The following is a 57,671-nucleotide window of genomic DNA, read 5'->3' as shown; positions in this document are numbered from 1 at the left end:
GTCATCATATACAAATTCTCTATATACTTCATCAGAAATTAAGAATAAATCATATTTGATAGCTAATTTTGCTAATTGCTTAATCTCTTCTTTGCTATAGAGATACCCTGTAGGGTTTCCAGGATTACATATTAAAATAGCTTTCGTTTTATCGGTAATAAGTTTTTCAAACTGTTCAATAGCTGGTAAAGCAAATCCGTTTTCAAGTGTCGAAATAACAGGAACCACTTTTACTGTGGATTGTGTCGAAAAACTATAATAATTAGCATAAAAGGGTTCGGGGACTATAATTTCATCACCCGGATCCGTAATACTGCCCATAGTAAAGATTAAAGCTTCACTGCCGCCAGTAGTGATTAATATATCATCAGAGGATATGGTGATATCATGTTTGGCATAATAACCTGCTAATTTTTCTCTAAAACTCTCAAATCCAGCCGAGTGACTATAGGCTAATACATCTAAAGTGTGATTCTTCACAGCCTCCATGGCCTCAATAGGTGTTTTAATATCTGGTTGACCTATGTTGAGGTGGTATATATGCTTACCTGCTTTTGCTGCTTTTTCAGCAAAAGGAACCAATTTTCGAATTGGAGATTCTGGCATAGCCTTACCTTTACGGGATATTATTGGCATTTGAGTTGATTTAAAAAATAAAATAGCGGTAAATTTCTTAAATTATTTAAGAATTAGATAGATATTGGGAACTATTTTTCAACTATTTTTTTATATTTAGGGGAATGAAGATTTTACTATTGAATTTTTGTCATTTTCTTAAAAGTAAAGCGTTAGTACTCTTTCTGCTTGCGAGCTACACCGTTTTAGGGCAAGGAAACTTCAATTTACCGGCCGGAACAACTAAGGATAAGATAAGATTTGAGTTATCAAATAATTTAATTATTATTCCTGTTTTTGTTAATGGTGTAGAGCTTTCTTTTATTTTAGATACTGGCGTGGGATCTACGATTATCTTTAGTGTAGATAATAAAAAATCATTAGAACTTAAAAATGCATCCAAAATTTATTTGAGAGGTTTAGGAGATGATGAGCCCGTAGAGGCTATAAAATCTTTGAAAAATGAATTGAAAATTGGTAAAACGACTAGTACAGCACACACTATTTATTTGGTGTTAGATGAATCTATAAATTTTTCTCCTCGAATGGGTTTTCCAGTTCACGGTATTATAGGGTATGATTTTTTTAAAGATTTTGTTTTGGATATCAATTATATCAAAAAGGTCATTAAGATAAACAAACCTGATTCCTATAAATATAGGAAATGCAAAAAATGTTATGAAACAGTATTGGATTTTAAAAACCAGAATAAAAGACCTTTTTTCTCAGCAAAATATAAATCGGAAAAAGGATTAATAGATATTAATCTTCTTTTAGATTCTGGATCAGGGTCATCTCTGTGGTTGTTCGAAAATCAAAAAAAAGGAATTAAGGTATCTGATAATTCGTTTAGAGATTTTTTAGGAAAAGGATTTAATGGAGATATCTATGGGGCAAGAACCAAAATAAAAGAATTGCATATAGGTAATTTTATGTTAAAGGATGTGACTACATCTTTTCCTGATTCTATTTATATAAAAGGTATTTCGATAAATGATAGACAAGGATCTCTTGGAGGTGGTGTGTTAAGGAGATTTAATATCATTATGGATTACCCAAACAAAAAAATCTCTTTTAAACGCAATAGTTTTTTTGAAAAACCTTTTTATTATAATATGAGTGGCTTAACTATTCAACATGTAGGTTTTGTTTTTTCTAAGGATTATAATGAAAAGGATAGGTTTTATATAGGTTTAAATGAGATCGTAAACAAAAAAACGGTTCAATTTACCAATGACTTTATTCTACAGCCCAAATATGAAATTTCTGATGTAAGATCAGGATCTCCCGCCGATGAAGTTGGTTTGCAAGAAGGAGATATTATTCTTGAAATTAATGGTAGAAAAGCATACACATATAAATTGTCAACTCTTAACGACCTGTTTTATTTTGAAGAAGGAAAAAAAATAAGGTTAAAAATAAAAAGAGCCGGAGTTGATATGCGATTCGAATTTTATCTTAAAAAAGTAATCTAATAAAAAAAAGGATAGTTCATATGAACTATCCTTTTATAAATAACATTATATAATGTTTAGTCATTCTTTTCTAAAACACTTTTGTCTAATACAGTTCCTTTAATTTTTATTGCTTTTGTTGATTCTTCTGCATTAGAATAAACAGTTATGGTTTTTCTTATCGGTCCTACTCTTTTTGTGTCGTATTTTACCTCTATTATACCACTTTCTCCTGGTGCAACAGGTCCTTCGGGTTTTTTAGGTATAGTACAACCACAACTAGAGTACACTCTAGAAATAATCAAAGGAGCATCTCCGGTATTTGTAAATTCGAATTGTCGAACACCATCACTGCCTTTGGCTATCTCACCATAATCAACAACTTCAGTTTTAAATTTTATTTCCGCCTTACCAGTATCTTGAGCGTTCAAGCTTACTGTTAAAAGACTAATAAATAAAATCATCATTACTTTTTTCATAATGTAGGTTTTTGTTATGTGTAAAAGTAGTTACTTTTTATCCAACTTCAAAATTGCAAAAGACTTTCAAGTTGTCGTATATAATAATTACTTTTGCACTTTAAAATCCAAAAATCGGACCAAAGTATGGCATTAGCTGCAAAATACGATGCAAAATCAGTAGAAGAGAAGTGGTATAACTACTGGATGACGAATAATTACTTCCATTCTGAAGTAGATGAACGAGAAGCGTACACAATTGTTATTCCGCCACCAAATGTCACTGGCGTTTTGCATATGGGACATATGCTTAATAACACTATTCAAGACGTGCTTATTCGTAGAGCTCGTCTTAAGGGGTATAACGCCTGCTGGGTGCCAGGGACTGATCATGCCTCTATTGCAACTGAAGCAAAAGTAGTGGCGAAACTGAAAGAAAATGGCATAGATAAAAATGATTTAACCAGAGAAGAATTTTTAGAACATGCATGGGAGTGGACTCATAAACATGGTGGTATTATATTAGAACAGCTTAAAAAGCTAGGAGCATCTTGTGATTGGGAACGTACGGCCTTTACAATGGATGACAATCTGTCTGCTTCGGTTATTAAGGTCTTTGTGGATTTACATAAAAAAGGCCTGATTTATAGAGGGTATCGTATGGTTAATTGGGATCCTCAAGCAAAAACTACACTTTCTGATGAAGAAGTTATTTACGAAGAAAAACAAGGTAATTTATACTATTTAAAGTATAAAATAGAAGGAAGTGATGATACGTTAACCATTGCTACTACTCGACCAGAAACTATCATGGGGGATACAGCTATATGTATTAACCCAAATGATGAAAGGTTTACACATCTTAAAGGTAAAAAAGCAATTGTGCCTATAGCAAATAGGATAATTCCTATTATCGAAGATGAATATGTAGATGTAGAATTTGGTACAGGATGTCTAAAAGTAACACCTGCGCATGATCCTAATGATAAAATAATAGGAGATACTCATAAGCTAGAAGTTATAGATATTTTTAATGATGATGCTTCTTTAAATTCTTTCGGATTACATTATGAAGGTAAAGATCGTTTCGTAGTTCGTAAAGAGATTGTAAAAGAATTAGAAACTATAGGCGCATTAGAAAAAATAGAGACTCACCTTAATAAAGTGGGGACTAGTGAGCGTACTAAAGCAGTAATAGAACCAAAATTAAGTGATCAATGGTTCTTGAAAATGGAAGATTTGGCTAAACCAGCTTTAGATGCTGTACTAAATAAAGATGTGAATCTAGTTCCTGAAAAATTTATCAATACCTATCGCCATTGGATGGAAAATGTGAGAGATTGGAATATCTCACGTCAATTATGGTGGGGGCATCAGATCCCTGCTTATTTTTATGGTAAGGGAAAAGAAGACTTTGTAGTAGCAGAAAGTAGAGCGGAGGCTTTGGAGTTGGCTAAAGAAAAAACAGGAAATAGCGCCTTAAGTGATAGTGATCTTACTCAAGATCCTGATGCTTTAGATACTTGGTTTTCGTCTTGGTTATGGCCTATGAGTGTATTTAATGGCATTTTGGAGCCAGATAATGAAGAAATCAACTATTATTATCCAACAAATGATTTGGTTACAGCTCCTGAAATTTTGTTTTTCTGGGTGGCTCGTATGATCATTGCTGGATATGAATATAAAAGAGAAAAACCTTTTACGAATGTTTACCTTACTGGTATTGTTAGGGATAAACAACGCCGTAAAATGTCTAAATCGTTAGGAAATTCTCCCGACCCACTTGATTTAATAGATCATTATGGTGCTGATGGGATAAGAGTAGGAATGTTGTTAAGTTCTCCTGCAGGAAATGATTTAATGTTTGATGAGGATCTATGTAAACAAGGTAGTGCATTCGTAAATAAAATTTTTAATGCTTCTAGACTTATTTTGGGGTGGGAAGTCGATAAAAATATAGATCAGCCTGAGGCTTCGGCTATTTCGATACAATGGTATAAGTCAAAATTTCAACAAGCTTTAGCAGATCTTGAGGATAATTACAGCAAATATCGTATCAGCGATGCCTTGATGACTACTTACAAATTAATTTGGGATGATTTCTGTAGCTGGCTTTTAGAAATGATTAAACCTTCTTATGGCAGTCCAATAGATGCTAAAACGTTTCAAGAAGTGATTGCAATTCTGGAAGATAACCTAAAAATTTTACACCCTTTTGTACCTTTTATATCCGAAGAAATTTGGCAACAAATTAAAGAACGAACTCCAGAAGAAGCGTTAATTGTATCTGCTTGGCCAAAACCGGAATCGATTAATGAAAAATTAATTAAGGAATTTGAAATTGCGGCCGAAGTCGTTTCTGGTATTAGAACCATTCGAAAAGAAAAAAATATTTCTTTTAAAGAGACTATCGAATTATCAGTTATTAATAATGAAAAATCAGCTACCAGCTTTGATGCTGTAATCTCTAAGTTAGGTAATATGTCTTCTTTGGATTATGTGCAAGAAAAAGTTGATGGAGCGCTTTCTTTTAGAGTAAAATCTAATGAATATTTTATTCCTATTTTAGGAGCGATTAACGTAGAGGATGAAATAAAAAAACTTACCGAAGAATTGTCTTATACTCAAGGCTTTCTGAAATCTGTACAAAAGAAATTGCAAAATGAACGTTTTGTAAATAATGCTCCAGAGCAAGTAATTGCCAACGAGAGAAAGAAAGAAGCAGATGCAGAAGCTAAAATAATGACTCTTAAATCAAGTTTAGAAAGTTTGCAAAATTAAAATTTCAAAATAGATTGATGATTAAAAAAAGCCTTGATTTTATCAAGGCTTTTTTTAATCTGTAATATGCTTATTTACAAGATCGATGTATTTTATTTTTGCTTCTTGTTGCGAAAGGTTTTTTACTTGAAAAAGGGCATTTAGTTTAAATGCATTTCTAAGTTCACTATTTCCTGACGGTGTGTAAAAGCCATCTGCGTGTGTAGCTTGTTTGTAGTATGCATAAAAGTGAAGCATAACATCTGGGGGAAACTGCATTTTTGTATTACAGGCCCGCTCATATGCTTTATCAAAAGCAGTATTTAATTCTTCTTCGGTCATGACTAAAGATTAGCAATAACACTCTCACCACCTTTAACTTTTTGATTTAAAGTTACATTTAATTCGGTTCCCAATGGTAAAAACACATCAACTCTAGAACCAAATTTTATGAATCCGCTATCAGATCCCTGCGTTACTTTCTCACCTTCTGTGGCGTAGTTTACAATTCTTTTTGCAAGCGCACCAGCGATTTGGCGATACAAAACTTCTATAAGGTTATTTTTTACAACCACTGTTGTTCTCTCGTTCTCTTCAGAAGCTTTTGGGTGCCAGGCAACTAGGTATTTTCCTGGATGATACTTACTAAAAATTACTTCGCCATTAATAGGGTGTCTGGTGACATGAACATTTATAGGAGACATGAATACCGATACCTGTAACCTTTTATCGTTAAAATGTTCTTTTTCAAAAACCTCCTCAATAACGACTACTTTGCCATCTACAGGGGCAACCACAGTATTGTCGTTTATATTAGTTTTTCTTTTAGGATTCCTAAAAAATTGTAATATCAAAATAAGAAAAGCTAGAGTTAATACAAACACAGCTATCTGCCATTCATTATTTTGAATGGCAACGTATGATGCAACGTTGATTCCTAAAAATAGAACTAATGTTACTGATATTATCTTGTATCCTTCTTTATGAAACATATTTCAAAATTTGTAAAAATGCATATAAAAATGGGCTTGCAAATATAACACTATCCAAACGGTCATAGATGCCCCCGTGTCCAGGCATTATTGTGCCACTGTCCTTAACGCCTGCTTGTCTTTTAAACTTTGATTGTATTAAATCTCCTAGGGTACCAAAAATACTCATAATTATACTTATAATCAACCAAATTGTTAATGATAAAGTATTCGATAATATTGCGATTAGGTATCCGGTAAGAAGAGAAAAAACAAAACCACCTATAAAACCTTCTATAGTTTTTTTGGGAGATATTCGTTCTAGTAATTTATGTTTACCAAAGTTTTTTCCAACAAGATAAGCAAAAGTATCATTTGCCCATGTGATTATAAAAGCACCGGCTATAATTAAAGGTTCGTACTCTCCAGAATACATGGGAGCCAATGTTAAAAAGGTAATAGAGGTAATTAGATAAAAAATACTTGTTCCGTATTTTCGTTTTTCGAACATTGGGATAATTCGAATAGTAACTAAGTCTTTTATCAAAAATAATTCTGTAATTAATGTAAGTACAAGGACCGGAATGGTTAGGTAAAGTTGACCTTGAAACACGTTTAATAGAATAAAAATAAAAATAAATATTAAGTAAAGTCTTTTGTTTTTAAGATTGATTAATTTTTGAAATTCATAAATGGAAATCATTCCGAAAAGGAAAAATATTCCGATAAATGTATACTTAGAAACAAATATTGATACTAGTAATATTGAAACGTATAAAAACCCCGATAAAGACCTTGTGAGCAGTTCTTTCATATTATAAATCTTCCAGCAGCAGCAAATATAGATTTTTTGAACTACTTCCATAGCTTAAGAAATCCTTTTCTTTTTGCGGCTCGAAATCTTTAATGGTTGTAATATTAGAAGGGATAGCGTTTTTGTTTTTTTCTTTAATTCCCTTTAAACCTTCGCCAATACTTTTAACTAATTGACTAGTAGCTGCTAAAATCACAAAATTATCTGGTAACTCGGTAAGTTTTTTTTCTCTAAGTTGATTTGAGGAGACTAATATAGATCCGCTGTCGGCTATTAAATATTCGCAGGTTGCAAAAAAGAAGGAAGCTGTTGAGTTTTTTACGTATTCCAAGTTAAAGTCAGAGAACTTATGTTCTAAGCCAATATCAAAACAACAGACCTGTTTTTCGTACCAATCATTTTCCAATAGAATCTTGTCAAAAGAGTCTAAAACTTCATTATCGTTATCGCAGTACAGAAACTTGCCTCCGTTTCTTTTGAAATTCATCATGAAACTTTCATCGATTGGTAGATCGATTTCTGGCATGTACTTACTACGATCGTCGATGTGACGCTCCTTACTCTTTTGGTCTGATTTAGATTTTGAGGAAAATAATCTTCTAAATAGACTCATTTTTTATGTTACGCTTGGGGAATTACAATTTTACACTATCTTCAAAGATAAAAAAAATCTTAACCTAATTTTCTGTCAGGTTAAGATTTTTCAATTTACAAGTAAAAATAAATTTTTTATGAAGGTTCGATGATTATTTCCTCTTCTTTTTTTCCAAAAGGTCTTTCGCCGAATATCTTTTCTAAATTATCTTTAAAAATAACTTCTTTTTCTAATAATACTTCAGCAAGTTCTGTAAGCTTATCCTTGTGTTTTTCTAATAAATCAATAGCTCTTTGATATTGTGTTTCGATTATATTCGAGATTTCTTTATCGATTAATTCACTGGTTTGCTCACTATATGGTTTTGCAAAATTATATTCACTTTGCCCAGAAGAGTCATAATAGGTTAAATTCCCTACCTTATCATTTAGACCATATATGGTTACCATTGCTCTTGCTTGTTTAGTAACTTTTTCAAGATCACTTAGTGCTCCTGTAGAAATTTCATCAAATATTACCTTTTCTGCAGCACGCCCTCCTAAAGCAGCACACATCTCATCTAACATTTGATTCGGTCTAACAATCAACCTCTCTTCAGGAAGATACCAGGCAGCTCCTAAGGATTGCCCTCTTGGTACGATAGTAACTTTTACCAAAGGTGCAGCATGTTCTAGCATCCAACTTACAGTTGCATGACCAGCTTCATGAAAAGCAATAGCTCGTTTTTCTGCAGGAGTAATAATCTTGTTTTTCTTTTCAAGTCCACCTACGATTCTATCTACTGCATCTAAGAAATCTTGTTTACCAACAGCTTTATTCCCTTTTCTAGCAGCAATCAAGGCCGCTTCATTACATACATTCGCAATATCAGCACCAGAAAATCCTGGAGTTTGTTTTGCTAAGAATTCTGTATCTAATTCGTTTTCTACTTTTTTAAGAGGTCTTAAATGAACTTCAAAAATTTCTTTACGCTCTCTTACGTCTGGTAGATCTACATAAATTTGGCGATCAAATCGACCAGCACGCATTAATGCTTTGTCCAGAACATCTGCTCTATTCGTTGCAGCAATGACAATTACATTAGTATTGGTTCCAAAACCATCCATCTCAGTTAAGAGTTGGTTAAGTGTATTTTCTCTTTCGTCGTTAGAACCAGAGAAATTACTTTTACCACGAGCCCTACCAATTGCATCGATTTCATCAATAAAGATTATAGCAGGAGATTTTTCTTTTGCTTGTTTAAACAAATCTCTAACTCTAGAAGCACCTACACCTACAAACATTTCAACAAAGTCGGATCCCGACAAAGAGAAGAAAGGTACTTTAGCTTCACCGGCAACAGCTTTAGCTAACAATGTTTTTCCTGTTCCTGGAGGTCCTACTAATAATGCACCTTTAGGTATTTTTCCTCCAAGCGAAGTATATTTTTCTGGATTTTTAAGGAAATCAACAATTTCTTGTATTTCTTCTTTTGCTCCTTCAAGGCCAGCTACATTTTCAAAAGATACTTTTACCTCAGTATTTTGATCAAAGAGTTTAGCTTTGGATTTACCAATATTAAAAATTTGCCCTCCGGCACCACCACCAGCACCACCGCTCATTCTTCTCATGATAAATATCCAAACTCCAATAATAAGAGCAAATGGTAATAATGTAATAAAGATTTCACTCCAAACATTACTTTCTGTATCATAAATAACTTGCGTATCAACTCCATTATCTTTTTTAACAGAAGCAATTTTATTTTCGAAATTTTGTAAATCTCCAAACTCAAACTGATAATCAGGGTCGCTTGGACTAGAAGGTAAGATAGACTTACTCTTATTCATTTTGTGCTTATCTAATGATCGTGCTTCAGGAGTAAGGAAAACTTTTGCATTACGGCGATTGATAATTACTACTTTTTCAACTTCTCCATTACTTAAAAAATCCTGAAACTCTGATGGGGATGTAGTAGGAGCAGATCCTAATCCACTTCCTCCCATGAAATTCAACACTAAAAAACCAATAATTATAATTGCATAAATCCAATATGCACTGAATTTTGGTTTTTTATTAGGTTCTACTTTTTTATTGTCTTTAGCCATTTACGGTTTTCTTTTAATAATTTGTTTCGATAACTGTAGTTTTTGCATCTCCCCAAAGTCCTTCCATGTCATAGAATTCTCTTATATGCTTTTGAAAAACATGAACTACAACATTTACATAATCAATTAATACCCATTCTGCATTTTCACTACCTTCAACATGCCAAGGTTTATCTTTAAGTTCTTTGCTTACAGTTTTTTGGATGGAATTAACAATTGCATTTACTTGAGTATTAGAAGTTCCGTTGCAGATTACGAAGTAGTTACAAACTGTATTTTCGATGTCTCTAAGATCCAAAATATTAATGTCATTACCTTTTACTTCTTCAATACCTTTTAATATTTGAGTAATTAATTGATCGTTACCGATTTCTTTTTTAGTCATGCATTTTTTTAATTTGTGTAAAGTTATTACTTTTTATTATTTAAATATCCGTATTAGTCGGACATTTATGAAACTTTTACACCTTTTATATGCATATAATCAAAGTTGATGCCATTGACTCAACAAATAGCTTCTTAAGGGGCTTACATCGCGAAAAAAAAGTAGAGAGCCCTGTTTGTGTTAGAGCAATTGCACAAGAGGCAGGAAAAGGGCAGATGGGAACCGTATGGCAAAGTAATCCAGGAGAAAACCTTACTTGTAGTGTGTTTATGCCTGTTCAGGAGATATCGATAACCGATCAGTTCTTTGTTTCTATAGTAACATCGTTGGCTGTTTGTGATGTTTTAAACGATTTGATGGTCACAAGATTATCTATAAAATGGCCTAACGACATTCTGTCAGATAGACTTAAAGTATGTGGTATTTTAATAGAAAATATTGTTAAAAATGGCAGGTTAGAAGGAGTGATTGTTGGGATTGGTTTAAATGTTAATCAATTAAAATTTGATAGTTTACCGCAGGCAGGATCGTTAAAACAAATTTTGGGTAAAAATCTGGATATCGATGAAGTTTTGCATGGGCTGCTTAATAAATTAAAAGAACGGTTTTCTCAACTCAAAATTTCCAGGTTTAAAAGCCTAAAATATGAGTACGAAACTATGCTTTTTAGAAAAAACAAACCCTCTACATTTAATGATGCAAAGGGAGACGCTTTTGTTGGTATTATTCAATCAATTACCAATGAGGGTAAACTTCAGGTTTTATTAGAAGATGATGTGGTTTCTAATTTTGATTTAAAAGAAATTAAATTGTTATATTGATTATAACTTACCTATGTTTTCGCTAAGCGTATTAATGAAATTTTGAATAGGGTTTTTAATCATCATTGCCATCATCGCATTAAATTCTCCATTAAAAGTAAGTTTTGTTGTACTTTTTCCGTCTTCTGTGTTAATAATATCTGCTGTTAAAGTAAAAGGAAGTTTGTCACTTGCTGCACCTAATACAACTTGACTCGAAGGAGTGTTTTCTTTTTGATCCAATACTAACTCAGGCATCCCTTTTAATTGAAAAAGAAACCTCGAATCATTGATTTTTTCAAACTTTTGTTTGCTTTCTGGCATAAGTTGTTCAAAATTTTCAACTTTGGTTAAAAATTCAAATACTTCTTCTGCTGTTTTGTTTACTGTAACTGTAGGGCTTTCTAAATTCATAATGCTATTAAATCGTTAAATATTCCACTCTGATGGATTGGTTCTCCAGCTTTGTAGTGTTTGTAATTGTTGTTTGGTAATGTAGTCTGTATCTAGAGCTTGCTCTAAAAGGTTGTCGTAATTACTGAGCGTGTGCAAAGATAATGCCGCATCCTTAAAATTTTGTATAGCTACATCAAACCCGTAATTAAAAATGGCGACCATCCCCATAACTTCAGCATTCACCTCATGTAATGCCTTAACTGCGTTTAAGCTGCTTTTTCCTGTGCTAATTAAATCTTCTACAACGATTACCTTTTTTCCCTCGGGAACAATACCTTCAATTTGATTTTTTCGACCGTGTTTTTTGGCTTCAGGACGTACATAAATAAAAGGAAGATCAAGTTGTTCTGCGACTAGCATCCCAATACCAATAGCACCAGTTGCTACACCAGCAATAACATCGGGTTTACCATATTTATCTTCAATAAACTTCGCTAGATTCTCTTTTAAGTATTTCCTTATCTCGGTATAAGAAAGTGTAATTCGATTATCACAATAAATCGGAGATTTCCATCCAGATGCCCAGGTAAAAGGTTCTTGTGGTTGTAATTTAATTGCATTAATTTGCAACAATAACTCAGCAGTTTTTTTTGCTGTATTTTTATCAAAAATCATAGTTGCAAATGTATAAAGTTTTTGTGAATAATACGCCTATTATTCTATCTACAAAAAAGTCTATTGATGGGTATAAAATGATACCCATTAAAAAGGTGGAATTTCCAACAATTATTAAAGATATTTTGGATAAAGAAGCTGTCGATGAAGAGGCTAAATATCATTTCTATCATAAAAATGAAGATAAACTTATTGAACATTTGTACTCTAAGTTACCAGTTGTAGTAGCCGGCGGAGGTAAGGCTTATAATGCCAAAGGGGAAATTCTTTTTATTTATCGTAATGGTAAATGGGATTTGCCCAAGGGAAAAATAGAAAAGAATGAGCATATAGAAACAGCTGCTATTCGAGAGGTTGAGGAGGAAACTGGAGTTACGGGACTTGAGATCACTAAGTTTTTGTACAAAACCTATCATGTATTTAGACGAAATGGAGAATATAGGCTTAAGGTTACGTATTGGTTCGAAATGAAAACAGAATATAAGGGTGATTTGGTGCCGCAAAAAGAAGAAGGTATCACCAAAGTGAAATGGAAGAATAAGAGAAAAGCCAAAAAAGCATTAACCAACTCTTATGCGAATATAAAAAAACTGTTTTCGTATGATTATTTATCGTAAAATCCTTGATACTGGGTATCTAAGGTGTGCTTTTTCATAATGATTAGTTTGTTGGTGTATCCAGTTTAATTGTGCATACCAGTTATTGGCAAATGCAGAATCTTTTTTCTTTTTTTCGAATTGTAGCCTTATTTTTTTATTATTTTTTAATATATCAAAAGCTTTGTCTTCCCATACGTAGGGAGAAAAGCCTTCTTTTTGTTGAAGTATGGTGTCAAAAAAGTTCCAATTAAAAAATGAATCGGGTGCTTCGGGTTCCAAAGTTTCCATAATGTATCTAAAACCTTTTTGACTCGTATTAACGATAATATCTCCTTTTTTGAATCTAATTTTTTCGTTGCTTTTATTTAGCGAAGTTTCATAATGAAGATAATGCCCCTCGTAAGGCTTTTTTCGAGTTTTGTAATCTTTGAGGTGATACGTTTCTACAGATAGTACAGAATCTTTTTTTAAGGTTGTAAGTTGTATTTGATTTTGTTTTAGTAAATCAATAACATTCCACCAGCCTTGCGGAATAATATACGCTTTAGGAATACTAATTTCTGTTGTTGGGGTATAGTAATCTTGATATTTAACTTCTTTAGTATATGGTGAATTTTGAGAGTATTTTAGGCGTTTTGCCCCTGTAATTTCGCTATCTATAAACGCTCCTTCATACCCTTTAAAATTAAACTTAGAAACTTGAGTGGTGTCTACTTTCCAATTCACGGGATATGTTTTTCTTTTTGATTGCTCGGCAAACGTTTTGTCCCTTAAGGCTCTAATTGTTTGTCCATCCTTTTCTGTAATTTCGATCATAGATTTCATCAATTCGTAAGTTCCTTCAACTCTTTGTTTGTAGGGTTTTAACATATGTGTTTCGACCATCATCCCTAAGGTATTCCATAAAGTGGTGTATCCTGTTGAATATCGAGGAGAATCCATAAATTGTGTCCATCCTTTATCAGGCGTGGTTCCCCAAACATTTACATATGGGGTGATATCCCACTTTTTTGAAGCAAGAGAAGTTTCTAATTGTGGACGCATTTTGGTATTTAAATAATTGCCTAATTTTCCTCCAAGTTTATTGTGTTGTGTAAATAAATGGGTTAAAGTATATTGATAATCAGCACCATTACTTACGTGGTTGTCTATAAAAACATCAGGTTGAACCAGATGAAAGATTTTGGCAAAAGTCCGTGCGTTCTTACTGTCATTTTTAATAAAATCACGGTTAAGATCATAATTTCGTGCATTGCCTCTAAAACCATATTCTTTCGGACCATTTTGATTGGTTCTTGTTCCAGAGTTTCGGTTTAACGCCCCTCCAATATTGTATATGGGGATAGTAGTTAAAATGGTATTCTCGGGAACCTTAATCTTTCTTTGTACAATATCTCTAAATAACAACATAGTTGCATCGATACCATCACTTTCACCTGGGTGAATACCATTATTAATCAATATGATTTGTTTCTCAACACGAATTTTTTCGAAATCAAACTCCTGATCTGGATTTAGAGTTATGATGTGTAATGGGTGTCCGCTGTCGGTTATTCCTATTTCCTGCATTTTAATTTCAGGAAATACCCTAGTTAGGTTTTGGTAGTAGTTTATTACTTCGGTATAGGTAGGTGTTTCTGTTCCTTTACTTTTTTCGAAAGTAGTTGTGAAATCGTGATTTTTGCCGTCTTCTTTTTGTGAAGTATTACAGGAGAGAGTAATAAGAAAGCCTAAAAAAAGCAGAGTTCTATACATGATTTGTAGATGTGATGAATGAAAGTCAAATATACTAAGTTTCGTAAATTAAAAATCTTCCATAACGTTTTAGTTGCATAGATCCTTGAGATAGCTTTTAATTTTACTTGTTGTACTACAAAATAAACGTATTTTTGCACCCTCAAATACCATAATAATGACAGAGTTTGTAAGAAAAAGGGTGGCAAATGCCAAAAATGATATTTTATCTGGTTTAACTGTTGCATTGGCTTTAGTGCCAGAAGCAGTGGCTTTTGCATTTGTAGCAGGTGTTGATCCATTGGTTGGTTTGTATGCAGCTTTTATGATAGGCTTAATAACTTCTATTTTTGGTGGTCGACCAGGAATGATCTCAGGAGCTACCGGAGCATTGGCTGTTGTGATGGTGAGTTTAGTAGCCGAAGGGAATGCTATGGGCGCACCAGAGGAAGAACTTGGACTCTATTACCTTTTTGCTACGGTTATTCTAATGGGAATTATTCAAATGCTGGCAGGAGTTTTTAAACTAGGGAAATTTGTACGTTTAATTCCGCATCCCGTAATGATGGGATTTGTAAATGGTTTGGCGATAGTGATTTTCCTTTCTCAATTAGGGATGTTTAAAGAATTTGTTGGTGGAGATAAAGTATGGATGAAAGGTGGAGATCTGTTTCTAATGGTTGGGTTGGTATTGTTAACAATGGCTATAATGTGGGGATTGCCAAAATTGAAAGCTACCGCAAAATTGCCAGAAGCACTTATAGGGATTGTTGTAGTTTCTGCTATTGTAATTTTAGGAAAGTTAGATGTGGCTACCGTAGGTAGTTTTATTAAAGATGGTGGTGGAGAAGGTCTTAAAGGAGGTTTGCCTCAATTTCAATTTGATATTTTTAATAAAATACCAATGAATTTTGAAACTTTTAAATTTATAGCTCCTTATGCATTAATACTTGCTGCTATTGGATTGATAGAATCTTTAATGACTCTTAATCTTATTGATGAGCTAACCGAAACAAGAGGTAATTCGAATAGAGAATGCTTAGCGCAAGGTGGAGCAAATATTATTACTGGACTATTTGGTGGTATGGGTGGTTGTGCTATGATTGGACAATCAATTATTAATATTAAAGGAGGAGGACGTACTAGACTTTCTGGTATTGTTGCGGCTGTGACTTTATTGTTGTTTATATTATTTGCATCTGGTTTGATTGAACAAGTACCTATTGCGGCATTAGTAGGAGTAATGTTTATGGTAGTTATCGGTACTTTTGCTTGGTCAAGTTTCAGGATTTTGAATAAAATACCCCTTACAGATGCAATTGTTTTAATCGCAGTATCATTATTAACGGTGTTCTTCGATTTGGCTGTTGCAGTAATCGCTGGTGTAATAATGTCGGCATTAGCATTTGCATGGGAAAACGCCAAAAAAATTCGAGCAAGAAAACATATAAAAGAAGATGGTACTAAAGTGTATGAAATATGGGGTCCTCTTTTCTTTGGAAGTATACAGGCTTTTAATAATAAGTTTGATGTTGCAAACGATCCAGAAAATGTTGAAATAGATTTTATAGAATCTCGTGTAAGTGATCATTCTGCACTAGAAGCGATATTTAATCTTGTAGGTAAGTATGAAGAAGCCGGAAAAAAAGTAAGAGTCAAGCACTTAAGTGAAGAGTGCCAAGCCTTAATGATCAAAGCTTCACCTAGGTTGGCTAGTGTAATTGAGCATGATGTGGATGATCCAAGATATCATGTGATGGCTAAAGCTATGAAATAAAAAAAGTGTATATTTCGATAGTAAATTGAATTAATTTGTAAATGGATATTCCTTTTGAGCCTATTGTTTTTGGTGTTAAAGTGAATATCCATTTAATTTTAGAGTATGCTGCATTTTTTATTGGGTTTAGGTATTATGTTTACCTTAAAAAACGCAGTAATGATCTAATATCTTCAAACAATAGATTGTCTATTATTATAGGTGCAGTTTTTGGCGCTTTTCTTGGTTCTCGTATTGTAGGTTTTTTAGAGTATCCGGTTTTTTCTTCTGGCGCGGCTTATTTTATTTCTTTGATTAATGCAAAAACCATAATGGGTGGGCTTTTTGGTGGGCTTTTGGGGGTAGAACTAGCAAAGAAAATTATTGGAGAAAAACAATCCTCGGGAGATTTATTTACGTTCCCAATAATATTAGGGATTCTTATTGGTAGGATAGGTTGTTTTTTTGCAGGTACCAACGAGTTTACTTTTGGGAAAGCTACTTCTTCAATATTTGGAATGGATTTGGGAGATGGTATTGCAAGGCATCCTATTGCGTTATATGAAGTGATTTTTCTCTTCATTTTATGGATTGTTTTAAGAAGGTTTCAAGGTCAGGTTAAACCAGAGAATGGATTATTGTTTAAGTATTTTATGATCGCTTATTTCTTATTTCGGTTTTGTATAGAGTTTTTGAAACCTAATATATTTTTGATTTTAGGGTTAAGTAGTATTCAGTATTTATGTATCTTATGCATGATTTATTATTGGAAAACCATTCGAAAACTTTTTTAATGCCTACTAGAAAATATACCTATTACGATTATACTTTAAGTTTATGTCCTACGTGTCTTAAAAGAATTGATGCAAAAATTGTTTTTGAAGAGGGTAAGGTTTTTATGCTTAAACGTTGCCCAGAACACGGTCGTTCAAAAGTGTTAATTGCTGATGATGTCGAATATTATAAAAATATAAGAAACTATAATAAACCTTCAGAATTTCCATATAAATTTAATACAACAACAGATTATGGATGCCCTTATGATTGTGGATTGTGTCCTGATCATGAACAACATTCTTGTTTAACTATTATCGAAGTAACAGATCGCTGCAATCTTACATGTCCCACGTGTTACGCCTCTTCATCTCCTAGTTATGGGCGACATCGTTCTTTAGAAGAGATTAAAAAGATGTTGGATGCCATAGTTGAAAATGAAAAAGAACCGGATGTGGTTCAGATTAGTGGGGGCGAACCTACAGTACATCCCCAGTTTTTTGAGATTATGGATTACGCAAAGCAATTGCCTATTCGTCATTTGATGCTAAATACTAATGGAATTCGTATTGCCAAGGATAAAACATTTACAGAGCGGTTAGCAAGTTATATGCCGGACTTTGAGGTGTATTTACAATTTGATTCGTTACAATCTGAAGTTTTAGAAAAACTAAGAGGAGAGGATCTTACTAGTGTTAGGAAACGGGCCATTGCAAACCTTAATACTGTGAACCTATCTACTACACTGGTTGTAACATTAGAAAAAGGATTAAATGATGATCAAATAGGGGATATCCTTTCATATGCTACAACACAAAAATGTGTGCGAGGAGTTACTTTTCAGCCTACGCAGATTGCAGGTCGATTAGAAAACTTTGACACGCAGACAGATAGAATAACGCTAACTGAGGTAAGAAGGAAAATATTAGAACAGTATCCAGTATTTCAAGAAGATGATCTTATTCCTGTGCCATGCAATCCAGATGCATTAGTGATGGGATATGCTTTAAAAAATGAAGACGGGATTTTACCTCTTACTAGATATATTAATCCAGCAGATTTATTGGATAATGGTAAAAACACCATTGTTTACGAGCAGGATGAAGAATTACATGGAAAAGTTCTTGAGTTGTTTAGTACAGGTAACTCTGTCGAAACAGCTTCAGAAAACCTAAAATCTATAATGTGTTGTTTGCCAGAAATCGATGCGCCTGATTTGGGGTATGATAATTTATTCAGAATTATAATTATGCAATTTATAGATGCGTATAATTTTGATGTTAGAGCTGTTAAAAAATCTTGTGTTCATATTGTGAATAAGGATTATAAAATTATTCCTTTTGAAACCATGAACTTATTTTATCGAGATGATAAGCAAGCATATTTAGAACAACTAAGAAAAGAAACAGTATGATATTAAATTCAATTGTATTCGAACCGGGAAATCTTGATGGAATCATTTATCTAATTCTATTAATTCTATTAGGTCCTCCCTTATTTCTTGCTATAATAGGATTTATTCTTTTTAAGACAAAAAGTCGCAAAGCAGGAAAGATTTTCTTTATTCTTGCTGGTGTGTATTTGGTTGTTGGATTAGGAATTTGCGGAGCGCTAATGGCTGGGTTCTAAATCTTTTCTAAAACAAATAAGGACTCGTTTAAAATATCTGATTTGTTAGATATTTTATTATCAGAAACATATTTTTTGCAAAGATCAAACTCATCAGTGTATTCTTTTAATGTGTATCCATTTATATTAAGGAAATAATCGTGCGGTATGGTTTGGTGTGAAAAAGAATCATTAGTATCGTTATTGCTATCAAAATAAGCTAATAGACGATTGTATACATCGGTTTTTTCTACCTCGGGTAAATACGTAACACAACCAACTTTATCTCCTGGTTTTTGAAGCTCCTTAAAAACTTCAAATAATTTATTCGTTGTTTGACGATTCAAAAAGAAAAATACTCCTTCGATTATTATAAATGTCGGTTTTTTCTTTATTAGCGGAGTAAGAGACGCTACGATTTCTTCTGTTGTCTTATGATTAAAATCTATTGAAGCATATTGTATATCCCTAGACGGTAACTTTCCTTCTCTTGTCCAGAGATCAACTTTTTCTTTTTTATAATCAACAATATCTTTTTTATCCACCTCAATAGTGGATAAGGTATTATCTAATGAAAATTGATACATGCTAAAACCCGATCCAAAATTAATTAAGCACCCTTTATTGTTTTCTTTAAAAAAGGATTGTAGTGATTCATGAAAGAAACGATTTCTTAAACTATGTAAAATGGCTTCATGTTTAGAAACACTATTCAAGATATCTGGTATTAAGGCATCCGTAGCAGGATTGTTCCATAACCTAGCATAAATATCTTTACTGATATTTTCGTGATAAGATCGATATGTAGATACGACAAAGGCGGTTTCGTGAACTTGCATGTGTAATATGATTGTATTAAACTCCTTAAAGAGGAGTTACAAGATACATATAGCTTTTGTTTTCATCAAGAAAACAGTTAAATCACTTTCGATATTTGATTTTTCTAATTAGGGCACAAAAAAACTGCTCCTTAAAAAAGGAGCAGTTACTATATTTTTTAAAAAATGTTTTGTCTTATGGTAATAAAGCAACTAGCGTAGTATTCTCTTTACTAGTCTCAACTTCAGTTGATGTGTTGTTAGCTAATCGAGTAATTTTTCTTGTTTCAGCTTTGAAACCATTCTTTTCTAACAATAAGTTATAGAATTCTGACTTGCTGTTTGTTGAAACTTCTTTTCTATAGTTTTTTATTTTAATATTAAAATTATTCTTTTCTACAAGCGCTTGGAAAAAGTTAGCTTTTGAAGCCTCTATATTAATAGAGTTTGTCTTTGTGTCTTCAATAGCGATTTCTTGTGCACTAATGGTAGAGAAAGTAAATAAAAGAATTAAAGTAAAAAATATAGTTTTCATAGTTTGGGGCTTTATGAAGTTTGTAACTTATTCTGTTTCAAAGGTAATACGAAAAAATCCTGACAAAAAATGTTTTCAAAAGTTTTAGATAAAGAGGTTTTTAATCTCGATGAAATACACAAATTTTACGGTTTAACCGTATTTTTTGAAAGGTAATTTTTTTATAAACTGTACGGGTTTTTGATTTTTGATGAGATAATTCATTGATAATTACCCTTTAAACTACCTATTCTTTAATAAAATGTATGGTTTAGGTGGATTGATGAAATATAGTGTTGTGAGGTATCATCTACAAATAATTTGTTAAAAGAAGGTAAAAGAGTAGTATGTATAAGAGGAGTATAAAAATATGCTCCTCTTATTAATTTTTTAAAGAACACCAACAAAAATATCTACTTCAGCTTTGGTAGGATCTATAGCTCTTTCGTCATACACTTCAAAATCTGTAGTGTACGTTCTATCTAAGTTACTTTTCCAGATTTTTGCCCATGCCTCAGGAATTGCTGTTTTGGTTACATCACCTTTGGCAGTAAATTTTAAATAGTTACCATTTTTTATAGTGGTGCCAACCATTCCTCTGGGGATTGCATTAAGATCACTTACTTTACAACCAACAATAGCGTTATAATAGCCAGAGGCCCCATTTTCATAATCGGTATAAATTCCAAAGAGGGTATCCTCTAATTTGTTTGGTATTTTGTTCATTGCTCCTTGAGCCATAAAAGTTTCCCAAAGCTTTTGTATGTCAAGGGTTACGTGTTGGTCTTCATTTCTAGTACGAACTGAAAGGCCTACCACATGAAAAGAATCAAATTTTTTAGTTGTCATATTTTTGTTTTTAAGATGAATATTAAAACAAAAATAGAATGAGGCTATGACAAAGGTATGTCAACAAGGATTCGTGTAAAGTGATTTTTTTGGATACTAAAAGTGATCTAATAATTGTTTGATTCAACATCAAACAAATTGTAACTTTTTAAAATCTTTATTCAAAATCGATTGGTTATCGACATCCAGCCAATTATTTAAAATAGTAGCATATATACTTCTAAAGTCTATCGTGTATTTAATATCTCCGTTATTATCAAGATCATGTAAGTTGGGCAATTCATTATATACCCCTGCTTTTTTTAGAGAGCCTCCTATTGCTATTACATTATTGGCAGCACCATGATCAGTGCCTCGACTACCATTTTGTTTTACACGACGGCCAAATTCAGAAAACGTGAGGATAAGGGTGTCGTTAAAACGATCATTTTTTTTAAGATCCTCTACAAGAGCTCCAATTCCTTCGGCATAGATTTTAAGTAAACGATCTTGACTGTTTAATTGATTTACATGACTATCAAAACCGCCAAGAGAGCTATAAAACACTCGTGTTTTTAATCCTGAAACAATAAAATTGGCGATAGTTTTAAGATTTTTGGCAAACGAAGTTTGGGGATATTCTGTATTAGTGGTATATATTTTTGATGTTTTATGAATGTATGAGGCCGAAGAATAGGTCTCTAACATGGTTTTGTATAAATACCCTTGGTTATCTTCATCCAACATTTCTTTTTGAGTATTAGCAACAATAGTATTAAAAAAAGGCTCTCTGGTGGTTCTGTATAGTTGATTAGGGTCAGAAACTGCAATACCATTCATTTTGTTTCCTTTTAAGGCAAGAGAAAGAGAGTTGTCAACTTCTATTGCTTGATACGGTAGCTGGCAATTGGCATCCAGGTATCGGCCTACCCAACCTGTTGATAAATATTGATTTGTATCACTAGCCGTTTGCCAGATATCCGTACTTCTAAAGTGAGACCTGTTAGGGTTTGGGTATCCTACATTGTTTATGATAGATACTTCACCGAGGTCATATAAGTTTTTAATAGCTTTTAGATTATTATTAAATGCCAGATCATCAGTTATTTTTAACGTTTGATTTATTTTTTTTGCTATCTGAGGCCTGGCACTATGATAGATGTCGTTGCTAATGGGGATGATGGTGTTTAAACCATCGTTTCCTCCAGATAGTTGAATAATAATTACATTTTTATATCCCGATAATTGATCAGGTGATAAGAACTCCATACCTTTTAAAAAAGAAGGAATTAATGTCATGCCCGAGGCAAAAACGGATTGTTTTAAAAAATCTCTTCGTTCCATGTTATATAGATTTTAACAAAGTTGATATTCGGGCAAACTCATTAATTCGATAATAAAGTTTTTTGTATCGTTTTCGTCAAGATTAGATACAACCCTATTGGCGGCCTTAGAAAGTTCTGGCTGTATAATAAGATGAGTAAGTGCTATCTTGTTTTTTGATTCTAGGTTAGAGAGAAAAATATCCCAATCTGCTTCCGTCTTTACTTTTTTCTGAAGTTTAGATTTAATTTTTTGGTACACTTGTTGACTCATCATTGGGTTTTCAGGTATATCAATCTTATCTTGCCACTCTATTACTCCACTATTTAATGTTAATGAGGCTAATTTTAGACGTAACATCAATGTAGAATTATCAATCCATGCTTTTCCTCCTGGCCATCCAGCTACATTTGGAGGAAAAAATAACATCTGATTTAGCCTGCGTTGCAGATACAGTAATACTTTGGGATTTTCATATTCTACTTTAAAAGGTTTGCTAATCCCTACCATTAGCTCTATTGGAGATTTGATTTTTGTGCCTATATTTTTACTATCATAAAACCAATCGCTCTTAAACATAAGATTGAATACAGTTTTGAGGTTGTAATTAGAATCGTAAAAAGCATTGGTTAAAATTTCGATATGATTTTGATTTATGATGTCGTTTACGAAGTATCGATATAATTTTTGGCAAATAAATCTTGCGGTTTGTTTTTGTTCTAAAAGAATTTTGATGATATCTTCTCCAGTGAAGTTTCCAGTTTTACCTAAAACAGTTTTTACTCCATAATCATGATGATTCTTTCTAAATATATAAGAGCCATTTTGGGTGAAATTCCATCCAGTAAAAGCTCTGGCGGCTTCTTTTATATCTGTTTCAGTATATTGATTATCTCTACCAAGTGTGAATAGTTCCATAACCTCACGAGCAAAGTTTTCGTTAGGACTATTTTTTCTGTTTTGACGATTATTAAGAAAAATAAGCATAGCTGGCGATTTGGATACCTCCATAAGCATATCACCAAAATTTTCTAACGCATGATTTCTTATTACATTATTAAGGTGAATACAGGCACGGGGTGTTCTAAGGCGTACTGCAAAATGATCGTGAAAAAATAGAGTTACTTTCTCTCTAAGCACCTCCTTGGTTGTGGTTAACTGTTTAAACCATAAAATGTTGAGTTCAGACATTTTTTTGTTACGCAATTGTCTCGCTTGCTTTCTTTCTGCTACAGACAAATCTTTTGGGTGTTTTTCTAATATGCCAAAATCCATAGATAATGCAGAGGCCTTAGTGCTTTCGATAAATATTTGATCTATAATTTGATCTTTGGATAATTTTCTAACAATTTTTAATTCGTGATTGGAAATCCCAAAACCTGTGCGCCAGTAAAGATGTTGTATTTGTTTGTCGTTTAATGAGATCATCATAATTGCAGCGTTTGAGTGTTTGACTGCAATTTGTGTAAAAGGTTTAAAGTAAAAAAAGGAAATATGTGATCTCCTTTTTTTTAAAACTATAATTTAAAAAAAGAAATAGGAGGTATCAAATATATGGTAAGACCTTATTTAGAGATTATTGACATACTATCTCACTGATAGAAGTATTATTAGTAGTAGCATCATTTTGAGAAGTATTTTCGTTAAATAATACAAATTTATCTATACCATGACCTTTTGATCTTCCTGAAATTTCTATCGTATAATCACCTGCTGTATCAAAGATAGCATATATGTTATGTCCATCATTATCACTAGTTGAGGATTGCCAGTGCCATTGATTGGCTTTGTTCATATATATTTTGAACCATCCATCTTTTCCTCCTCCAGCAGGCTCAGTAGAGGTTTGCCCTGCACTTTCAGGAATTGGAGGTAAATTGGTTCCTTTAGGGTATACAATATGCCCATTGTTTTTTTGCCCATAAAAATGAGAGGCATCAGGGATTCTTAACCAAGAATCATTATGTTCGCTACTATTACTGCCAATAGTGATATAAGAACGCCATATAAAACGATATGTTCCCGGTGTTGCTATTTTTATAGTATATGTTAATACACCATTTCCGGGTTTGTTTAAAAAGTTATCACCTTCCCAGACTAAATAGCCGTCACCAGTGTATTCTCCTATACTTTGTAGTTGTTTCCATGAAGTGTTTTCGAATTTAGATTTCTCAGCTTCTATCGTTAGTAAGCCATTTTTTTCTAAGAATACAAAAGTTTTTCCATCTGTACATTGAATATTTCCATTTGGATCTGGATTACTAATTGGTTCCTCTTCAGGAGTAGAATCATCACCACTACAAGAGGATAATGTTAGGTTAAATACAAAAAGTAATAATAAGATTTTGGTGTAGGTTGATGTTTTCATCGATTGGGATTTGGGCTAAAACGAAAAAAAACCTGAATTATTTTATAATAACTGTATCTGGTACTAATCCAGAAACATCACCACCATTACGAATTACATCTCTTACAATAGAGGAGGAGATGTAACTTTTACCAGATGAGGTTAATAAGAACACTGTTTCAATATCAGACATTTTTCTGTTAGTATGTGCAATGGCTTTCTCAAATTCAAAATCTCCAGGGTTACGTAATCCGCGTAAAATAAATTGGGCATTTTGTTTTTTACAAAAATCAACAGTTAATCCTTTGTAAGTCATTACCTTGATTTTAGGTTCGTCTTTAAAGGATTCTTCAATAAATGTTTTGCGTTCTTCTAAAGAGAACATATATTTCTTATCCGCGTTAACGCCAATAGCTAGAATAACTTCATCAAAAAGGGTTAATCCTCTTTCGATAATATCATAGTGTCCTAAAGTAATGGGGTCAAATGATCCTGGAAAAACAGCTCTTCTCATGAGTACGTATAGATTGAAGTTCTTACAAATATAATTGAAATTGTTAATTACGTTGCGCTATGGTTTCTTGAATAGTATTCGTTAATAATTCCTTTAGGCTAATACCGGCAGCCAAAGCTTGTTGTGGTAAAATACTAGCTTCGCTAAACCCAGGGTTTGTATTCATTTCTACAAAATGTGGTTCACCATTATGAAAAATGTATTCACTTCTAGAAAAACCTCTCATTTTTAATATTTGGTATATTCGTAATGCTAAATCACTTACTTTTTTAGTATCTTCTTTTGATAATCTCGCAGGTGTGATTTCCTGGGATTTACCAAGGTACTTAGCTTCATAATCAAAGAAATCATTTTCAGATACAATTTCTGTAATGGGTAGTACTTTATCTTTACCTTTATATGTAATTACACCAACTGATACTTCTGTCCCGCTAAGAAAAGATTCGATAATAATCTCATCATCTTCTTTATATGCTACATCAATAGCTGGTAGAAGTTCTGCCTCTGTATTTACTTTAGAAACCCCATAACTACTTCCTGCTTTATTGGCTTTCACAAAACAAGGTAAACCAACAGTGTCTAGAATCGCTTTGGCGTCTATTACATCACCTTTATTAAGGAAATAATTGGTTGCAGTAGGGATATTGTATGGTCGAAGTGCACTTATGCAATCTCGTTTATTAAAAGTAAGCGCTGCCTGATAAAAATCGCAAGCGGTTTGAGGAATATCTATTAGCTTAAAGTATGCCTGAAGCAATCCATCCTCACCAGGAGTTCCATGTACAATATTAAAAACAACATCGAATTCAATTTTTTTAGAATTTAATGTTAACGAAAAGTCATTCTTATCAATAGAATGTTTTTTATCATTTTCATCCAAATGAAACCATGAATCTGTTGTGATATACACTCGAAAAGGATTGTAAAGGTTTCTGTCCAAGTGTTTATGCACCACATTTCCGCTTTGTACAGAGATTTCAAATTCGCTGGAATACCCTCCCATTAATATGGCAACGTTTTTCTTCATTGAAAGACTTTTGAAAACAAAAATATCATTTATCTTATAAGAAAAGCTTAAAACTTTCCGTTTTTATATATTTGTCCAAATTATGAACGTATTTATGAATTTTTTCAAGGACCTTTTTAAATTTGTATATAGCAAAATATTCCTGATCCAAGTGGTAATAGCTGTTGCCATGATTGCTATATTATCATATGTAGCTTTACAATGGTTAGAAAGCACTACTAATCATCATCAACGTATTGTTGTTCCAAGTCTAAGTAAAAAAACTTTAGATGAGGTAGAAAAAACTTTAGGAGAGAAAGATTTAAGATATGAGGTTCAGGATTCTGCTAATTTTAATCCGGATTACCCAAGGTATTCGGTTATTGAGCAAAACCCACGAGCAGGAAGTGAAGTAAAAGAAAACCGAAAGGTGTATGTTACGCTTAATCCTTCGGGATATCGCAAAATAGAAGTGCCAAACGTTGTGTTGCAAACAAGAAGGCAAGCGGAGCCAAAATTAATTGCTTTAGGTTTTGAAATAGGTACTATTTCGTATATACCAAATATGTCAGATCAGGTATTAGAACTTAGGCATAAAGGAAAAAAGATCAAACCTGGAGCTATGCTTATGAAAACTTCTACTATTGATTTGGTTGTAGGAGATGGGGGAGGAGTAAAATTAAATCTATCCAATTAATAACTTTATACTTTGGAAGAAAATATAAATACAGGAGATTTTGATTCAAATGAAGGTGAACTGTATGAACATCATCGTTTTATTGCGGGAGCAGGTCAGGTTCCACTTCGTGTAGATAAATTTTTGATGAATTTTGTAGAGAATGCTACTCGAAATAAGATACAGCAGGCTGCAAAAGAAGGAAGCGTATTTGTAAATGATGTTGCGGTAAAATCTAATCATAAAGTAAAACCACATGATATAGTAAGAGTTTTATTTGCGCACCCGCCTTATGAAAACTTGCTTACACCAGAGGATATTCCATTAGATATTGTTTATGAGGACGAAGTGCTGTTGGTAGTAAATAAACCTGCAGGAATGGTAGTCCATCCGGGTCATGGTAATTACTCAGGGACTTTGATCAATGCATTAATTTATCATTTTGATAACTTACCCAATAATAGTAGTGATCGGCCTGGTTTAGTACATAGAATAGATAAAGATACTAGTGGGTTACTTGTAATTGCAAAGACAGAAGATGCGATGACTCATCTAGCCAAACAATTTTTTGATAAAACAAGCGAGCGAGAATATGTGGCTATTGTTTGGGGAAATATGCAAGAAGATGAAGGTACAATTGAAGGAAATATTGGTCGCCACCCCAAAAATAGACTGCAAAATACTGTTTTTGAAGATGATGAAGCCGAGAAAGGTAAATATGCGGTCACACATTATAAAGTGTTAGAGCGATTAGGATATGTAACGCTGGCTTCATGTAGATTAGAAACTGGTAGAACGCATCAGATTCGAGTGCATATGAAGTATATTGGTCACACACTTTTTAATGATGAACGTTATGGAGGTGAAAAAATACTTAAAGGAACTACGTTTACAAAATACAAACAATTTGTAGATAATTGTTTTAAAATATTACCACGACAAGCGCTACATGCTAGAACTTTGGGGTTTGTACATCCTACCTCTGGTGAAAAAATGCATTTTGAAACCAATATCCCAGATGATATGCTGCAATGCATAGAAAGATGGAGAGGTTATGCCAAGAATCAACTGTCTAGTGAATAACCATTTGGATGATAGGGTTTTACCTTCTTTAGAATTTTTTTTAAGATTTTTCAATATTAAATAAAGGTTACCAAAAACTTTATTTGAAAATAAATACGGATTCTTGCCGAAATAATATTACCTTCGCACTTTAATATTTTATAATGAATAAAGGAACAGTAAAATTTTTCAATGATTCCAAAGGATTTGGATTCATTACAGAAGAAGGATCAAACAAAGATCACTTTGTACACATCTCAGGTTTAATCGACGAAGTTCGTGAAGGAGATGAAGTTGAGTTTGACCTAAAAGAAGGTAAAAAAGGATTAAACGCAGTAAATGTTAAAGTGATTTAATATATACGAATTAATTTTTTTAAAGTACAAGCCTGTCATTTATGACGGGCTTTTTTCATTTAAGATCATTATTTTAAATATCTCTATAGAAAAAAAATACTTTTTTGAGTATTGTGTAATTAGATTCGGTTGTATTTTCAAACTATCAAAATTATACTATGGATGTAGCTAGAACAGGAATTATTTTTTATGTTCAAAAATATAAAGAGTGTTTAGTCTTTTACACTAATATTTTAAAACTTAATATTCTATTCAAAAATGAAACATTAACGTGTTTTGATTTGTTTGGAACATACCTGATGATCGAAAAAGAAGATAGACCTGAATATCTTGTAGACAAAAATACAGAGAGAGAAAATTTTAGTTGTATAAGGATTAACATAATCAATGTAAAGCAAATTGCAGATGATCTTATTGCTAACGATATTGATGTAGATTATCAAGAACATGATTGGGGGATCGTAGCTAAGTTTTTTGACCCCGAAGGAAATCTTTTGGCCTTTAAAGATGAAGAATCTTTTGCCAAACAGATAAAAAATTACGTTTTCTAGTTCACTGTAAATAGGATGAATTAATATGTGAAAATTGCTATTTTTAAAATAGCTTAATTTTTAATGTCATACCATGGGTAATCAAAGGATAAAAATTAAAGAAACTAAAGTATTATCTGATAATTGGTATACTTTAAATAAAGTGACGTACGAATATTTAAATGATGTTGGAGAATGGGTTATTCATCAACGAGAAGCATACGATAGAGGAAATGGGGCTGCCATTCTTTTATATAATAAAGAGAAACGTACAATAATACTGACCAGGCAATTTAGATTACCAACATATATTAACGGAAACAAAACTGGATTTATGATCGAGGTCTGTGCAGGTTTGCTAGATCAAGATAACCCAGAAGATTGTATACGTAAAGAAACACAAGAAGAAACTGGTTATAAGATTTCTAAAGTTGAAAAAATATTCGAATCCTACATGTCTCCAGGTTCAGTTACCGAAATCATTCATTTTTTTATTGCCAAATATTCAAAAGAGATGAAAGTTAGTGATGGTGGTGGTTTAGAAGAGGAACAGGAAAATATTGAAGTCCTTGAGCTAAACTTTGAAGAGGCATATCAAAAGATATATTCTGGTGAGATTAAAGATGGGAAAACAATAATGCTACTTCAATATGCAAAAATTCATAATTTGGTATAATTAGCGTTATGTGTTTGATAGATCTATGTAATAACTTTTATATATACCTAAATAGATAAGAAATACGCTCCTAGATTTTAATTATCAATACACTATTGTATTTTTGGTTATCGTAAAAAAATAGTTAGATGAAAATTGTAGTATCTCCAGCAAAATCATTGGATTTTGAGACCTCTATACCAACAAAGCAATATACTGTACCGGTTTTTTTAACAGAAGCAGAAAAGTTAAATGCGACACTCAAGAAAAAATCACCGAAAAAACTTTCGGATTTAATGAGTATTAGTGATAAGCTGGCTCAATTAAATTGGCAGCGTAATCAAGATTTTCAACTTCCCTTTACCACAGAAAATGCAAGACCTGCCGTGTATGCGTTTAATGGAGATGTATATAACGGATTAGATGCATATACTATTCCAGAAGAAAAACTACAAAATCTACAAAATCAATTGCGAATATTATCTGGTTTGTATGGTATCCTTAAACCTTTAGATCTTATGCAACCCTATCGATTAGAAATGGGTACAAAGCTTAAGGTAGGTAGAAAAGATAACCTGTACCAGTTTTGGAAAAAGATAGTTACCCAAGAACTCAATGAACAGCTAGAGGATAATGAACTATTCGTAAATCTTGCTAGTAATGAGTATTTCAGTGCAGTAGATGTTAAAGCTTTGAAAGTACCAGTAATTACACCACAATTTAAAGATTGGAAAGGAGATAAACTTAAGATGATTAGTTTCTTTGCAAAAAAAGCAAGAGGAATGATGGTTCGTTATATTATTGATACCGGAGCTCAAACAATTGATGATCTTAAAGGGTTTAATTATGAAGGGTACGGTTTTAGCGAAGAGTATACTACCAAACCAGGTGAACTCGTTTTTATAAGATAAGCATGATTATCTTTTGTTAGACATCTTGTATTCGGACTTAGATCTTGACCTTAATGAAAACCTCATTTTAGTTTAAAAGAGGGTATAGGTTTTATATCTAATATGGTTGATACTTTACATTATTAAATGCATCTAATTTTAGTATCTTCAACCCAGATATTTTACAACGTACAAATCATTAGATGCAAAAAACGATTAACTTTCTCGATTGGATAGGTGAAAAAATAGGGATGCTTGTAAGTTGGGTAGCTGCTCTATTGGCGGTTGTTATTGGATTGGATGTAATTATTCGCTACATTTTTAAATTTACCTATGTCTGGATGATAGAGATAGAAATTTATTTATTCGGGATAATGTTCTTACTCGCATCGGGATATACATTTAAATATGAAAAACATGTTAGAGTAGATGTTTTTTATACTAAGCTTTCAGAAAAAGGAAAAGCTTGGGTTGATCTATTGGGAGGAGCTTTTTTACTCATCCCATGGTGTTATGTAGTTATTGTTTCTTCGTGGTATTATGCGTTGTCTTCTTTTATGATAGGAGAAGGTTCTCCGCAGCCAGGAGGGTTACCAGGTTTATATGTGCTTAAATTTTGTATTACTCTTGGATTTGTGTTTTTACTGTTACAAGGAGTATCTCATATGCTAAAATCAGTTCAAATCATTTTTAAGAAAGGTAATTAATGGAATATTTAGCAATAATACTTTTTGTAATTATCTTTATTTTAATCCTTAGGGGATACCCAGTTGCGTTCACTTTGGGAGGTATTTCTGTAGCATTTGCTTTTGGGGTATCGATTTTTGCACCAGATGTTTTTCAAATGTCAACATTTTATTTGTTGCCCTCCAGAATTATGGGAGTGGTAAACAACTATGTTCTTATGGCAGTTCCGCTGTTTATTTTCATGGGTATTATGCTAGAGAAATCTGGACTTGCGCAAAGTTTATTAGAAACCATGACAATGATGTTTGGGCGTATTCGAGGAGGTCTTGCGATTTCGGTAGTTATTGTAGGCGCATTGCTTGCGGCCTCTACAGGAATTGTAGGCGCGACTGTAGTCACCATGGGATTGATTAGTTTACCTACGATGCTTAAAAGAGGATATAAAACCGAATTAGCAACAGGAGTTATTGCCTCGTCTGGTACCCTAGGTCAAATTATACCACCTTCGATAGTTTTGGTGTTATTAGCAGATACCATTAATAGTTCTTCTAGAGGAGCGGCTTCTGTAGATGTCGGTGCTTTATTTTCTGCGGCTTTACTACCTGGGCTTATTTTGGTAGGGTTGTATATTGTTTATATTCTTATTACATCAATGATTAACAAAGAGGATGCGCCAAGTATACCTGCCGAAGAAATAAAAGAGTTTAGAGGTGCTAATTTTGGATCAAAAATTTTAAAAGTGCTATTACTCCCAGTTTCCCTAATAATGCTCGTATTGGGTTCAATTTTTACGGGTATTGCTTCTCCAACAGAAGCTTCGGCAATTGGAGCCGTTGGAGCTACTTTATTAACTGTTATTCAGAAGAAATTTTCAATTAAGATTTTAAAAGAAGTAACTCGAGAGACTACTAAATTAACTACTATGGTTTTCTTTATTCTTTTGGGAGCTACTACATTTACATTGGTATTTAGAGCTTTAGGAGGAGATGCTTATTTGCAAGAATTGATTTTATCATCTAATTTAACACCGTTGATGTTTTTGTTATTAGTAATGTTAGTTGTCTTTATAGCAGGTTTTTTCATCGATTTTATTGAGATTATATTTATTATAGTACCCGTAGTTACGCCAGTGTTTAATGCTTTGGATTTGAATATGCTGTGGGTAGGTATTTTGATAGCTCTTAATTTGCAAACATCTTTTTTAACTCCTCCTTTTGGATTTGCATTGTTTTATTTAAAAGGAGTTGCTCCCGAAACCGTTAAAACTAGTCAGATGTATAAAGGAATTATTCCCTTTATTATTATTCAACTAATAATAGTAAGTGTAGTAATGTTCTTTCCTGAAATCATTTTTATTCAGAAATAAATGCCAAAAAGGCTATAAAATAGTTAAGATGAATTTTTATAATCACTTCACAAAGAAAAATTACGCTTTCGCTAAGTTTTTGGTAATAGTAGTACTCTCTTTCTTATTCTCTTCTTGCTTAGGTGAACCTCCCGCAAGTATGAAAACCAACACCTATGATGTTGCCAAGCCTGACAAGGTTTTTCACTGGAAGATGACCACCACATGGCCCCCAAATTTTCCGGTAGTTGGTGAAGTTGCAGAAAAATATGCGAAATGGGTTGATGAATTGTCTAATGGACAAATAAAGATTAAAGTTTATGGAGGAGGGGAGTTAGTTCCTCCCTTAGAGGCTTTTGATGCAGTGTCTCTAGGTACTATAGAAATGGGGTGTGGAGCAGCGTATTATTGGGCAGGAAAAACTCCGGCAGCACAATTTTTTGCAGCAGTTCCCTTTGGAATGAATAGTCAGCAAATTACATCATGGTTAGAAACTGGAGAAGGGTATGAGCTGTGGAAAAAAACGTATGCAAAATTTAATTTGGTGCCTTTTATGGGAGGAAATACAGGAGTGCAGATGGGAGGTTGGTTTAATAGAGAAATTAATTCTGTTGAAGATTTTAAAGGATTAAAAATGAGATTACCTGGTATTGGAGGTAAAGTACTTGAAAAGGCTGGTGGTGCAGCTGTTCTAGTAGCAGGAAGCGAAGTGTATACTAGTTTAGAACGAGGGGTAATTGATGCAACCGAGTGGATTGGGCCTTATCACGATTATAAAATGGGGTTTCATAAAATAGCTAAGTATTATTATACGCCTGGTTGGCATGAAACTGGGTCGCAATTGGAGTTCTTCATAAACAAAAATTTGTATGATGGCTTACCTCCTCATTTACAAGCAATTTTAGAGGCAGCTTCTAAACGTGCACAGGTTTGGGTATTGGCAGAATTTGATAAACAAAATGGAATATATCTTGATAAATTAATTAATGAAGAAGGTGTAGAGGTCAGAGAATTTTCTAAAGAAACTCTTGAAGCTTTGAGAGGATATACAGATGAAGCTTTACAAGAAATGATCGGAGATGATCCATTAACTAAGGAGGTTTATGAAAGTTATTCTAGTTTTCAGAAGAAAATATCAAAATGGTCAGAAGTGACAGAAAAAGCCTATTATAATAAAATACAAAAGTAAATATACAAAAGCCGTTTTTGAATCAAATCAAAAACGGCTTTTGTATAATAATCTGTAATATTATAACTCTATGGTGGTTTCATTACCATCCTTGTCGGTTAATGTAGCAATATTGTCACACTCTCCATTACCATAATCAAGAGTCGAGGTATCACTATTTTCTGAAGTAACAATTACTCCACTTACTATATAGTTACAATCCTTTTCGTTTCGTAAAGGTGTAGTGATTTCTACTGAGTATATATCACCATTGCCAAAAGTTGTTGTACTAGTCCCCGATGTAAGGGTATAATATTCAAAATCGGTAGGTGAATCTGGATTAGCTTCAAAAAAAGTTTCATTTTCAAAACTCGTTTCGCTAATAGCAGATAAGCCGTCTCCCCATGTAAAGGTGAAATTAGAAGTTGTGATAAATTTTCTATTTCTTGTCTCGGCATTAAAAGAAAACACGGTGGTTGCGTTTCCGTTAACCGAAATATCTTTATAAGTAAAGTTTTCAACACTGTATGTAATAGTCACTTTGTTCTCTGTATCTAACTCAAGATTGAAACTTAAGCGAATAACACCAGTGATTACTTCTCCATCTCCCACATCACAGCCATCACCAAAGTCGATTGTGATTGTTCGAGTATTTTCGGTAACTTCTGACGTAGTGGTAACACAATCCGCTAGTTTATTGTTAAGAACTCTATTATTAATAAAACCAGATTCTATATTAAATACATCTTGAACCATATTTTGTATTCTGCTATTGGCACCTTCAATATCTTTATATTGTTTTGCAGTAGTAACTTGGCTGGTTGGTATAGGAGTTTCATTATCATCATCTTGACAACTAGTGAAAATGGTCGCCGAAATAAATAGTAGCGTTAAAATCGAAATGAGGTGTTTTTTCATCTTTTTAAAAATTTAATTAGTAAACGTTTGTTAATGAGATTGGTTATGATGATAAACGACAGAGGGAAGATAAATCTTATAATAGGTTTCGTTAATTAGTGTTAAGGTTATGTTAGATACGATCATTTATAAATTAACAGATGTAAGATCATTATGAAAATAGTTTTGTTCTATATATTTTGAATATTCAGTTGCAAAGAATTTTTCTTATCGATATCTTCGCAGCGAATGTTCGCTAAATGTGTTCTAAACTCAAAAACTATAGTATGCAAATAAAAAAGGTTTTAGTAGCCAATCGTGGAGAAATAGCAATCAGAATTTTTAGGGCTTGTACAGAAATAGGGTTACAAACTGTAGGAGTGTATACGTATGAGGATCGATATTCTTTACATAGGTACAAAGCAGATGAAGCATATCAGATTGGAGAAGATCATGAACCACTAAAACCGTATTTGAATATTGAGGCAATTATAAAAGTTGCCAAAAAGAACAATGTTGATGCAATACATCCAGGGTATGGTTTTCTTTCAGAAAATGCAGATTTTGCAGCACAATGTGAGAAAAATGACCTCATTTTTATAGGGCCAAAGGTATCAGTACTTCGTTCTTTAGGAGACAAAATTACGGCCAAAAAAGTAGCTATAGATAACAATATTCCGATCATTGAAAGTAATAAAGAAGATCTTGTTGATATCGCAATTGCAGTTAAAGAGGCCAAAAGTATTGGTTATCCTGTGATGTTAAAAGCTGCATCTGGAGGTGGAGGACGTGGTATGCGAGTTATAAGAAATAAAGAAGAGTTAGAAAAAGCATTTCCAGAATCTCGTAGAGAAGCATTAAATGCCTTTGGTGATGATACTGTGTTTTTAGAAAAGTTTGTAGAAAACCCAAAGCACATCGAAATTCAGATCGTGGCGGATCATCATGGTAATATGGTACACCTTTTTGAACGTGATTGTTCTGTTCAAAGACGTTATCAAAAGGTGATCGAGTACGCACCTTCTTTTGGGGTTTCTGAAGAAATTAAACAAAGTTTATATGGGTATGCTTTATCAATTTGTAAGGCGGTAGATTATAATAATATTGGTACGGTTGAGTTTTTGGTGGATGATGACGGAAGTATTTACTTTATTGAGGTAAATCCGCGCGTGCAAGTAGAACATACTGTTACAGAAATTGTAACGGGTATTGATCTTATAAAAGCACAGATTTTTATTGCGGGAGGTTATAAATTATCAGATAAGCAAATCAAAATAGAAAGCCAGGAAAGCATAAAAACAACTGGTTTTGCCCTGCAATGTAGGATTACAACAGAAGATCCAGAAAATGATTTTAAACCAGATTATGGCACAATCACAACATATAGAAGTGCTTCAGGTTTTGGGATACGATTAGATGCGGGTAGTGTATATCAGGGAGTTACTATTTCGCCGTTTTTCGATTCAATGCTAGTAAAAGTATCTGCAAATAGTAGAACTCTTGATGGAGCGTGTAGAAAAATGAGACGTGCTCTTTCCGAATTTAGAATTCGTGGAGTAAAAACTAATATGCCATTTTTGGATAATATTTTAAGCCATGAGACTTTTCGAAAAGGACAAGTAACCGTTAATTTTATACAAAATACGAAGTCTTTATTTACGATAAGAGAACCGCGTAATAGAGCGACTAAATTGGTGAATTTTTTAGGAGATGTAATTGTGAATGGAAACCCGGATGTTAAAAAAATCGATCCTAATAAAAAGTTTGTACTACCCACAATACCCAAATTTGAAGAAAATGCAGCTTACCCTGAAGGGACCAAGAATCTCTTAACCCAATTAGGACCAGAAAAATTTTCAGAATGGCTGAAAAATGAAAAGAAAGTTCATTTTACAGATACCACAATGCGAGATGCGCATCAGAGTTTATTGGCTACTAGAATGCGAACTTATGATATGCTCAAAGTTGCAGAAGGTTTTGCCAAAAACCACCCAGAAGTTTTTAGTATGGAAGTTTGGGGAGGAGCCACTTTTGATGTGTGTTTACGATTTTTAAGAGAAAACCCATGGGAGCGACTTAGAGCATTGCGCAAAGCTATGCCTAATCTTTTGTTACAAATGTTAATAAGAGGATCTAATGGAGTTGGTTATACAGCGTATCCTGATAATTTAGTAGGCAAGTTTGTAGAACAATCATGGGAGAACGGAGTAGATGTGTTTAGAATTTTTGATTCACTTAACTGGATGAAGTCAATAGCTCCTTGTATCGAGCATGTTCGAACTAGAACGCAAGGGTTAGCAGAAGGTTCTTTATGCTATACTGGAGATATTCTTGATCCTAAAAGAACAAAATATACATTAGATTATTATATCCAATTAGCAAAAGATATCGAAAATGCCGGAGCTCATATTTTGGGGATCAAGGATATGGCAGGTCTCTTGAAACCGTATGCTGCATATGAATTGGTATCTGCCTTGAAATCAGAAATAAATATTCCAATTCACTTGCATACACATGATACGTCATCGGTGCAATCAGCGACTTATCTTAAGGCTATAGAAGCTGGCGTAGATGTAGTTGATGTGGCATTAGGAGGGCTTTCAGGTTTAACAGCACAACCAAACTTTAATGCTGTTGTAGAAATGTTGAAATTTCATGAACGCGAAAATGCTCTAAACATTCCTATGTTGAACGAATATTCAAATTACTGGGAATCTGTTAGAGAATACTACTATGTTTTTGAATCGGGATTAAAAGCCGGAACTGGAGAGGTGTATCAGCATGAGATTCCGGGAGGGCAATATTCTAATTTAAAACCTCAAGCCCAAGCTTTAGGGTTGTCGGATCGTTTTCATGAGATCACGAAGATGTATGGAGAGGTAAATGAGTTGTTTGGAGATATTGTTAAAGTAACTCCAAGTTCTAAAGTTGTAGGTGACATGGCTCAATATCTTGTAAGTAATAATCTAACTATTGAGGATGTAAAAGAAAGAGGAGAAACTATTTCTTTTCCTCAATCCGTAATGAGTTTCTTTAAAGGAGAACTTGGTCAACCTGTAGGAGGGTTTCCTAAGGCCGTACAGAAATCTGTACTAAAAGATCAAAAACCATTTACCAATCGCCCTAATGCGCATTTAGAGCCAGTAGACTTTGAAACAGAATTTAAAGAATTCGAAAAAGTATTTAAAAAAGGAATGGGCAGAACACTTGATATTACAGATTTTCTCTCATACAAGCTATACCCAAAAGTATTTACAGGGGCGTATAATCATCATCTTAAGTATGGAAATGTAATGAATATTCCTTCAAAAAATTTCTTTTACGGAATGACTCCTGAAGAAGAAATTATTGTAAAGTTAGATCAAGGAAAAACACTATTGGTACAATTGATATCGATAGGAGATCCTAATGAAGAAGGAAAAGTAACTGTATTTTTTAAGATTAACGGTCAAACCCGTAATGTAGATGTACAAGATAGTTCGATCAAAGTAAATAAGATAGTTCACGCAAAAGTAGATAAGGCAGATGCGAAACAAATTGGAGCACCTTTACAAGGTTCTTTGTCTTCTATTTTGGTAAAAGCTGGACAGGAAGTTAAAAAGAATGAGCCTTTATTTATCATTGAAGCCATGAAAATGGAAACTACGATTACGGCTAATGAAGATGCGACGATTAAGAAAATTATGCTAAAACCAGGTACTATGGTTGAGGCTGATGACCTAGTGGTTATTATAAAATAAGAACATAAGGTTCAATTAAAAATGGGGCGGTTTAGTCCCATTTTTAATATTATGATATTTTAATCTAAAGAACATCTGACTCATCTAACTTTTTGTTATTCTACAAGTATCAAGAATCGAATGATAACTATCTGTGATAGTTTCTTCACCACTACATGTTTTGCCTGATGTAATCGGCTAATTGTATCCTTACTGAAGGTTTTTTTTGAAAAAATTAGTATCAAAAAACCATCAGGTTTTTGACCTCTCAAAATTGATTCTTTTAATTCATAATTAAAATTTAAGTTACCTCAAGACTTCCAGATAGTCAAGCCTGAACTAAGTGTATTTCCCTGTTTTCGAAATTCAAGTATTTGTACTTATAAATAAAACAAAACTTCTTGATAAGTTTGATTCACTCCAAATTAATAATAACCTAATAATTAGCGTATTAATTAATTTTTTAAAGATAATCGTCATGGAAGAAAAAAAGCAAAACACAATTGATTTACCTGTAAAAAGTAAGAAGAAAGTAATCGACAATCGGTTAATTAAAGAAAGAAAAAAAACTTTTAATAATAACTTGTCGAATGGAGAAAGAAGCATAGAAGAAGAACCAAAACCAACAAATTTCACCTCCATTCTTTACGATGGAATAGTGAATGCAGTTGGGAACAATAATCCTTACCAAATGTTTGCTCTAAATTGGCCAGCAACAGTATTGGATGAAGGCGCATTGGACTGGGATGCAAATGAAACTGATTATGTAATGCCGGCAGATGTTAGAGCATTGACCTCACAATTATTAGACATGTATATTCCACCATCTCCAATTACACAAACAGATGGAAGTCGTGTATCTGATCGATACATGTCCACAATTAATGGTCTTGGTCCTATTCCAAATTCTGAACTCATTAACTTGCAAAAGATCATTCGAGACAAACTACAACAAACCATTGTGATTAATGAAAATGGTGAAGATGTAGAAGTAACAGTAACTCAATGGTTCGATAGATTGTATTCAAAATACTTGTCGGCCAAGAAATCATGGGATAAAGCACAAACTGAGGAACGCGCGCGTATAGAATCTCAATATCCTAATCAACCTGATAAGCAAAATAATGCGTATCTGGAGTGGTACAATATCAACGCCCGAAGTTTTCTGAATGAAATCAATGAAGCTCATCAAAATCTTTTGGCAGAATTTCCTTTACGTGAATGGGAGGCTGCTATTTCTATTTTGGATACTAGTAATGATCAGGATTTGATGCGGGCAAAAGGTCAAATTAGAGATTTTCGTATTCCTATTCCTATAGAATATGGAGGAGGAGAATATGCGCCATCAACTGCTGTTCCGTTAACCTGGTCAACCGACCTTAAAACTAAAGTTGGGAAATTAGATATGCTCTCTACCCCGGCAGCCCGGTTTCAGGATATATCGACCAGTGTGCGAGCTTTACAATCCGAAATCCAGGCTTGGTCTGCTATCATGCCGGATATTACGGATGAAGAAACAAAAAATCGTCTTGCAGAGTTCAAAACTGCCTTAAACACATTTGCGTTAGAACGTACCACTTTAGCTCAAAATTGGGGTGAATCTGTTTATGTAGTAGTAGAAGCAGTAGCAGCCTATACAACTTCTTTTTCAACAACTACAGAGAAGTTTGTTTCTGCGATGACAAAAACTGCAGTAGGAGATCAAGATTTAACTCAGAACCTCGCCAATGCTATTCATAGTTCATATGGATTAGGTGCAGGAGAAGCTACTTATGCCCGAGTTACTGAATTTACTGAAAAAATTGTGAATCAACAAAATGGTGTTTGGGAACAGCAAGATAAAGCTTTGAATGCAGGATCTACTCTTGCCGGAGCAGCTACAGCTTGGCTTGAGTCTCAAGGTAGACAAACAAACCTAAAATGGATTTTTAGTTACATAGAACAGCTCAAAATCAGACTTGATAATCTTCGTCAGGTTCAGGCACAATTGTTACAGTCCTCTATGGTTATGTGGAAAAAAATGTTTGACCCAGATGTTGAAAATCAAGATGAAATCAAAGGCGCCTACGTTCCGTTAACCGAAAATGCCATATCTCAAAACAATGATGGGGCTATGACACCGCGTAGTGATTATGATAAATTAAATGAGCCGGATGCTTATGCTTCTAATAATCCAGATACTTGGACAGAAATTTTGATGACCTTGGAGAAGGGGCAAATGGAGTCTACAGAACGTATGTCCACAACGTTTACCAAGAGAGAATGGGGAGCAAACTTTTTCTTTGGCTCTTATGGAAGTCAACAGCAATCACAAACTTCAGATTTTGCCAATGAGTTTATGTCAGAAGACTCTAAAATTCAAATTGGAATGCTCGTGAAAAAAGTGAACATGAGGCGTAATTGGATGGATCCTAGTATTTTACAAAAAAGCTCTAATTATTTTCGTTCGGGTAACACGCGTTTTACAGCTAATAGTGACATTACCACAAAAAAGATTCTTGAAAATGAAGATCTCCAGGCCGAACTACAAAAAACAACATTACCGTGTTATCCGGTTTCTTTGTTAATTGCAAAAGATGTCTCTATCAAAATGAACTTTGATTTTTCGCTTACCGAACGTGTTAAGCAATTTGCTAGTTCTACGGCTAGTGCAGGGGGTGGTTTTTTTCTTTTTAATTCTTCATCTGTTGATAGCTCCAGTGATTCTTCTGAATCTGTTTCTGTCAATACCGAGACTGGAGAACTTGTAGTTAAATTTAAATCTCCACAAGTTATAGGATATTACTTAGCGCTTTCTCCTCCAGACGAATCACAAGAATTAACTCAACCTTTGGCAGAAGAAATTGCTAATGCAATTAGTTTTTTAAACAGTGTAAAAGAGGTTCACAATGTATAGATCCTTTAAGAAGGAAGGGGCGTAAAAAAGAAACTTAAAACGTCACATTACTCTGAATAAAAAAATAAAGCCTGCTATCTTCTATATAGGTAGTGGGCTGTTTTGTATTTTGAAACAGTAGTTTGTTAAGTTAAGGAGTAGGGATTACCAATCAATGTGAGCTTGATGTATATAATTACTGGCAATTCAGTTTTTTCTCATAACTATAGTCGAAACTGATGGATGACTTGGTACTTACTTAGAAATAATATTAATAAAGGGGGGGAGGCTCCCTTTTTAAAATGTTTGATTAATATTTATAATCAAAATGGCAAGGAACATTTCGTTCAACTGAAAGATTGCAAGGATGAGTTTGATTATCATTTCCTCCTGTAATCGTTCCTTGTTTTAAACGAGAAATCATATTCTTGTTTAAAGCTAAATTTTTTAAATTTTGTTTTTTCATAAAATATATATTTAAAAATTATTAATACTCAAATCTAATAAATTTCACTTGGCTTTTTTAAAACGAAAATTAATTAACTAAAGGTTAACAGTAAGTGAAATAGCTCTTGATTTTAAATAAAAAACCTCTTATTCTAAGAGAAATGAGAAATTTGAATAAGCTCATATTTGTAATATGCAAGTATGAAAAAAAGCAAAGTTATTATTGAATAGTTTTATCTATTTTTGCAGTCATGCTATACTTTTTGATTATTATCTTGCAAGGCTTTTGTATATTTCATGCAATTAAAAATAGAAAAGATTACTATTGGTTTTTTGTGATTATATTTTTGCCTGTACTCGGTAGTCTTATTTATGTAGTTACTCAGGTTTTTAATAAAACAAATCTTGATGTTGTACAAGATGAAATTGTACAGATGATAAATCCTTCCAAAAAAATAAACGATTTGCAAAAACAATTAGATTTTGCAGATACTTTTCAAAATCATGTAAATTTGGCTGATGCTTTTTTTGAAGCAGGAGATTATAACAATGCTATTGCAACATATGAAAAAGCAATAAAAGATGATTACAGTAAAGATGATGGTGTTGTTAAGAAATTAATAGTTAGTTATTCTAAAACTGGCGATCATGATAAAACTGTTTTTTGTGCTGAAAAAATAGTAGGTAAACCTGGTTTCAAAGGCTCGAAAAGTCAGTTTTTATACGGGTTAGCACTTGAAGAATTAGAACGATCAGAAGAAGCTGAAGAAAATTTAAAGGCCATAGATCAACGATATTCGAACTATCGTGAAAGATACATATTAGCTCAATATTTTATAGATAAGGGAAAGAGTAAGGATGGTAAGGAAATTTTATTGGAGATTATTTCAGAATCACAACATATGTCAAAACCTAATCGTATAAAGTATAAAGATGTTGTAAATGATGTTAAAAAACTAGAATCTTCTCTTTAATTTGTACTAAACTAATTTTCTATAAATATCTCGTAATTAGGGCTAACTACGGGTAAAACTCCTTTGTAGTTTCCGAAATCTTTCTATTTTTACTAAAAAGTAGAAAATATCCCTAGGAAACGTTGAAAATTAAGCCTATCCAAATATCATTATTTATCCTATTCGTCTTAGGAGCGTTGTTTGGACTTATGTTTTTGAGTCAAAAAGGGGGAGTGCAAAAAAAACAAACTCAAGACGACGGATTTTCGTATGAAGGTGTATCTCTTAAATACCCATCATATACTACCTTTTTGGGATTAGATAAAGACTCTTCGCTTAGACGTCAGGATATCCTTAAAGTTACAGAAATTGTAACACCCTTAGAGATTGAAACCAAAGAAAATACAAATGATGTTGCCGAGGTTCAACAAATAAAACAATTACCAGATTTTTCGAAAATTGATACCACCCAATTGGTTAGAATTAGGTACCCTGATAGTAATCAAAATTTCGCAAATGAATTGAGAACAAAGTTGTCGTCTAGATCATGTAGGATTTTACATTATGGTGATTCGCAAATTGAAGGAGATCGAATCACTGCTTATTTACGAAATAGATTACAGCATATGTATGGGGGTAGTGGTCCTGGTTTTATCCCATTAATGCCAGTGTATCGTCAAATAAGTGCAATAGTAGAGCCCAGTGAACAATGGCAACGGTATGCATTTTTTGATCCTACCAAAAAGAAGTTTTCGCACAAGAAATATGGAGCATTTATGTCGGTATCTCGTTTTACAGATTATCAAAAAACACTTCCTGATAGTACTGCAATAGATTCCTTGCCTATCATTAAGGCATCTGTAGTTATTGGTAAATCTAAAAAAACATATGCCAAATTTAGAAGGTTTACAAACATTGGATTGCATTATGGGAATAGCAATTTTCCAATCAAAATATCAGTGTACAATAATGGGGATTTGATCCAACAAGATAGCCTAATTGCCGATGGTAAATATCATCAGTACAAGATAAGAACATCTATAACACCTACAGATTTAAAAATTGAACTTGAAGGTAAAGTAAGTGCAGATTTTTATGGGTTAACATTAGATGGTGGATCTAGAGTCCAAATCGATAATATTGCCATGCGCGGTGCTTCGGGAACTATTTTTACCCGATCTAATGCAACCACTTATAGTAGAATGGTACGACAATTAAAACCAAAAATTGTTATTATGCAATATGGTGGAAATACAATGCCATATCTAAAAGATTCTACAGACGTTGATAACTATGCGAACAGAATAAAAAACCAAGTAAATTGGATTCGTCGCAGGGCTAAAAAAGCTAGTTTTATATTTATTGGTCCAACAGATATGTGTCTTCCTGTAAATGGTAAAATGGAAACCTACCCATTATTACCGTATCTTAATGAAAAATTAATGAATACATGTTTAGATAATAATGTTGCTTATTGGAGTATGTATAATGCAATGGGAGGCAAAGGATCAATGGAGTTATGGGTAGATGAAAAACTCACTGCCAAAGACTATATGCATTTTACCTGGAAAGGAACTAAGATAATTTCTGAACTATTTTTTACAGCCCTATACCTTGACCTTAAAGAACCTGATAACAATGATGAAGCATAAAAAAATGTTTTTTTATGTATGGCTTTTTGCGGCCCCACTAATGGCGCAAACTTATGTTTTAGATACCATACAATCCAAGTATCCTTTTATAAATTGGAAAGCGAATGAAATTAAGATGGCAGAGAAATCTCCAGCTTTCAAGAAGTTGTTTCATAAATTGGATACCATTGCAAAAGGAGGTAAAGAGGATCTTCATATTTTCCATATAGGAGGATCCCATATCCAAGCGGATATTTATTCAAATCGTTTGCGATCCTATTTGCAGACTATGAGTCCTACGGCAAAAGGACAACGTGGGTTTATATATCCTTTCAGTATCGCAAAAACAAATAACCCTGGTAATTATAGAGTAAAATATGATGGGCAATGGTCTGGGTATCGGTGTTCTGTGCGTAAGGATAGTGTGGCGTGGGGATTATCCGGAGTGACTGCAGTCTTTAAAGATTCTGTAGCAAATGTAAAAATAATTGCTAATGGAAATAACTATCATGAAAGAATGTATGATTTTAATAAGATCAGAATTTTTTATGATAATTGGAGTGAGGATTATGAAATATCTTTTAAGGAAGATTCTTTAGTATCTAATATTATCGAAAATAAAGAAGCACATTTTGTAGAGTATACTCTTAACAGAAAAGTAGAAGAAATAGATTTTTGTATACAAAGAGTAGAAGATGTAGAAAACTCAGAGTTCTTAATGATGGGGATAGAGTTGATGAATGATAATAAAGGTGTTCAGTATACTTCTATTGGCGTAAACGGAGGGAGTTTTTCATACTATGACAGGTGTAAATATTTTGATACCCAACTCATGCTATATAAACCCGATCTATTTATCGTTTCGGTTGGTACAAATGACGCATATCATCCAGATTTTAATCCCGATGAGTATAAGAAGTATTATACCAGTCTTATAAAATTAGTGCAAAAAGCTAATCCTGATTGTGCTGTATTACTTACCGTGCCTAATGATTCGTATTATAAGAAGAAATTTCCTAACCCCAGAACTAGAATTGCTCAAAAGATTATTTATGAAGTAGCAAAAGAACAACAAATGGCAGTTTGGGATTTTTATGAGATCATGGGAGGATTTAATTCCTCAAGGGATTGGTATAATAATAAGTTAATGCCTAGAGATAGAATTCATTTTACGGTAATGGGATATCGTATTAAAGCTGATCTGTTATTACAAGCCTTGGCAAATTCATGGGAAAATGAATTAAAATTACCGTCAAACTCTATTTTGAATAAGATTATTAATGAATAGACTGATTGACATATTTTCTTTTTCTGAAGATTCTCCGTTAATCTTTACCCAAGCCGATTTTTGGGTGTTCTTTGCGGCGGTATACTTTATATATTCATTGCTTTATCGCAAACAAAATTTACGAAGTGCTTACCTTTTTGCAATTAGCATTCTATTCTATTATAAAACTAGTGGACTTTTTATTGGTATTTTATTATTTAGTACGGTAAATGATTTTTTTCTTGGTAAAGCGATTTATAAAAGTAAATCAGATAGTATTAAGAAAACACTAGTTGCCATTAGTGTAATTATTAATTTAGGTACGCTATTCTATTTCAAATATGCATACTTTTTTACAGAATCGTACAATTATCTATTTCAAACAGATTATGAGGTAATCAATTATTTAGCCCAATGGACGAATACATGGACGGCCACAGATTACTTTACCGTAGATAAGATAATACTTCCTGTAGGAATTTCATTTTATACATTTCAAACAATCAGTTATAGTGTAGATATTTATAGGAAACAAATCAAACCATTACATTCAATTATTGATTTTGGTTTTTTTGTGAGTTTCTTTCCTCAATTAGTGGCAGGACCCATCGTTAGGGCATCTGATTTTGTGCCTCAAATTAGAAAGCATATCAATATTACCAAAGAAGAGTTTGGTCGAGCTTCGTATATGATTTTAAAGGGATTGATTAAAAAAATGTTGTTTGCCGATTATATAGCTGCCAATTTTATGGACAGAGTATTCGATGTGCCAGAGATGTTTTCTGGGTTTACAAATATCATGGCAATGTTTGGATACTCCTTGCAGATTTATGGGGATTTTTCGGGATATACAGATATTGCAATAGGATTAGCTATGCTTATGGGATATAAATTGCCAGTTAATTTTAATTCTCCGTACAAAGCGATTCATTGTGGTGATTTCTGGAAACGATGGCATATATCTTTATCCAGTTGGCTTAAGGATTATTTGTACATTCCTATTGGGGGTAATCGTAACGGTAGTATTTTTTCTTATGTTTTTATCATAGTGTTTACGTTTTTAGGGGCATTTGCTTATGCTGATTTTGGGATAGCCATTATTGCTACTGCTGGCGCTGGTTTATTACTGATTGTTACCTTGTTTTCTTCTAGAATAGCATGGCATTTTAATCGAAATGTTAATATTATGATCACGATGTTGGTAGGAGGTTTGTGGCATGGGGCCTCATGGAAATTTGTAATTTGGGGAGGTCTTAACGGAATAGGAATTGTGACCTTTAAATATTGGCGAAAAATTAGCCCGTATGAGAATTCTAAAGCATGGTATGCTTTATTATGGAGAATTGCCTTGACTTTCGTATTTATAACGTTTACACGGATTTATTTCAGAGGTAATAGTATGGATCATATCAATCGCTTTTATCAACAAGTGATGACCAATATGGATTGGCAAAATGCTCTTTTAGTTCTATGGGAATATCGTGTTGTGTTTATTGTAATGTTAGTTGGATACATTACTCATTGGCTACCATATAGTACCAAAGATTGGATAGAAGGTCTTTTTATTAAAAGTAATATGATCGTTAAGGGACTGGTGGTAATAGTTGTCGCAATTATTTGTTATCAAACCTACGCGGCAGATTTTCAGCCATTTATTTATTTTCAATTTTAGATAGTAATTTGTTTCAACATATTCATCCATATCAACCCTTTTTTCCCGAAGGAGCCACTAAGCTTATCGTAGGCACACTCCCGCCGCCACGTTTTACTACAGGTGAACTTAATAAGAGAGATGTTGATTTTTGTTATGGTAGTAGTAATGGATTATTGTGGCCTGTGTTGGATCGTATTTTTGAACTAGATCTTAAATATGAAACTACTACATATGCAGCCGATCAACGAAAAAAATTTTTAATCAGTAAAGGAATTGGAGTATGCGATATTGTAGACCGTTGTGAACGGGATAAAATTGATGCTTCGGATTTGGGGATGCAAAATGTAAAACTTAGAGATATTATATCGTATTTAAAACAATATCCTAAAATAGATACACTAATTTTTACAGGAGGAAATAGCAAAAACGGACCTGAATATTTTTTTAGAAGGCATATCAAAGAATATGGTATAAAATTAGAATTAGTATCTAACGAAATTCCTAGGGTTCATAAATTTAATATTGAAGATCGGATTGTTAAAACTGTTTCATTAACTGCTCCTTCCGGATCAGCAAATCGAGCAATTGGGAGTATGCTACAATATAAAAATCTTAAAAACAGCAATCCTAAATTCAATACAATTGATTTTAGAGTATTACAATACCGTAAACATTTTTAAATTACCTTTCTTTAAGTAGCGCTACCCGTATAATAAAAGGCTAAAAATGCACACAATTTCTTCAAGATCTTCATTAAGGCAATTAAAAGAAAAAGCCCTAAAATCTTTATTTTGAATTTTAGGGTCTTCAAGAAGTTATTTTAGCTTATTCTGATTCTTTTTCAGTCTTCTTTTTTGTTGTTTTCTTTGTAGCTGTTTTTTTGGTAACCGTTTTAGCTTTTGGCTTTGCAACTGTATTAATTTTTGATTTTTTGCGAGGCCTTAATCTGCCAAAAGTGCCAATACAAATTTTACCACGACGTGTTTTTTTATCTCCTTTACCCATACATTAAGTTTTGTATCCGTTTATTTACGGAATAGTTAGATAATTGATTTTGTGTACATTACTAATGTAAGGATTTATATAGAAAAAAAGAAATAGACATTAATTTTCAATCTCAATAGGAGAGATCTTGCTGATCATCTAATTCCTTTGACAAAGTCATTTATCGTATCTATTCCATTAAGAGTTAAATGTTTAATAAAAGCTGAGCCAATAATGGCTCCTTTAGCTGTTTTAGTAGCTTGTGTAAAGGTCTCATTATTGCTAATCCCAAAACCTACAATTTGTGGGTTTTTTAATTGCAATTTTTCGATACGCTCAAAATACTCCTGTTGTACATTACCAAAGGTGTTTTTTGCCCCCGTTGTACTTGCCGAACTCACCATGTAAATAAAACCATTAGAAACATTATCAATAAACCTAATACGGTCGTCTGAGGTCTGAGGAGTAATTAAAAATACATTGATTAATCCATACTTTTCAAATGTTTTTCTATAATGTTCATTATACTCGGCAACTGGTAAATCCGGAATTATTAACCCATCAATACCGATTTCCTGGCATTTAGCACAAAATGCTTCTACTCCATATTGCATCATAGGATTAAAATATCCCATTATAACTAAAGGAATATTTACAGATTGTCTAATATCTTTTAACTGCTCAAAAAGGATTTTAGTGGTCATTCCATTTTTAAGGGCAATGGTCGAACTTTCTTGAATGGTTGGACCATCTGCTAATGGATCACTAAAAGGTAATCCTATTTCGATCATATCTACACCACTATTTTCTAGATCTTCAATTACTTTTACAGTATCTTGAAGGGATGGGTATCCTGCAGTAAAGTATATAGAAAGCAACTTTTTTTCTTCAGCTAACTTTTGGTTTATTCTGTTTTTCATCAGTGTTTTATTTTCTGTCATGATGATGTGTTATAATTTAAAGTAATCAATGTAAGTGTTTAGGTCTTTATCTCCACGTCCAGAAAGACTAATGACTACGATATCCTCAGGCTTAAATTTTTTATCATTAAAAATGGCCAATGCATGAGAAGATTCTATCGCCGGAATGATTCCTTCTAATTGAGATAATTCTAAACCTGCGGTCATGGCATCGTCATCTGTAACCGAGTAAAATTCTCCTCGACCCGATTTGTATAAATGAGAGTGTAATGGCCCAACTCCTGGATAATCAAGACCAGCTGAGATAGAATATGGCTCTGTGATTTGCCCATCTGGCGTTTGCATAAGTAATGTTTTACAACCATGAATGATACCCTCATTACCCAATTGAGAAGTAGCAGCACTTTCGCCACTATGTACGCCTTTACCGGCTGCTTCTACAGCTATGATACCTACCTCGGATTCATCAAGAAAGTGATAATAAGTTCCTGCAGCATTGCTACCGCCACCAATACAAGCGACTACATAATCTGGGTTTTCTCTGCCTTCTTTTTCTTTAAGTTGCCATTTAATCTCTTCAGAAATAATAGATTGAAACCTTGTAACCATATCAGGATATGGATGAGGTCCTATAGCAGATCCAATAATATAATGTGTATCAACAGGATTGTTAATCCAATCGCGTATCGCTTCGTTAGTAGCATCTTTAAGTGTTTTACTACCAGATTTGGCAGGTATAACCTCTGCGCCAAGCATTTTCATTCTGGCAACATTGGGAGCTTGACGTTTAATATCTATTTCACCCATATAAACGACACACTGGATTCCCATTAGGGCACAAACAGTAGCTGTAGCTACTCCATGTTGTCCTGCCCCAGTTTCGGCAATAATTCGATTTTTGCCTAATCGTTTAGCAACCAGTATTTGCCCTATTGTATTATTTACTTTATGGGCTCCTGTATGATTAAGATCTTCACGTTTAAGGTATACTTTGGTGTTGTGTTTTTCAGAAAGTCGTTTAGCAAAATATAAAGGAGAAGGACGACCTACATAATCTTTGAGTAACTGATCGAATTCTTCCTTAAAAGAAGGTTTATTTGTGATTTCTAGATAACTCTTGCGTAACTCTTCTACATTGGGATACAACATTTCGGGGATGTAAGCACCTCCAAAATCTCCGTAATATCCCTTTTCATTTACTTGGTAACTCATAATTTAGTTTTTTTATTTCTTTTATCTGAAGGATATATGTGCTTCTTAAATTCTATTAGTTCTTCAATATTTTTTAATCCTGGTTGGGTTTCAAATTTGCTATTAACATCAAGAGCATAAATGGGCAAGTCGGTCTTGCAAATGGTTTTTATTTTGTCTATTTCTTCAAGCCCTATACCACCACTTAAAATGAATGGGGTTTTAGATGGGTATTTTGCTAATGCGCTCCAATCAAAAGTATATCCGTTTCCTCCTTTTTCTTTTCCCTTGGTATCGAACAAGAAGTAGTCTACAATGCCTTCGTATGGTTTTAAGAGATTAAAATTAAAATCATCTTTGATAGAGAATACTTTAAATATCTCTATCCTTTTATATATTACATCTAATCTTTGTATCAGTTCCCGACAAAATTGAGGAGTTTCCTCACCATGTAATTGAATAGCTTTAAAACCGTATTGCTCTGTTTTTTCGGCGATATAATCAATAGATGCATTTACAAAAACTCCAGTTTTTTTTATGCCTGATGGTAACTCTGCAATAGTTCCAGTAAAATTTCTGGGGGATTTCTCATAGAAAATAAAGCCTAAATAGTCTGGCTTCAGACTAGCGATGGCTTTCATGTTTTCTTGATATTTCATTCCACAGATTTTTAACTTCATGATTTTAAATCTTTTATAAATTCAATAGCACTAACTCCAGGGTTTTCGGTTTTCATAAAATTTTCTCCAATTAAAAAACCTTTATACCCATAAGGTTTTAAATCTTTTATGGCTCCAATATTGCTAATACCACTTTCTGATACTTTGACAAAATCATCTGGGATTTGAGCACTAAGGGTTTTACTAACATCTGTACTAACTTCAAATGTTTTTAGATTTCGGTTATTTACACCTAACATATCCAAAGAAGGCATAATAGATTTTTCTAATTCTTCTTGATTATGAACCTCTAATAATACATCAAGAGATAAGCTTTTTGCGAACTCTGATAATGTTCTAATTTGATCTCGAGAAAGTACTGCGGCTATTAAGAGTATAACATCAGCTCCGTATGCTTTTGCTTCTAGTAACTGATACTCATCAATAATAAATTCTTTACGAAGTAAAGGTAGTTGTACCGAAGCTCTTGCTAATAAAAGATCATCCAAAGAACCTCCAAAATACTTTCCGTCTGTTAATACAGACATTCCGCAAACTTCAGCAGTTTCATAACCTATAGCCACATCTTGTACGCTTACTTTTTGATTAATAACAGATTTAGAAGGAGAGCGTCTTTTATGCTCTGCTATAATCCCGGTAGTGCTATTTCGTAACGCTGTAGCCAAAGATTGGGTATTGCGTTCGAATAATACAGAATTTTCTAACTGCATTACCGGAATTATACTCTTCTTAAGTTCGACTTCTTTGTGTTTGTCGGCAATTATTTTGTCTAATATATTCATCATTAGTTCTTACTAAGTTCTTGGACTTTTTTAAGAGCTTTTAAGCCTTTACCTGATAATAGTGATTCTTTGGCTCTTTCAAACCCTTGTATAGGGTCTAATCCATCCACTGTAGCAATTGCCATTCCTGCATTTGCGCAGATCACATTGTTTTGTGCCTCTGTTCCTTTACCGTTAAGAATATTCATAAAAATTTCTGCAGATTCTGAAATCGAATCACCACCAGTAATTTCTTCCTGCTTTAAGGTCGAAACCCCAAAATCGGCAGGAGTAAGAATGCCCTCTGTATGGTTTGAAATCGTTTTAGTACTTCCGGTTAGTGATATTTCATCATAACCATCTAGAGCATGAATAATAGTAAAGTTCTTATCAGTGTTTTGATATAAGTAACCATACATTCTAGCTAGTTCTAAGTTAAATACACCCACAATTTGATTTTTCGGAAAAGCAGGATTTACCATTGGACCCAGCATATTAAAGAATGTTTTTACACCTAACTCTCTTCGGATAGGAGCTACATTTTTCATAGCAGGATGAAATAGGGGAGCATGCAACACGCAAATACCTGCCTCATCAATACTACGTTTTAAAAAGTCTTTATCATTACTAAATTTGATGCCAAGATGTTCCATAACATTAGAGCTCCCGCACTTTGAAGAAACTCCATAATTACCATGTTTGGTTACTTTAATACCCGCGCCTGCAGAAACGAAAGAAGATAATGTTGAAATATTGAAAGTATCTTTTCCATCACCACCAGTACCGCAGAGATCTATGGGATTATAAGCACTAAGATCAATTGCTAAGCAAAGTTCTAGAAGGGCATCTCTAAAACCTTCAAGTTCTTCAATAGTTATGCTTCGCATCATATATACCGTAAGAAAAGATGCAATCTGGCTCTGATTATATGCTCCTTTAGAGATGTTAACTAAAACACTTTTAGCTTCTTCTTTGGAGATTGTTTCGTGATTGATTAATCGATTGAGTAATTGTTTCATAACAGATTTAATTATTAACCCAGTTTTCTAACATTTTTTTTCCATCAGGAGTTAGTACAGATTCTGGATGAAACTGAACTCCTCGCACATCTAAATCTTTATGACGTAAAGACATAATTTGCCCATTTTGATCATATGAAGTCACCTCTAAACAATCAGGGAAGTTTTTATCAGCGACAACCCAAGAGTGATATCTACCTACATCAAAATTTTGATTTAACCCATCAAAAAGAAATTCATTAGAAACTGATAAAGTAACATTTGTAGCTACTCCATGATATACCTCGTCTAAATTAACAAGGCTTCCTCCAAAAACTTCTCCGATAGCTTGTTGACCCAAACAAACACCAAAAATACTTTTGGCTGCAGCATATTTGCTAATAATATCTTTTAATAATCCCGCTTCATCTGGTACTCCTGGCCCTGGAGAAAGGAGTATTTTTTGAAAAGGTTCAATATCTTCTAATCGTAATTGATCGTTTCTTTTTACGGTAACCTCACAATCTAAATCTTCCAGATAATGTACTAAGTTGTACACAAATGAATCGTAGTTGTCTATTACTAATACTTTTTTATTCATCGTTGTTATGGAGTTTTTAAATTCCTAAATATCTTCAGCAAGTTTTAATGCTTTTGTTAATGCTCCTAGTTTATTATATACTTCTTGTAACTCGTTTTCTTCATTAGATTCATTTACTAATCCAGCACCTGCCTGCCAATGTAATTCGTGATTCTTACTTAAAAAAGTACGAATCATAATGGCATGGTTAAAATTGCCAGAAAAATCCATGAAACCTATAGCTCCACCATAAAAATCACGATTTACTGTTTCGTATTTTTCGATAAGTTGCATGGCCATATGTTTTGGCGCACCACTCAAAGTTCCTGCCGGAAACGTATCAGCAACTACTTGCATAGTCGTTGTATCAGTGTGTTTCTTTCCTGTTACTTTACTTACTAAATGAATTACATGAGAATAGAATTGGATTTCTCGATATGTCTCAACAGTTACTTCGCTACCATTTCTGCTTAAATCATTTCTCGCTAAATCTACCAACATTACATGTTCGGCATTTTCTTTTTCATCTACGGCTAGTTTTTTGGCGAGTTCTGCATCTTGCTCATCATTACCAGTTCGTTTAAAAGTTCCTGCAATGGGATGAATTTCGGCAAGACCTTCTTTTACTACCAATTGAGCTTCGGGAGAGCTGCCAAAGATTTTGAAATCTCCATAATCAAAATAAAACAAGTATGGAGATGGGTTTACACTTCGTAAAGCCCTATAAACATTAAATTCGTCACCTTTAAATTTTTGAGAGAAACGTTTGGATAGCACAAGTTGAAATACATCTCCGCGCATACAATGTTTCTTTGCCAAAGTAACATGTTCTTTATATTGCTCATCGTTGAGATTAGAAGTAGTATCTCCCACGGTCTTAAAATTGTATGAAGCAAAATTTTTGACATTTAGTAATGATTCGATTTCTGCAACATTACTTTCAGAATTATAAGTGTGAGCAAAAATGTAGGCTTCATTATTAAAGTGGTTGATTGCAATAATATTTTGATATACGTTATAATGAATATCAGGAATATTAAGAGCTCCTTCTTTTTTTGAGATAGAAATATCTTCAAAATAACGAACTGCATCATAGGATATATATCCGAAAAGACCGTTGTTAATGAATTTGAAATCGCTTTTTGAAGCTTCGAATAACTGACCAAATTGCTCAATAACCTCAGGGATATTTGTGGTATCTGTGATAGCTGTCTCTGTAGTACTTTTATCAGGAAAAGTTTGATAGACGGTTTCGTTTTCGACCTTGATGGTAGCGATAGGATTACAACAGATATAAGAGAAACTATTTTCGTTACCTCTATAATCACTACTTTCTAATAATAAACTATTAGGAAAGCGATCTCTAATTTTTAAATACACGCTTACTGGAGTAATAGTATCTGCAAGGATTTGTTTGTAATGTGTGGTAAGTTTGTAACTCATTTTTACGTTTATAATTTTAATTTCGACCCTTATGAATAGGAAACAAAAAAAGGCTTGTCGTGATTTGACAAGCCTTTGATATGTTTACTTAACACAATAATAGGATCTATCTCACGACGTTTTCGTTTTGAGTAGACCACCACCAATTATTTGTTAAGATTACTTTCATTTTTTTCTTTATGGATTCAAATATATAAATTAATTATAAGTTTGAATAATAAAAAATTACATTTTTAAATTTACTGCTAATTCGAAATCGTCGCTGATTGCTTTATCACCTAAATTATCAAAGAAGCTTCCCGAACCATATTTGATTCCGTATTTAGTTCTATTAACTTTTAAAGTTGTCGTGGCGGCATCTCCGTTTACTTCAAGATCAAATTCGATAGGATTTGTTTTACCTTTTATAGTAAGATCTCCTGCGATTTTAAATCCTTTATCAATTTTCTTTGCTTTAGTTACCACAAGCTTTGCTGTTTTGTGGTTTGTAGTACCAAAAAAATCATCAGAATTAAGGTGACCTTCTAGCTTTTCTTTTCCTTTTCCGGCTTCAAGATCAGTTACTGCAAGAGATGTCATGTCTACAACAAATTCTCCTCCGGTAATCGCATTATTTTCGAATACGAAGTGACCTTCAGATAAATTTAATGTTCCCGTATGTGATCCTGTAACTTTATTACCAGTCCAATTAATGCTACTTTCAGAAGTTTTAATTTCTTTTTTCTGAGCAAAAACAGATGATGATGCAATTATAGCAATGGCTAAGATGAATGATTTAAGTTTAGTTTTCATGATTTTTAAAAAATTTAAAATGTTTATGTTAATGATTAATTTTTATGTTCTTAATTTATTTAGAAGTTCGTTTAATGTTATCATATCCTCTTCAGATAGACTTGAGGTAAGTTTATGTTCGAATGCACTTATCAACGGACTTACAGTCTCAAGAAATGTATTGCCTTCTTGTGTAATGGTAATTTCAACTTTTCTTCTATTAGAAACACAAGTAGCTCTTTGTACAAAGTTTTTTTGTATTAGCTTATCCACTAACCTTGTTGTGTTACTCATTTTACTAACCATTCTTTCCTGTATTGTAGAGAGATTAGCGGGACAACCTTTTTGCCCTTTTAGAATACGTAATACGTTAAATTGTTGGATAGAAATGTCATGAGTCTTTAATTCTGAATTGATTTTATCCATTAACCAATTTTCTGTGTACATTAGATTAACTATCACTTTTCTTGAAAGGGGTAGTTCTACTTGAGTTTTTATGATTTTTTCGATATTCAATTGTAAGTACAATATTTGTATATACAAATGTATATGTATTTATGTTTGAGAAATTATAAATTGATATTAATTGTTTGTTAAAGTTAGTTTTTCAATTTGTGTTAAATAGTATTATTGCCAGAGTAAGTAGTATTACTGTTAAGTTGGGTATTTGTAAAAAATTCTGAAAATATTTAGATAAAAACCAGAAACCTTGTTAATTTTCTTTTGGTTGATTAACAGTTTTGATAAATTCGTATTATGTCTAGAGGTATAGTTTACGTTTTGTGTATTGTGTTCTTTGCAGGTTGTAAAGGAGAACAGAATGTTGCTCTTGATGCTACCCAAGTGTACAAAAGCAAAGGTGTTGAAATCCCAATGTATGATTTTAATAGTTTTGAGCCTTTGTTAACTATGGATGACGGAAAGACTAGGGTAATCAATTTTTGGGCTACTTGGTGTAAACCTTGTGTGGCAGAATTACCTTATTTTGAGTTGATTAATAGTAGATACCCTGATGATCAGGTTGAGGTGATATTAGTAAGCCTAGATTTACCGAAGCAAGTAGAATCTAAATTAATTCCATTTGTTAAAAGACAACAAATAGAGAGTAAGGTTATTTTATTAGATGATCCAGATGCAAATAGCTGGATACCTAAAGTAAACAAAACGTGGTCTGGATCTATACCCGCTACTATAATATATAAAGGTAATACGGTTAATTTTTACGAAAGATCATTTACGTATAATGAACTTGAGAAAGAATTAAAGAAAGTTCTTTAAATAAAAACTAAATACAAAATACCGCAAAACAAATACATATGAAAACTTTAAAAATTCTTGTCGGAATAGCTTTTGTAATTGCTATTAGTGCTTTTGCAATTGATAAAGTTTCTGGATCGTCAACTACAGGTGGATACTCAATTGGAGATGTAGCGACCGATTTTGAATTGAAAAATATTGATAACGCTATGGTTTCTCTAGCAGGTTATACTGATGCTAAAGGATTTATTGTGATTTTCACATGTAATCATTGTCCATATTCGGTGGCTTATGAAGATAGAATTATAGCATTAGATAAAGAGTTTAAAACAAAGGGGTACCCTGTGATTGCTATTAACCCTAATAACCCCAAAGCATATCCAGACGATAGTTTTGAGAATATGAAAATAAGAGCAAATGAAAAAGGGTTTACATTTCCTTATTTGTTCGATGATGGTCAAAAAATATACCCACAATACGGTGCTACAAAAACACCACATGTTTATATCTTAGAAAAAACCAATCAGGGTAATTTAGTGAGATATATAGGTGCAATCGATAATAATTATAAAGATGCAGATGCTGCAAATGAAAAATATGTAGAAAATGCTGTGAATGCACTATTGAAAGGTGAAAAAGTACCTGTAGAAACTACAAAAGCTATTGGTTGTAGTATCAAAGCCTAATCTTTTATTAAAAGTTTTATAGAAATGAATGTATTTACGATACAATACATTCAATAAGGACTGTTATATTTGTAAGGAATATAAAAAATAATTGTCCAATTATAGTATAATTTATTATTGCAATGGCAGAAGACATCACACAAGACAAATGGCAAGAGTTAATTTCTAAAGATAGCGAAGCGGTAATTTTAGACGTTCGAAGCGAAGAAGAAGTAGAAGACGGTTTTATACCTAATATGCTTAATATAGACATTAGACAAGGACAAGGTTTTTTGGATGAAATTGAGAAATTAGATAAATCCAAAAATTACTATGTATATTGTCGTTCTGGAGCGCGTAGTGCACAAGCCTGTACATTAATGGGGCAAATGGGTTTTGAAACTACTTATAACTTAATAGGAGGTTTTATGAACTGGGATGGTGAAATCGAAGAATAACAAAAGAATATATGAGTATTAAATCGTTCTTATTATCGTCACTTTTCGTTTTAACAATATTAAGTTGTAAAAATTCCTCGGATGATACAACAACAGTTGAGTTGATTACTGTTGAAGAAATGGATTCTTTATTAAAATTGGGAGAAGTTCAATTAGTAGATGTAAGAACTCCTAGTGAGTATCAAGAAGGTCATATAGATAGCGCAATTAATATAGATTTCAGAAATGAAAATTTTGAAACATTAATAGCTAAGGTTGATAAATCAAAACCTGTTGCCGTGTATTGTGGCCGAGGCGGTAGAAGCGGGAAATGTTCTGCT

58 protein-coding genes and 1 pseudogene (2 of these 59 cut by a window edge) are annotated in these 57,671 nt (G+C 33.1%); 28 read left to right on the top strand and 31 right to left on the bottom strand.

Going from position 1 to position 57,671, the window contains the following annotated elements; genetic code table 11:
• Positions 1–636 carry the 5' portion of a pyridoxal phosphate-dependent aminotransferase gene (locus tag DK508_RS03295; protein WP_109299325.1) on the bottom strand. The gene continues 555 nt to the left of window position 1, outside the view, so the window shows 636 of its 1,191 coding nt (coding positions 1–636); it begins with the start codon at positions 634–636; its stop codon lies beyond the left edge, outside the window.
• 104 nt (positions 637–740) lie between these two features.
• Between DK508_RS03295 and DK508_RS03290 the strand changes: the two genes are divergently transcribed.
• Complete coding sequence (locus tag DK508_RS03290; protein WP_109299324.1) at positions 741–2,090, top strand: aspartyl protease family protein; 1,350 nt, start codon at positions 741–743, stop codon at positions 2,088–2,090.
• 56 nt (positions 2,091–2,146) lie between these two features.
• Here DK508_RS03290 and DK508_RS03285 read toward each other — a convergent pair whose 3' ends face one another.
• Positions 2,147–2,548, bottom strand: coding sequence for a DUF1573 domain-containing protein (locus DK508_RS03285; RefSeq protein WP_109299323.1), 402 nt, complete (start codon positions 2,546–2,548; stop codon positions 2,147–2,149).
• A 126-nt stretch (positions 2,549–2,674) separates the two neighbouring features.
• On the opposite strand from DK508_RS03285, the gene DK508_RS03280 reads away from it, so the two are divergent.
• Positions 2,675–5,308, top strand: a complete 2,634-nt coding sequence (locus tag DK508_RS03280) for a valine--tRNA ligase (RefSeq protein WP_109299322.1) — start codon at positions 2,675–2,677, stop codon at positions 5,306–5,308.
• 54 nt (positions 5,309–5,362) lie between these two features.
• On the opposite strand, the gene DK508_RS03275 is transcribed toward DK508_RS03280, so the two are convergent.
• The 6 genes from DK508_RS03275 to rsfS form a co-directional block, all read right to left on the bottom strand.
• Positions 5,363–5,629: an acyl-CoA-binding protein gene (locus tag DK508_RS03275; protein WP_109299321.1), complete on the bottom strand. Its 267-nt coding sequence runs from the start codon at positions 5,627–5,629 to the stop codon at positions 5,363–5,365.
• Positions 5,630–5,631: 2 nt separating this feature from the next.
• Positions 5,632–6,279 carry a phosphatidylserine decarboxylase family protein gene (locus DK508_RS03270; protein ID WP_109299320.1) on the bottom strand — a complete coding sequence of 216 codons (648 nt, stop codon included), beginning with the start codon at positions 6,277–6,279 and terminating at the stop codon, positions 5,632–5,634.
• Positions 6,269–7,072 carry a phosphatidate cytidylyltransferase gene (locus tag DK508_RS03265; protein ID WP_109299319.1) on the bottom strand — a complete coding sequence of 268 codons (804 nt, stop codon included), beginning with the start codon at positions 7,070–7,072 and terminating at the stop codon, positions 6,269–6,271. Before DK508_RS03265 ends, DK508_RS03270 begins: the two co-directional genes overlap by 11 nt.
• Before the next feature lies 1 nt (position 7,073).
• Positions 7,074–7,562 carry an LUD domain-containing protein gene (locus tag DK508_RS03260; protein WP_370443814.1) on the bottom strand — a complete coding sequence of 163 codons (489 nt, stop codon included), beginning with the start codon at positions 7,560–7,562 and terminating at the stop codon, positions 7,074–7,076.
• 239 nt (positions 7,563–7,801) lie between these two features.
• On the bottom strand, positions 7,802–9,754 hold the full coding sequence (ftsH, locus tag DK508_RS03255; protein WP_109299317.1) for an ATP-dependent zinc metalloprotease FtsH: 1,953 nt from the start codon (positions 9,752–9,754) through the stop codon (positions 7,802–7,804).
• Positions 9,755–9,767: 13 nt separating this feature from the next.
• A complete protein-coding gene (gene rsfS, locus DK508_RS03250; protein WP_109299316.1) occupies positions 9,768–10,139 on the bottom strand; it encodes a ribosome silencing factor in 372 nt (123 codons plus the stop codon).
• An 89-nt stretch (positions 10,140–10,228) separates the two neighbouring features.
• Between rsfS and DK508_RS03245 the strand changes: the two genes are divergently transcribed.
• Positions 10,229–10,960 carry a biotin--[acetyl-CoA-carboxylase] ligase gene (locus tag DK508_RS03245; RefSeq protein WP_109299315.1) on the top strand — a complete coding sequence of 244 codons (732 nt, stop codon included), beginning with the start codon at positions 10,229–10,231 and terminating at the stop codon, positions 10,958–10,960.
• Here DK508_RS03245 and DK508_RS03240 read toward each other — a convergent pair whose 3' ends face one another.
• Complete coding sequence (locus tag DK508_RS03240) at positions 10,961–11,353, bottom strand: orotate phosphoribosyltransferase (protein WP_109299314.1); 393 nt, start codon at positions 11,351–11,353, stop codon at positions 10,961–10,963.
• A 15-nt stretch (positions 11,354–11,368) separates the two neighbouring features.
• Positions 11,369–12,010 (bottom strand): orotate phosphoribosyltransferase, encoded by a 642-nt coding sequence (pyrE, locus tag DK508_RS03235; protein WP_109299313.1) that lies wholly within the window; start codon positions 12,008–12,010, stop codon positions 11,369–11,371.
• Between the two features lie 8 nt (positions 12,011–12,018).
• Here pyrE and DK508_RS03230 point away from each other — a divergent pair, with 8 nt between their 5' ends.
• Complete coding sequence (locus DK508_RS03230) at positions 12,019–12,627, top strand: NUDIX hydrolase (protein ID WP_109299312.1); 609 nt, start codon at positions 12,019–12,021, stop codon at positions 12,625–12,627.
• Here the strand turns inward: DK508_RS03230 and DK508_RS03225 are convergent.
• A complete protein-coding gene (locus DK508_RS03225) occupies positions 12,619–14,364 on the bottom strand; it encodes a M14 family metallopeptidase (RefSeq protein ID WP_109299311.1) in 1,746 nt (581 codons plus the stop codon). The genes DK508_RS03230 and DK508_RS03225 overlap by 9 nt on opposite strands.
• 157 nt (positions 14,365–14,521) lie before the next feature.
• Between DK508_RS03225 and DK508_RS03220 the strand changes: the two genes are divergently transcribed.
• Genes DK508_RS03220 through DK508_RS03205 form a run of 4 tightly spaced genes read left to right on the top strand, consistent with a single transcriptional unit; the run spans position 14,522 to position 18,502 of the window.
• Positions 14,522–16,120, top strand: coding sequence for a SulP family inorganic anion transporter (locus DK508_RS03220; protein ID WP_109299310.1), 1,599 nt, complete (start codon positions 14,522–14,524; stop codon positions 16,118–16,120).
• Between the two features lie 41 nt (positions 16,121–16,161).
• Positions 16,162–16,893 carry a prolipoprotein diacylglyceryl transferase family protein gene (locus DK508_RS03215; RefSeq protein ID WP_109299309.1) on the top strand — a complete coding sequence of 244 codons (732 nt, stop codon included), beginning with the start codon at positions 16,162–16,164 and terminating at the stop codon, positions 16,891–16,893.
• Positions 16,893–18,287 (top strand): radical SAM protein, encoded by a 1,395-nt coding sequence (locus tag DK508_RS03210; RefSeq protein WP_109299585.1) that lies wholly within the window; start codon positions 16,893–16,895, stop codon positions 18,285–18,287. Before DK508_RS03215 ends, DK508_RS03210 begins: the two co-directional genes overlap by 1 nt.
• On the top strand, positions 18,284–18,502 hold the full coding sequence (locus DK508_RS03205) for a hypothetical protein (RefSeq protein ID WP_109299308.1): 219 nt from the start codon (positions 18,284–18,286) through the stop codon (positions 18,500–18,502). Before DK508_RS03210 ends, DK508_RS03205 begins: the two co-directional genes overlap by 4 nt.
• On the opposite strand, the gene DK508_RS03200 is transcribed toward DK508_RS03205, so the two are convergent.
• From DK508_RS03200 to DK508_RS03165, 8 genes are all read right to left on the bottom strand, one after another.
• On the bottom strand, positions 18,499–19,320 hold the full coding sequence (locus DK508_RS03200) for a class I SAM-dependent methyltransferase (RefSeq protein ID WP_109299307.1): 822 nt from the start codon (positions 19,318–19,320) through the stop codon (positions 18,499–18,501). The genes DK508_RS03205 and DK508_RS03200 overlap by 4 nt on opposite strands.
• A 175-nt stretch (positions 19,321–19,495) precedes the next feature.
• Positions 19,496–19,834 carry a hypothetical protein gene (locus DK508_RS03195; protein WP_109299306.1) on the bottom strand — a complete coding sequence of 113 codons (339 nt, stop codon included), beginning with the start codon at positions 19,832–19,834 and terminating at the stop codon, positions 19,496–19,498.
• A 369-nt stretch (positions 19,835–20,203) separates the two neighbouring features.
• Positions 20,204–20,662 (bottom strand): GyrI-like domain-containing protein, encoded by a 459-nt coding sequence (locus tag DK508_RS03190; RefSeq protein ID WP_109299305.1) that lies wholly within the window; start codon positions 20,660–20,662, stop codon positions 20,204–20,206.
• 129 nt (positions 20,663–20,791) lie between these two features.
• A complete protein-coding gene (locus DK508_RS03185; RefSeq protein ID WP_109299304.1) occupies positions 20,792–21,985 on the bottom strand; it encodes a DUF1501 domain-containing protein in 1,194 nt (397 codons plus the stop codon).
• A 12-nt stretch (positions 21,986–21,997) separates the two neighbouring features.
• The gene (locus tag DK508_RS03180; RefSeq protein WP_109299303.1) at positions 21,998–23,395 is read right to left on the bottom strand and encodes a DUF1800 family protein; all 1,398 of its coding nucleotides are present in this window, start codon (positions 23,393–23,395) and stop codon (positions 21,998–22,000) included.
• Between the two features lie 145 nt (positions 23,396–23,540).
• The gene (locus DK508_RS03175) at positions 23,541–24,332 is read right to left on the bottom strand and encodes a hypothetical protein (protein WP_109299302.1); all 792 of its coding nucleotides are present in this window, start codon (positions 24,330–24,332) and stop codon (positions 23,541–23,543) included.
• Between the two features lie 37 nt (positions 24,333–24,369).
• The gene (gene coaD, locus DK508_RS03170; protein ID WP_109299301.1) at positions 24,370–24,825 is read right to left on the bottom strand and encodes a pantetheine-phosphate adenylyltransferase; all 456 of its coding nucleotides are present in this window, start codon (positions 24,823–24,825) and stop codon (positions 24,370–24,372) included.
• A 43-nt stretch (positions 24,826–24,868) separates the two neighbouring features.
• Positions 24,869–25,852 (bottom strand): D-alanine--D-alanine ligase, encoded by a 984-nt coding sequence (locus DK508_RS03165; RefSeq protein ID WP_109299300.1) that lies wholly within the window; start codon positions 25,850–25,852, stop codon positions 24,869–24,871.
• A gap of 94 nt (positions 25,853–25,946) precedes the next feature.
• Between DK508_RS03165 and DK508_RS03160 the strand changes: the two genes are divergently transcribed.
• From DK508_RS03160 to DK508_RS03120, 9 genes are all read left to right on the top strand, one after another.
• A complete protein-coding gene (locus DK508_RS03160) occupies positions 25,947–26,528 on the top strand; it encodes a PASTA domain-containing protein (RefSeq protein ID WP_109299299.1) in 582 nt (193 codons plus the stop codon).
• Between the two features lie 12 nt (positions 26,529–26,540).
• Positions 26,541–27,590: an RluA family pseudouridine synthase gene (locus DK508_RS03155; protein ID WP_235016265.1), complete on the top strand. Its 1,050-nt coding sequence runs from the start codon at positions 26,541–26,543 to the stop codon at positions 27,588–27,590.
• 143 nt (positions 27,591–27,733) lie between these two features.
• The gene (locus DK508_RS03150) at positions 27,734–27,925 is read left to right on the top strand and encodes a cold-shock protein (protein ID WP_066314082.1); all 192 of its coding nucleotides are present in this window, start codon (positions 27,734–27,736) and stop codon (positions 27,923–27,925) included.
• A gap of 158 nt (positions 27,926–28,083) precedes the next feature.
• Positions 28,084–28,476 carry a VOC family protein gene (locus DK508_RS03145; RefSeq protein WP_109299298.1) on the top strand — a complete coding sequence of 131 codons (393 nt, stop codon included), beginning with the start codon at positions 28,084–28,086 and terminating at the stop codon, positions 28,474–28,476.
• A gap of 73 nt (positions 28,477–28,549) precedes the next feature.
• Positions 28,550–29,131: a GDP-mannose pyrophosphatase NudK gene (gene nudK / locus DK508_RS03140; protein ID WP_109299297.1), complete on the top strand. Its 582-nt coding sequence runs from the start codon at positions 28,550–28,552 to the stop codon at positions 29,129–29,131.
• Between the two features lie 128 nt (positions 29,132–29,259).
• Positions 29,260–30,021, top strand: coding sequence for a peroxide stress protein YaaA (gene yaaA / locus DK508_RS03135; RefSeq protein WP_109299296.1), 762 nt, complete (start codon positions 29,260–29,262; stop codon positions 30,019–30,021).
• A 182-nt stretch (positions 30,022–30,203) separates the two neighbouring features.
• Positions 30,204–30,707, top strand: coding sequence for a TRAP transporter small permease subunit (locus tag DK508_RS03130; RefSeq protein ID WP_109299295.1), 504 nt, complete (start codon positions 30,204–30,206; stop codon positions 30,705–30,707).
• On the top strand, positions 30,707–32,053 hold the full coding sequence (locus DK508_RS03125) for a TRAP transporter large permease subunit (RefSeq protein ID WP_109299294.1): 1,347 nt from the start codon (positions 30,707–30,709) through the stop codon (positions 32,051–32,053). The genes DK508_RS03130 and DK508_RS03125 overlap by 1 nt, the downstream gene beginning before the upstream one ends.
• Before the next feature lie 28 nt (positions 32,054–32,081).
• Positions 32,082–33,221, top strand: a complete 1,140-nt coding sequence (locus tag DK508_RS03120) for a TRAP transporter substrate-binding protein (protein ID WP_235016263.1) — start codon at positions 32,082–32,084, stop codon at positions 33,219–33,221.
• Between the two features lie 60 nt (positions 33,222–33,281).
• On the opposite strand, the gene DK508_RS03115 is transcribed toward DK508_RS03120, so the two are convergent.
• Complete coding sequence (locus DK508_RS03115) at positions 33,282–34,118, bottom strand: hypothetical protein (protein WP_109299292.1); 837 nt, start codon at positions 34,116–34,118, stop codon at positions 33,282–33,284.
• Positions 34,119–34,384: 266 nt separating this feature from the next.
• On the opposite strand from DK508_RS03115, the gene DK508_RS03110 reads away from it, so the two are divergent.
• Both DK508_RS03110 and DK508_RS03105 read left to right on the top strand, forming a co-directional pair.
• Entirely contained in the window at positions 34,385–37,837 is a 3,453-nt protein-coding gene (locus DK508_RS03110; RefSeq protein ID WP_109299583.1) for a pyruvate carboxylase, read from the top strand.
• A 457-nt stretch (positions 37,838–38,294) separates the two neighbouring features.
• Complete coding sequence (locus DK508_RS03105) at positions 38,295–40,712, top strand: hypothetical protein (RefSeq protein ID WP_109299291.1); 2,418 nt, start codon at positions 38,295–38,297, stop codon at positions 40,710–40,712.
• A 289-nt stretch (positions 40,713–41,001) separates the two neighbouring features.
• Here DK508_RS03105 and DK508_RS21035 read toward each other — a convergent pair whose 3' ends face one another.
• Positions 41,002–41,157 carry a hypothetical protein gene (locus DK508_RS21035; protein WP_160114546.1) on the bottom strand — a complete coding sequence of 52 codons (156 nt, stop codon included), beginning with the start codon at positions 41,155–41,157 and terminating at the stop codon, positions 41,002–41,004.
• Positions 41,158–41,473: 316 nt separating this feature from the next.
• Between DK508_RS21035 and DK508_RS03100 the strand changes: the two genes are divergently transcribed.
• From DK508_RS03100 to DK508_RS03080, 5 genes are all read left to right on the top strand, one after another.
• Complete coding sequence (locus DK508_RS03100) at positions 41,474–42,112, top strand: tetratricopeptide repeat protein (protein WP_160114545.1); 639 nt, start codon at positions 41,474–41,476, stop codon at positions 42,110–42,112.
• 122 nt (positions 42,113–42,234) lie between these two features.
• The gene (locus DK508_RS03095) at positions 42,235–43,743 is read left to right on the top strand and encodes a lipase (RefSeq protein ID WP_160114544.1); all 1,509 of its coding nucleotides are present in this window, start codon (positions 42,235–42,237) and stop codon (positions 43,741–43,743) included.
• Positions 43,730–45,010, top strand: a complete 1,281-nt coding sequence (locus tag DK508_RS03090; RefSeq protein ID WP_109299288.1) for a GDSL-type esterase/lipase family protein — start codon at positions 43,730–43,732, stop codon at positions 45,008–45,010. Before DK508_RS03095 ends, DK508_RS03090 begins: the two co-directional genes overlap by 14 nt.
• Complete coding sequence (locus DK508_RS03085) at positions 45,003–46,661, top strand: MBOAT family protein (RefSeq protein WP_109299287.1); 1,659 nt, start codon at positions 45,003–45,005, stop codon at positions 46,659–46,661. The genes DK508_RS03090 and DK508_RS03085 overlap by 8 nt, the downstream gene beginning before the upstream one ends.
• A gap of 8 nt (positions 46,662–46,669) precedes the next feature.
• Entirely contained in the window at positions 46,670–47,323 is a 654-nt protein-coding gene (locus DK508_RS03080) for a uracil-DNA glycosylase family protein (protein ID WP_109299286.1), read from the top strand.
• Positions 47,324–47,561: 238 nt separating this feature from the next.
• Here the strand turns inward: DK508_RS03080 and DK508_RS21405 are convergent.
• The 10 genes and pseudogenes from DK508_RS21405 to DK508_RS03030 all read right to left on the bottom strand — a co-directional run.
• Positions 47,562–47,648: pseudogene (locus DK508_RS21405) on the bottom strand (30S ribosomal protein THX); the annotation flags it as partial.
• 134 nt (positions 47,649–47,782) lie between these two features.
• Entirely contained in the window at positions 47,783–48,547 is a 765-nt protein-coding gene (trpA, locus tag DK508_RS03070; protein ID WP_109299582.1) for a tryptophan synthase subunit alpha, read from the bottom strand.
• A gap of 30 nt (positions 48,548–48,577) precedes the next feature.
• Positions 48,578–49,759: a tryptophan synthase subunit beta gene (gene trpB, locus DK508_RS03065; RefSeq protein WP_109299284.1), complete on the bottom strand. Its 1,182-nt coding sequence runs from the start codon at positions 49,757–49,759 to the stop codon at positions 48,578–48,580.
• Complete coding sequence (locus tag DK508_RS03060; RefSeq protein WP_200831835.1) at positions 49,756–50,418, bottom strand: phosphoribosylanthranilate isomerase; 663 nt, start codon at positions 50,416–50,418, stop codon at positions 49,756–49,758. Before DK508_RS03060 ends, trpB begins: the two co-directional genes overlap by 4 nt.
• Positions 50,415–51,200 carry an indole-3-glycerol phosphate synthase TrpC gene (trpC, locus tag DK508_RS03055; protein WP_109299580.1) on the bottom strand — a complete coding sequence of 262 codons (786 nt, stop codon included), beginning with the start codon at positions 51,198–51,200 and terminating at the stop codon, positions 50,415–50,417. The genes DK508_RS03060 and trpC overlap by 4 nt, the downstream gene beginning before the upstream one ends.
• A gap of 2 nt (positions 51,201–51,202) precedes the next feature.
• Entirely contained in the window at positions 51,203–52,198 is a 996-nt protein-coding gene (gene trpD / locus DK508_RS03050) for an anthranilate phosphoribosyltransferase (RefSeq protein WP_109299283.1), read from the bottom strand.
• A 7-nt stretch (positions 52,199–52,205) separates the two neighbouring features.
• On the bottom strand, positions 52,206–52,778 hold the full coding sequence (locus tag DK508_RS03045) for an aminodeoxychorismate/anthranilate synthase component II (RefSeq protein ID WP_109299282.1): 573 nt from the start codon (positions 52,776–52,778) through the stop codon (positions 52,206–52,208).
• A 24-nt stretch (positions 52,779–52,802) separates the two neighbouring features.
• Positions 52,803–54,200: an anthranilate synthase component I family protein gene (locus tag DK508_RS03040; RefSeq protein ID WP_109299281.1), complete on the bottom strand. Its 1,398-nt coding sequence runs from the start codon at positions 54,198–54,200 to the stop codon at positions 52,803–52,805.
• Positions 54,201–54,425: 225 nt separating this feature from the next.
• Complete coding sequence (locus DK508_RS03035; RefSeq protein ID WP_109299280.1) at positions 54,426–54,992, bottom strand: YceI family protein; 567 nt, start codon at positions 54,990–54,992, stop codon at positions 54,426–54,428.
• Positions 54,993–55,034: 42 nt separating this feature from the next.
• Positions 55,035–55,397, bottom strand: coding sequence for a MarR family winged helix-turn-helix transcriptional regulator (locus DK508_RS03030; RefSeq protein ID WP_370443813.1), 363 nt, complete (start codon positions 55,395–55,397; stop codon positions 55,035–55,037).
• Between the two features lie 330 nt (positions 55,398–55,727).
• Between DK508_RS03030 and DK508_RS03025 the strand changes: the two genes are divergently transcribed.
• From DK508_RS03025 to DK508_RS03010, 4 genes are all read left to right on the top strand, one after another.
• Positions 55,728–56,249, top strand: coding sequence for a TlpA disulfide reductase family protein (locus DK508_RS03025; RefSeq protein ID WP_109299278.1), 522 nt, complete (start codon positions 55,728–55,730; stop codon positions 56,247–56,249).
• Positions 56,250–56,287: 38 nt separating this feature from the next.
• Complete coding sequence (locus tag DK508_RS03020; protein ID WP_109299277.1) at positions 56,288–56,914, top strand: thioredoxin family protein; 627 nt, start codon at positions 56,288–56,290, stop codon at positions 56,912–56,914.
• A 122-nt stretch (positions 56,915–57,036) separates the two neighbouring features.
• Entirely contained in the window at positions 57,037–57,351 is a 315-nt protein-coding gene (locus tag DK508_RS03015) for a rhodanese-like domain-containing protein (RefSeq protein WP_109299276.1), read from the top strand.
• Between the two features lie 11 nt (positions 57,352–57,362).
• A protein-coding gene (locus DK508_RS03010) for a rhodanese-like domain-containing protein (RefSeq protein ID WP_109299275.1) crosses the window boundary here: on the top strand, positions 57,363–57,671 show its 5' portion. The gene runs 90 nt beyond the window's last position; 309 of the gene's 399 nt are visible here — the first part of the coding sequence; the start codon lies at positions 57,363–57,365; the stop codon falls past the right edge of the window.

The sequence above is a fragment of the Aquimarina sp. AU474 genome (genome assembly GCF_900312815.1).
Taxonomy (GTDB): domain Bacteria; phylum Bacteroidota; class Bacteroidia; order Flavobacteriales; family Flavobacteriaceae; genus Aquimarina.
The sequence above is the reverse complement of the archived record's forward strand: the minus strand, read 5'-3'. Positions and strand labels throughout refer to the sequence as shown.

Coding starts and splice junctions, on each gene's coding strand:
- DK508_RS03245 (WP_109299315.1), top strand. CDS start 10,229: ATGCATATAATCAAAGTTGATGCCATTGACTCAACAAATAGCTTCTTA.
- DK508_RS03120 (WP_235016263.1), top strand. CDS start 32,082: ATGAATTTTTATAATCACTTCACAAAGAAAAATTACGCTTTCGCTAAG.
- DK508_RS03115 (WP_109299292.1), bottom strand. CDS start 34,118: ATGAAAAAACACCTCATTTCGATTTTAACGCTACTATTTATTTCGGCG.
- DK508_RS03240 (WP_109299314.1), bottom strand. CDS start 11,353: ATGAATTTAGAAAGCCCTACAGTTACAGTAAACAAAACAGCAGAAGAA.
- DK508_RS03040 (WP_109299281.1), bottom strand. CDS start 54,200: ATGAGTTACAAACTTACCACACATTACAAACAAATCCTTGCAGATACT.
- DK508_RS03260 (WP_370443814.1), bottom strand. CDS start 7,562: ATGATGAATTTCAAAAGAAACGGAGGCAAGTTTCTGTACTGCGATAAC.
- DK508_RS03160 (WP_109299299.1), top strand. CDS start 25,947: ATGAATTTTTTCAAGGACCTTTTTAAATTTGTATATAGCAAAATATTC.
- DK508_RS03195 (WP_109299306.1), bottom strand. CDS start 19,834: ATGAAAACTATATTTTTTACTTTAATTCTTTTATTTACTTTCTCTACC.
- DK508_RS03105 (WP_109299291.1), top strand. CDS start 38,295: ATGGAAGAAAAAAAGCAAAACACAATTGATTTACCTGTAAAAAGTAAG.
- ftsH (WP_109299317.1), bottom strand. CDS start 9,754: ATGGCTAAAGACAATAAAAAAGTAGAACCTAATAAAAAACCAAAATTC.
- DK508_RS03265 (WP_109299319.1), bottom strand. CDS start 7,072: ATGAAAGAACTGCTCACAAGGTCTTTATCGGGGTTTTTATACGTTTCA.
- DK508_RS03025 (WP_109299278.1), top strand. CDS start 55,728: ATGTCTAGAGGTATAGTTTACGTTTTGTGTATTGTGTTCTTTGCAGGT.
- DK508_RS03180 (WP_109299303.1), bottom strand. CDS start 23,395: ATGATGATCTCATTAAACGACAAACAAATACAACATCTTTACTGGCGC.
- DK508_RS03205 (WP_109299308.1), top strand. CDS start 18,284: ATGATATTAAATTCAATTGTATTCGAACCGGGAAATCTTGATGGAATC.
- DK508_RS03285 (WP_109299323.1), bottom strand. CDS start 2,548: ATGAAAAAAGTAATGATGATTTTATTTATTAGTCTTTTAACAGTAAGC.
- nudK (WP_109299297.1), top strand. CDS start 28,550: ATGGGTAATCAAAGGATAAAAATTAAAGAAACTAAAGTATTATCTGAT.
- DK508_RS03190 (WP_109299305.1), bottom strand. CDS start 20,662: ATGACAACTAAAAAATTTGATTCTTTTCATGTGGTAGGCCTTTCAGTT.
- DK508_RS03145 (WP_109299298.1), top strand. CDS start 28,084: ATGGATGTAGCTAGAACAGGAATTATTTTTTATGTTCAAAAATATAAA.
- DK508_RS03030 (WP_370443813.1), bottom strand. CDS start 55,397: ATGGATAAAATCAATTCAGAATTAAAGACTCATGACATTTCTATCCAA.
- DK508_RS03200 (WP_109299307.1), bottom strand. CDS start 19,320: ATGCAAGTTCACGAAACCGCCTTTGTCGTATCTACATATCGATCTTAT.
- DK508_RS03015 (WP_109299276.1), top strand. CDS start 57,037: ATGGCAGAAGACATCACACAAGACAAATGGCAAGAGTTAATTTCTAAA.
- DK508_RS03230 (WP_109299312.1), top strand. CDS start 12,019: ATGTATAAAGTTTTTGTGAATAATACGCCTATTATTCTATCTACAAAA.
- coaD (WP_109299301.1), bottom strand. CDS start 24,825: ATGAGAAGAGCTGTTTTTCCAGGATCATTTGACCCCATTACTTTAGGA.
- DK508_RS03035 (WP_109299280.1), bottom strand. CDS start 54,992: ATGAAAACTAAACTTAAATCATTCATCTTAGCCATTGCTATAATTGCA.
- trpD (WP_109299283.1), bottom strand. CDS start 52,198: ATGAAACAATTACTCAATCGATTAATCAATCACGAAACAATCTCCAAA.
- DK508_RS03045 (WP_109299282.1), bottom strand. CDS start 52,778: ATGAATAAAAAAGTATTAGTAATAGACAACTACGATTCATTTGTGTAC.
- DK508_RS03150 (WP_066314082.1), top strand. CDS start 27,734: ATGAATAAAGGAACAGTAAAATTTTTCAATGATTCCAAAGGATTTGGA.
- DK508_RS03280 (WP_109299322.1), top strand. CDS start 2,675: ATGGCATTAGCTGCAAAATACGATGCAAAATCAGTAGAAGAGAAGTGG.
- trpA (WP_109299582.1), bottom strand. CDS start 48,547: ATGAAAAACAGAATAAACCAAAAGTTAGCTGAAGAAAAAAAGTTGCTT.
- DK508_RS03185 (WP_109299304.1), bottom strand. CDS start 21,985: ATGGAACGAAGAGATTTTTTAAAACAATCCGTTTTTGCCTCGGGCATG.
- DK508_RS03110 (WP_109299583.1), top strand. CDS start 34,385: ATGCAAATAAAAAAGGTTTTAGTAGCCAATCGTGGAGAAATAGCAATC.
- DK508_RS03275 (WP_109299321.1), bottom strand. CDS start 5,629: ATGACCGAAGAAGAATTAAATACTGCTTTTGATAAAGCATATGAGCGG.
- DK508_RS03125 (WP_109299294.1), top strand. CDS start 30,707: ATGGAATATTTAGCAATAATACTTTTTGTAATTATCTTTATTTTAATC.
- DK508_RS03165 (WP_109299300.1), bottom strand. CDS start 25,852: ATGAAGAAAAACGTTGCCATATTAATGGGAGGGTATTCCAGCGAATTT.
- DK508_RS03020 (WP_109299277.1), top strand. CDS start 56,288: ATGAAAACTTTAAAAATTCTTGTCGGAATAGCTTTTGTAATTGCTATT.
- DK508_RS03210 (WP_109299585.1), top strand. CDS start 16,893: ATGCCTACTAGAAAATATACCTATTACGATTATACTTTAAGTTTATGT.
- DK508_RS03060 (WP_200831835.1), bottom strand. CDS start 50,418: ATGAAGTTAAAAATCTGTGGAATGAAATATCAAGAAAACATGAAAGCC.
- DK508_RS03085 (WP_109299287.1), top strand. CDS start 45,003: ATGAATAGACTGATTGACATATTTTCTTTTTCTGAAGATTCTCCGTTA.
- DK508_RS03175 (WP_109299302.1), bottom strand. CDS start 24,332: ATGAAAACATCAACCTACACCAAAATCTTATTATTACTTTTTGTATTT.
- DK508_RS03270 (WP_109299320.1), bottom strand. CDS start 6,279: ATGTTTCATAAAGAAGGATACAAGATAATATCAGTAACATTAGTTCTA.
- DK508_RS03130 (WP_109299295.1), top strand. CDS start 30,204: ATGCAAAAAACGATTAACTTTCTCGATTGGATAGGTGAAAAAATAGGG.
- DK508_RS03290 (WP_109299324.1), top strand. CDS start 741: ATGAAGATTTTACTATTGAATTTTTGTCATTTTCTTAAAAGTAAAGCG.
- DK508_RS03215 (WP_109299309.1), top strand. CDS start 16,162: ATGGATATTCCTTTTGAGCCTATTGTTTTTGGTGTTAAAGTGAATATC.
- rsfS (WP_109299316.1), bottom strand. CDS start 10,139: ATGACTAAAAAAGAAATCGGTAACGATCAATTAATTACTCAAATATTA.
- DK508_RS03225 (WP_109299311.1), bottom strand. CDS start 14,364: ATGTATAGAACTCTGCTTTTTTTAGGCTTTCTTATTACTCTCTCCTGT.
- DK508_RS03220 (WP_109299310.1), top strand. CDS start 14,522: ATGACAGAGTTTGTAAGAAAAAGGGTGGCAAATGCCAAAAATGATATT.
- trpB (WP_109299284.1), bottom strand. CDS start 49,759: ATGAGTTACCAAGTAAATGAAAAGGGATATTACGGAGATTTTGGAGGT.
- yaaA (WP_109299296.1), top strand. CDS start 29,260: ATGAAAATTGTAGTATCTCCAGCAAAATCATTGGATTTTGAGACCTCT.
- trpC (WP_109299580.1), bottom strand. CDS start 51,200: ATGAATATATTAGACAAAATAATTGCCGACAAACACAAAGAAGTCGAA.
- pyrE (WP_109299313.1), bottom strand. CDS start 12,010: ATGATTTTTGATAAAAATACAGCAAAAAAAACTGCTGAGTTATTGTTG.
- DK508_RS21035 (WP_160114546.1), bottom strand. CDS start 41,157: ATGAAAAAACAAAATTTAAAAAATTTAGCTTTAAACAAGAATATGATT.
- DK508_RS03090 (WP_109299288.1), top strand. CDS start 43,730: ATGATGAAGCATAAAAAAATGTTTTTTTATGTATGGCTTTTTGCGGCC.